Annotated in this window: 50 protein-coding genes and 5 pseudogenes (2 of these 55 only partly in view); 27 read left to right on the forward strand and 28 right to left on the reverse strand. The window is 57.6% G+C overall.

The window, feature by feature from the left end; all coding sequences use genetic code 11:
* The 10 genes and pseudogenes from kdpD to arsJ all read left to right on the forward strand — a co-directional run.
* Positions 1-2,503 carry the 3' portion of a two-component system sensor histidine kinase KdpD gene (gene kdpD, locus ELQ88_RS16365; protein WP_138966324.1) on the forward strand. The gene continues 191 nt to the left of window position 1, outside the view, so the window shows 2,503 of its 2,694 coding nt (coding positions 192-2,694); the start codon falls outside the window, past its left edge; it ends in the stop codon at positions 2,501-2,503.
* Positions 2,500-3,189 carry a response regulator gene (locus tag ELQ88_RS16370; protein WP_138966326.1) on the forward strand — a complete coding sequence of 230 codons (690 nt, stop codon included), beginning with the start codon at positions 2,500-2,502 and terminating at the stop codon, positions 3,187-3,189. The genes kdpD and ELQ88_RS16370 overlap by 4 nt, the downstream gene beginning before the upstream one ends.
* 428 nt (positions 3,190-3,617) lie before the next feature.
* Positions 3,618-3,732: pseudogene (locus ELQ88_RS34670) on the forward strand (slipin family protein); the annotation flags it as partial.
* 322 nt (positions 3,733-4,054) lie between these two features.
* Positions 4,055-4,468, forward strand: a complete 414-nt coding sequence (locus ELQ88_RS16385; RefSeq protein WP_138966329.1) for an arsenate reductase ArsC — start codon at positions 4,055-4,057, stop codon at positions 4,466-4,468.
* A gap of 8 nt (positions 4,469-4,476) precedes the next feature.
* The gene (locus tag ELQ88_RS16390; RefSeq protein WP_128873467.1) at positions 4,477-4,848 is read left to right on the forward strand and encodes a metalloregulator ArsR/SmtB family transcription factor; all 372 of its coding nucleotides are present in this window, start codon (positions 4,477-4,479) and stop codon (positions 4,846-4,848) included.
* Between the two features lie 70 nt (positions 4,849-4,918).
* Positions 4,919-5,152 (forward strand): annotated as a pseudogene (locus ELQ88_RS16395) (arsenical-resistance protein); the annotation flags it as partial.
* Positions 5,145-5,861 carry an arsenical resistance protein ArsH gene (arsH, locus tag ELQ88_RS16400; RefSeq protein WP_138966331.1) on the forward strand — a complete coding sequence of 239 codons (717 nt, stop codon included), beginning with the start codon at positions 5,145-5,147 and terminating at the stop codon, positions 5,859-5,861. The pseudogene ELQ88_RS16395 and the gene arsH, both read left to right, overlap by 8 nt.
* 12 nt (positions 5,862-5,873) lie before the next feature.
* A complete protein-coding gene (locus tag ELQ88_RS16405) occupies positions 5,874-6,386 on the forward strand; it encodes a tyrosine-protein phosphatase (RefSeq protein WP_138966333.1) in 513 nt (170 codons plus the stop codon).
* Between the two features lie 23 nt (positions 6,387-6,409).
* Positions 6,410-7,414, forward strand: a complete 1,005-nt coding sequence (locus tag ELQ88_RS16410) for an ArsJ-associated glyceraldehyde-3-phosphate dehydrogenase (protein ID WP_138966335.1) — start codon at positions 6,410-6,412, stop codon at positions 7,412-7,414.
* A gap of 9 nt (positions 7,415-7,423) precedes the next feature.
* Positions 7,424-8,644 (forward strand): organoarsenical effux MFS transporter ArsJ, encoded by a 1,221-nt coding sequence (gene arsJ, locus ELQ88_RS16415; protein ID WP_138966337.1) that lies wholly within the window; start codon positions 7,424-7,426, stop codon positions 8,642-8,644.
* Between the two features lie 276 nt (positions 8,645-8,920).
* Here arsJ and ELQ88_RS16425 read toward each other — a convergent pair whose 3' ends face one another.
* The 10 genes from ELQ88_RS16425 to ELQ88_RS16470 all read right to left on the reverse strand — a co-directional run bounded on the left by ELQ88_RS16425 (position 8,921) and on the right by ELQ88_RS16470 (position 17,564).
* On the reverse strand, positions 8,921-9,997 hold the full coding sequence (locus ELQ88_RS16425; RefSeq protein ID WP_138966341.1) for an ArsO family NAD(P)H-dependent flavin-containing monooxygenase: 1,077 nt from the start codon (positions 9,995-9,997) through the stop codon (positions 8,921-8,923).
* A 232-nt stretch (positions 9,998-10,229) separates the two neighbouring features.
* A complete protein-coding gene (locus ELQ88_RS16430; protein WP_138966343.1) occupies positions 10,230-12,713 on the reverse strand; it encodes an arsenate reductase (azurin) large subunit in 2,484 nt (827 codons plus the stop codon).
* A gap of 14 nt (positions 12,714-12,727) precedes the next feature.
* On the reverse strand, positions 12,728-13,246 hold the full coding sequence (locus tag ELQ88_RS16435) for an arsenate reductase (azurin) small subunit (RefSeq protein ID WP_138966345.1): 519 nt from the start codon (positions 13,244-13,246) through the stop codon (positions 12,728-12,730).
* Positions 13,247-13,492: 246 nt separating this feature from the next.
* Entirely contained in the window at positions 13,493-13,735 is a 243-nt protein-coding gene (locus tag ELQ88_RS16440; protein WP_128873460.1) for a thioredoxin family protein, read from the reverse strand.
* Positions 13,736-13,757: 22 nt separating this feature from the next.
* Positions 13,758-15,200 carry a permease gene (locus ELQ88_RS16445; protein WP_138966347.1) on the reverse strand — a complete coding sequence of 481 codons (1,443 nt, stop codon included), beginning with the start codon at positions 15,198-15,200 and terminating at the stop codon, positions 13,758-13,760.
* A 90-nt stretch (positions 15,201-15,290) separates the two neighbouring features.
* Positions 15,291-15,479 carry a DUF2892 domain-containing protein gene (locus tag ELQ88_RS16450; RefSeq protein WP_047229595.1) on the reverse strand — a complete coding sequence of 63 codons (189 nt, stop codon included), beginning with the start codon at positions 15,477-15,479 and terminating at the stop codon, positions 15,291-15,293.
* A gap of 14 nt (positions 15,480-15,493) precedes the next feature.
* Positions 15,494-15,913 (reverse strand): DUF6691 family protein, encoded by a 420-nt coding sequence (locus ELQ88_RS16455; protein ID WP_138966349.1) that lies wholly within the window; start codon positions 15,911-15,913, stop codon positions 15,494-15,496.
* A gap of 2 nt (positions 15,914-15,915) precedes the next feature.
* Positions 15,916-16,350 carry a YeeE/YedE family protein gene (locus ELQ88_RS16460; RefSeq protein WP_128873457.1) on the reverse strand — a complete coding sequence of 145 codons (435 nt, stop codon included), beginning with the start codon at positions 16,348-16,350 and terminating at the stop codon, positions 15,916-15,918.
* The gene (locus ELQ88_RS34325) at positions 16,347-16,595 is read right to left on the reverse strand and encodes a hypothetical protein (protein ID WP_178084697.1); all 249 of its coding nucleotides are present in this window, start codon (positions 16,593-16,595) and stop codon (positions 16,347-16,349) included. Before ELQ88_RS34325 ends, ELQ88_RS16460 begins: the two co-directional genes overlap by 4 nt.
* A gap of 48 nt (positions 16,596-16,643) precedes the next feature.
* Complete coding sequence (locus tag ELQ88_RS16470; protein WP_138966351.1) at positions 16,644-17,564, reverse strand: universal stress protein; 921 nt, start codon at positions 17,562-17,564, stop codon at positions 16,644-16,646.
* Positions 17,565-17,959: 395 nt separating this feature from the next.
* Here ELQ88_RS16470 and ELQ88_RS16475 point away from each other — a divergent pair, with 395 nt between their 5' ends.
* Positions 17,960-19,198: a DUF4010 domain-containing protein gene (locus ELQ88_RS16475; RefSeq protein WP_138966353.1), complete on the forward strand. Its 1,239-nt coding sequence runs from the start codon at positions 17,960-17,962 to the stop codon at positions 19,196-19,198.
* A 162-nt stretch (positions 19,199-19,360) separates the two neighbouring features.
* On the opposite strand, the gene ELQ88_RS16480 is transcribed toward ELQ88_RS16475, so the two are convergent.
* Positions 19,361-19,924, reverse strand: a complete 564-nt coding sequence (locus ELQ88_RS16480) for a GNAT family N-acetyltransferase (protein ID WP_128873454.1) — start codon at positions 19,922-19,924, stop codon at positions 19,361-19,363.
* 224 nt (positions 19,925-20,148) lie between these two features.
* Between ELQ88_RS16480 and ELQ88_RS16485 the strand changes: the two genes are divergently transcribed.
* Entirely contained in the window at positions 20,149-21,060 is a 912-nt protein-coding gene (locus tag ELQ88_RS16485; RefSeq protein WP_138966355.1) for a universal stress protein, read from the forward strand.
* A gap of 148 nt (positions 21,061-21,208) precedes the next feature.
* Here ELQ88_RS16485 and ELQ88_RS16490 read toward each other — a convergent pair whose 3' ends face one another.
* Positions 21,209-21,634, reverse strand: a complete 426-nt coding sequence (locus tag ELQ88_RS16490; RefSeq protein ID WP_138966357.1) for a potassium channel family protein — start codon at positions 21,632-21,634, stop codon at positions 21,209-21,211.
* 371 nt (positions 21,635-22,005) lie between these two features.
* Between ELQ88_RS16490 and ELQ88_RS16495 the strand changes: the two genes are divergently transcribed.
* The 3 genes from ELQ88_RS16495 to ELQ88_RS16505 all read left to right on the forward strand — a co-directional run bounded on the left by ELQ88_RS16495 (position 22,006) and on the right by ELQ88_RS16505 (position 25,022).
* Entirely contained in the window at positions 22,006-22,911 is a 906-nt protein-coding gene (locus ELQ88_RS16495) for a universal stress protein (RefSeq protein ID WP_138966359.1), read from the forward strand.
* A gap of 112 nt (positions 22,912-23,023) precedes the next feature.
* A complete protein-coding gene (locus ELQ88_RS16500) occupies positions 23,024-24,412 on the forward strand; it encodes an MBL fold metallo-hydrolase (RefSeq protein ID WP_138966361.1) in 1,389 nt (462 codons plus the stop codon).
* Positions 24,413-24,446: 34 nt separating this feature from the next.
* Positions 24,447-25,022 carry a hypothetical protein gene (locus ELQ88_RS16505; RefSeq protein WP_228761619.1) on the forward strand — a complete coding sequence of 192 codons (576 nt, stop codon included), beginning with the start codon at positions 24,447-24,449 and terminating at the stop codon, positions 25,020-25,022.
* Between the two features lie 83 nt (positions 25,023-25,105).
* Here ELQ88_RS16505 and ELQ88_RS16510 read toward each other — a convergent pair whose 3' ends face one another.
* The gene (locus ELQ88_RS16510; RefSeq protein WP_138966363.1) at positions 25,106-26,317 is read right to left on the reverse strand and encodes an acetate/propionate family kinase; all 1,212 of its coding nucleotides are present in this window, start codon (positions 26,315-26,317) and stop codon (positions 25,106-25,108) included.
* A complete protein-coding gene (locus ELQ88_RS16515) occupies positions 26,314-27,741 on the reverse strand; it encodes a bifunctional enoyl-CoA hydratase/phosphate acetyltransferase (protein WP_128873450.1) in 1,428 nt (475 codons plus the stop codon). The genes ELQ88_RS16510 and ELQ88_RS16515 overlap by 4 nt, the downstream gene beginning before the upstream one ends.
* A gap of 293 nt (positions 27,742-28,034) precedes the next feature.
* Here ELQ88_RS16515 and ppsA point away from each other — a divergent pair.
* A pseudogene (gene ppsA / locus ELQ88_RS16520) lies at positions 28,035-30,465 on the forward strand (phosphoenolpyruvate synthase).
* Between the two features lie 391 nt (positions 30,466-30,856).
* On the opposite strand, the gene prs reads toward ppsA, so the two are convergent.
* On the reverse strand, positions 30,857-31,822 hold the full coding sequence (gene prs, locus ELQ88_RS16530) for a ribose-phosphate diphosphokinase (RefSeq protein WP_138966365.1): 966 nt from the start codon (positions 31,820-31,822) through the stop codon (positions 30,857-30,859).
* Between the two features lie 38 nt (positions 31,823-31,860).
* Positions 31,861-32,088 (reverse strand): annotated as a pseudogene (locus ELQ88_RS34675) (phosphoribosyltransferase); the annotation flags it as partial.
* 260 nt (positions 32,089-32,348) lie between these two features.
* Between ELQ88_RS34675 and ELQ88_RS16540 the strand changes: the two are divergent.
* Genes ELQ88_RS16540 through ELQ88_RS16550 form a run of 3 tightly spaced genes read left to right on the forward strand, consistent with a single transcriptional unit; the run spans position 32,349 to position 34,651 of the window.
* The gene (locus ELQ88_RS16540) at positions 32,349-33,233 is read left to right on the forward strand and encodes a universal stress protein (RefSeq protein WP_138966367.1); all 885 of its coding nucleotides are present in this window, start codon (positions 32,349-32,351) and stop codon (positions 33,231-33,233) included.
* 58 nt (positions 33,234-33,291) lie between these two features.
* Complete coding sequence (locus ELQ88_RS16545; RefSeq protein WP_138966369.1) at positions 33,292-33,999, forward strand: phosphoribosyltransferase; 708 nt, start codon at positions 33,292-33,294, stop codon at positions 33,997-33,999.
* The gene (locus ELQ88_RS16550; RefSeq protein ID WP_138966371.1) at positions 33,992-34,651 is read left to right on the forward strand and encodes an alpha/beta hydrolase; all 660 of its coding nucleotides are present in this window, start codon (positions 33,992-33,994) and stop codon (positions 34,649-34,651) included. Before ELQ88_RS16545 ends, ELQ88_RS16550 begins: the two co-directional genes overlap by 8 nt.
* 171 nt (positions 34,652-34,822) lie before the next feature.
* Here ELQ88_RS16550 and ELQ88_RS16555 read toward each other — a convergent pair whose 3' ends face one another.
* Entirely contained in the window at positions 34,823-35,386 is a 564-nt protein-coding gene (locus tag ELQ88_RS16555; RefSeq protein WP_138966373.1) for a GNAT family N-acetyltransferase, read from the reverse strand.
* Positions 35,387-35,848: 462 nt separating this feature from the next.
* On the opposite strand from ELQ88_RS16555, the gene ELQ88_RS16560 reads away from it, so the two are divergent.
* Genes ELQ88_RS16560 through ELQ88_RS16570 form a run of 3 tightly spaced genes read left to right on the forward strand, consistent with a single transcriptional unit; the run spans position 35,849 to position 40,115 of the window.
* The gene (locus ELQ88_RS16560; RefSeq protein ID WP_138966375.1) at positions 35,849-36,772 is read left to right on the forward strand and encodes a universal stress protein; all 924 of its coding nucleotides are present in this window, start codon (positions 35,849-35,851) and stop codon (positions 36,770-36,772) included.
* A 52-nt stretch (positions 36,773-36,824) separates the two neighbouring features.
* Positions 36,825-39,221 (forward strand): phosphoketolase family protein, encoded by a 2,397-nt coding sequence (locus ELQ88_RS16565; protein ID WP_138966377.1) that lies wholly within the window; start codon positions 36,825-36,827, stop codon positions 39,219-39,221.
* A gap of 9 nt (positions 39,222-39,230) precedes the next feature.
* Positions 39,231-40,115: a universal stress protein gene (locus tag ELQ88_RS16570; RefSeq protein ID WP_138966378.1), complete on the forward strand. Its 885-nt coding sequence runs from the start codon at positions 39,231-39,233 to the stop codon at positions 40,113-40,115.
* 24 nt (positions 40,116-40,139) lie between these two features.
* Here the strand turns inward: ELQ88_RS16570 and ftsH are convergent, their stop codons facing one another.
* The gene (gene ftsH, locus ELQ88_RS16575) at positions 40,140-41,981 is read right to left on the reverse strand and encodes an ATP-dependent zinc metalloprotease FtsH (protein WP_138966380.1); all 1,842 of its coding nucleotides are present in this window, start codon (positions 41,979-41,981) and stop codon (positions 40,140-40,142) included.
* 108 nt (positions 41,982-42,089) lie between these two features.
* A complete protein-coding gene (locus ELQ88_RS16580) occupies positions 42,090-42,656 on the reverse strand; it encodes a phosphoribosyltransferase family protein (protein WP_138966382.1) in 567 nt (188 codons plus the stop codon).
* Between the two features lie 231 nt (positions 42,657-42,887).
* Between ELQ88_RS16580 and ELQ88_RS16585 the strand changes: the two genes are divergently transcribed.
* The gene (locus ELQ88_RS16585) at positions 42,888-43,778 is read left to right on the forward strand and encodes a universal stress protein (RefSeq protein WP_138966384.1); all 891 of its coding nucleotides are present in this window, start codon (positions 42,888-42,890) and stop codon (positions 43,776-43,778) included.
* A 74-nt stretch (positions 43,779-43,852) separates the two neighbouring features.
* Here the strand turns inward: ELQ88_RS16585 and ELQ88_RS16590 are convergent, their stop codons facing one another.
* Positions 43,853-45,220, reverse strand: coding sequence for an erythromycin esterase family protein (locus ELQ88_RS16590; RefSeq protein WP_138966386.1), 1,368 nt, complete (start codon positions 45,218-45,220; stop codon positions 43,853-43,855).
* A gap of 239 nt (positions 45,221-45,459) precedes the next feature.
* Here ELQ88_RS16590 and ELQ88_RS16595 point away from each other — a divergent pair, with 239 nt between their 5' ends.
* The gene (locus ELQ88_RS16595) at positions 45,460-46,116 is read left to right on the forward strand and encodes a c-type cytochrome (protein ID WP_138966387.1); all 657 of its coding nucleotides are present in this window, start codon (positions 45,460-45,462) and stop codon (positions 46,114-46,116) included.
* Positions 46,117-46,195: 79 nt separating this feature from the next.
* On the opposite strand, the gene ELQ88_RS16600 is transcribed toward ELQ88_RS16595, so the two are convergent.
* Complete coding sequence (locus ELQ88_RS16600) at positions 46,196-47,179, reverse strand: zinc-dependent alcohol dehydrogenase family protein (RefSeq protein WP_128873439.1); 984 nt, start codon at positions 47,177-47,179, stop codon at positions 46,196-46,198.
* Between the two features lie 22 nt (positions 47,180-47,201).
* On the reverse strand, positions 47,202-47,948 hold the full coding sequence (gene fnr, locus ELQ88_RS16605; protein ID WP_128873514.1) for a fumarate/nitrate reduction transcriptional regulator Fnr: 747 nt from the start codon (positions 47,946-47,948) through the stop codon (positions 47,202-47,204).
* A gap of 374 nt (positions 47,949-48,322) precedes the next feature.
* On the opposite strand from fnr, the gene ELQ88_RS16610 reads away from it, so the two are divergent.
* Entirely contained in the window at positions 48,323-49,210 is an 888-nt protein-coding gene (locus ELQ88_RS16610; protein WP_138966389.1) for a universal stress protein, read from the forward strand.
* Positions 49,211-49,284: 74 nt separating this feature from the next.
* On the forward strand, positions 49,285-49,743 hold the full coding sequence (locus ELQ88_RS16615) for a hemerythrin domain-containing protein (protein ID WP_138966391.1): 459 nt from the start codon (positions 49,285-49,287) through the stop codon (positions 49,741-49,743).
* 111 nt (positions 49,744-49,854) lie between these two features.
* Here the strand turns inward: ELQ88_RS16615 and ELQ88_RS16620 are convergent, their stop codons facing one another.
* Both ELQ88_RS16620 and arcD read right to left on the reverse strand, forming a co-directional pair.
* The gene (locus ELQ88_RS16620) at positions 49,855-50,397 is read right to left on the reverse strand and encodes an Hsp20/alpha crystallin family protein (RefSeq protein ID WP_138966393.1); all 543 of its coding nucleotides are present in this window, start codon (positions 50,395-50,397) and stop codon (positions 49,855-49,857) included.
* 88 nt (positions 50,398-50,485) lie between these two features.
* Positions 50,486-51,976, reverse strand: coding sequence for an arginine-ornithine antiporter (arcD, locus tag ELQ88_RS16625; protein ID WP_138966395.1), 1,491 nt, complete (start codon positions 51,974-51,976; stop codon positions 50,486-50,488).
* A gap of 281 nt (positions 51,977-52,257) precedes the next feature.
* Here arcD and ELQ88_RS16630 point away from each other — a divergent pair, with 281 nt between their 5' ends.
* Complete coding sequence (locus tag ELQ88_RS16630) at positions 52,258-54,540, forward strand: heavy metal translocating P-type ATPase (protein WP_138966397.1); 2,283 nt, start codon at positions 52,258-52,260, stop codon at positions 54,538-54,540.
* Between the two features lie 177 nt (positions 54,541-54,717).
* Here the strand turns inward: ELQ88_RS16630 and ELQ88_RS16635 are convergent.
* The 4 genes and pseudogenes from ELQ88_RS16635 to ELQ88_RS16650 all read right to left on the reverse strand — a co-directional run.
* Positions 54,718-55,131: pseudogene (locus tag ELQ88_RS16635) on the reverse strand (2OG-Fe(II) oxygenase); the annotation flags it as partial.
* 59 nt (positions 55,132-55,190) lie between these two features.
* Entirely contained in the window at positions 55,191-56,024 is an 834-nt protein-coding gene (locus ELQ88_RS16640; protein WP_138966399.1) for a glycosyltransferase, read from the reverse strand.
* A 518-nt stretch (positions 56,025-56,542) separates the two neighbouring features.
* A complete protein-coding gene (locus ELQ88_RS16645; RefSeq protein WP_138966401.1) occupies positions 56,543-57,244 on the reverse strand; it encodes a VIT family protein in 702 nt (233 codons plus the stop codon).
* A 70-nt stretch (positions 57,245-57,314) separates the two neighbouring features.
* Positions 57,315-57,671 carry the end of an FAD:protein FMN transferase gene (locus tag ELQ88_RS16650; RefSeq protein ID WP_228761620.1) on the reverse strand. 615 nt of this gene lie beyond the right edge of the window, so only the last 357 of its 972 coding nucleotides appear in the window; the start codon falls outside the window, past its right edge — the gene reads right to left on this strand; it ends in the stop codon at positions 57,315-57,317.

Below are 57,671 nucleotides of genomic sequence, written 5' to 3' on the forward strand. Positions count from 1 at the left end.
CCATGGCCGCGCGGAAACCCAAGCCCTGACCTCGGGGCTCGAACAATTGCCGCTCAAACAGGTCATCGACAAGAACCGCACGCTGACCGAGTTCGATCTGGACGCCGCATTGTTGCGCAAACCGCAGCTGATCCTGATCGACGAACTGGCTCATTCCAACATCATCGGTTCGCGTCATCCAAAACGCTGGCAGGACGTGGAAGAACTGCTCAGCGCCGGTATCGACGTCTGGTCCACCATGAACGTTCAGCACCTGGAGAGCCTGAATGACATCGTCGGTGGCATCACGGGCATCCGGGTCTGGGAGACCGTGCCGGACCATGTGTTCGACACGGCCAATGAAGTGGTCATCGTCGACTTGCCACCGGACGACTTGCTGCAGCGTTTGAAGGAAGGCAAGGTTTATCTGGCGCAACAGGCCGAGCGTGCGGTGCAGAATTTCTTTCGCAAAGGCAACCTGATCGCCCTGCGTGAACTGGCGTTGCGCCGCACCGCCGACCGTGTCGACAGCGAGATGCTGCAATACCGCATAAGCAGTGCAGTAAAACCGGTCTGGGGCACCCGCGACTCACTGCTCGCCTGCGTCGGCCCGCATGAACAGGGGGAAAAAACCGTACGATCAACGGCCCGCCTGGCCGCTCAGCTCAACGTGCCGTGGCATGCCGTGTATGTCGAGACGCCGGCCTTGCAGCGCCTGCCCGAGACGAAGCGCCGTCGCATTCTGGCGACCCTGAAACTGGCCCAGGACATGGGCGCCCAGATCTCGACCCTGGCCGGTCAGGACATAGCCGAGACGCTGGTCAAGTACGCACGCCAGCACAATCTCTCCAACGTCGTGCTGGGGCGTGACGATCACCCTCGTCGGCGTTTCTGGAAGCGGATACTCGCGGATCGAATAGGTGCGCTTGGCGCTGACCTGGACGTGATTCAAGTCTCTCTTGCGACCAGTCAGCGTACACAAACCGAGCCCAGTTACACGAAGACTGAAAGCCCGGTGATGTGGCGGTCCTATATCTGGAGCGTGGCACTCTGCGCAGTGACGACCCTTGCGGCCATACCTCTGGCTCACGTGCTGGAACAGGCCAATATCGTCATGCTGTTTCTGCTGATCGTCGTCGCCGTCGCCGTTCGCTTTGGTCGCGGCCCGGCGATTCTGGCGGCTTTTTTGTCAGTGGCAGCCTTTGACTTCTTTTTTGTGGCACCGCGCTTTTCGTTCGCCTTCGCCGATATCCAGTACCTGGTGACCTTCAGCGTCATGCTCGTGGTCGCTCTGGTCATCGGCCAGATGACCGCCGGCCTGACCTACCAGGCACGGGTGGCACAGCGGCGCGAAGACCGCATGCGGGCGCTGTACGACATGTCGCGCCTGTTGTCGGCAGCGCTGATGACCGAGCAAGTCGCCGAAATTGGTTCACGTTTCCTGTCCGCTGAGTTTAGTGCAAGGTCGGCACTGCTAGTGGCAGACGACAACAATAAGCTGCAAGCCCCAATGGTGACGGGAGATGCACCGCAAGTGGACGTTGCCATTGCCCAGTGGTCGTTCGACAAAACAGAACCGGCCGGCTATGGCACCGATACCCTGCCTTCCAGTTCTACGCTCTATCTGCCGTTGTCAGCCCCGATGCGGGTGCGCGGCGTGTTGGCCGTGCAACCGCGTGACTCGAGTCGGCTGGTGGTGCCGGAGCAGCGACGCCTGCTCGACACCTGTGCGTCATTGCTGGCCATCTCACTTGAACGGATTCACTACATCAACGTGGCCCAGGACACGACGGTTCAAATGGAGTCCGAACGGTTGCGCAACTCGTTGCTCTCGGCCATCTCTCACGACCTGCGAACCCCGCTGTCGGTTATGGTCGGGCTTGCCGAAGCGCTCAAACTCACCAAGCCACCGCTGGCCGGTGAAGCCGCCGAGATTGCCTCGGCGGTGGGTGAATCCGCGCTGCGCATGAATACCCTGGTCAACAACCTGCTGGACATGGCGCGCCTCGAATCCGGCAAAGTGGTCTTGAATCGTGAGTGGCAACCCATCGAAGACGTAGTGGGCAGCGCGCTGCGATCCATTCAGCCGATTCTGGGCGGGCGTTCGGTGCAGGTCGCTCTGGACGATGACCTCCCTCCCGTTCACATCGATGCGGTGCTGATCGAACGCGTCCTCATCAACCTGATAGAGAACGCCGTTAAGTACACGCCCCCCGACACTGCCATCAGCCTGGGAGGCAGGGCCACGCCTGACAACATTGAGTTGTGGGTCGCCGACGAAGGTCCGGGGTTACCCCACGGCCACGAAGAGGCAATCTTCAGCAAATTCATGCGCGGCAAGAAGGAAAGTTCGATACCCGGCGTTGGGCTGGGCCTGGCTATCTGCCGGGCCATTGCCCGGGCTCACGGAGGAACCATTCTGGGTGTCACACGGCCAGAGGGCGGTGCGCGCTTCACCTTGCGTCTGCCCCGTGAAGAACCTCCCGTTATCGAGACCCAATTGACCGACGAGGAGCAGCCATGAGCGAGTCGGTGCATCACGTCCTGATCATCGAAGACGAGAAAGAAATCCGACGCTTCGTGCGTATGGCCTTGCAAGCCGAAGGCTTGGAAGTTCATGAAGCCGATACCTTTCACTGTGGCCTCATCGACGCAGGAACACGCCATCCGGACCTGATTGTGCTCGACCTGGGACTTCCCGATGGCGACGGCATTGACTTGATCCGAGATGTAAGGAGCTGGTCGCCGGTGCCCATTATTGTGTTGTCTGCCCGTGGTGCAGAGTCAGACAAGATCCTGGCACTGGACACCGGCGCTGATGACTATCTGGTGAAGCCCTTTGGCACCGGTGAACTGCTCGCCCGCGTGCGCGCGCTGTTACGCAGGCAGGCGAAAGAGGCCGAAAACAACTCGGTACTGACATTCGGTGATGTGCGAATCGATGTCGAACGGCGCGTCGTGGAACGTGCCGGCGCCCCCTTGCATTTGACACCCCTGGAATACCGTTTGCTGGTTCATCTTTGCTCGAATCCAAATCGGGTCCTGACGCACCTGCAACTACTCAGGGCGGTATGGGGTCCTGCGCACACCACCGATACCCCCTACCTACGTGTTTTCATGGGAGGTCTGCGGAAAAAAGTCGAGGCTGACCCTTCACAACCAAGACATCTTGTTACCGAAACCGGCGTTGGCTACCGTTTTATTCCTTGATCCTGCGAATAGAGGATATTGGCCGTTTTTTACCTAATGTTACTGGTCGTGCTTTGAAGGCGTTATCTGTCGATGTGAAAGGCATTCGGTTTTGTAGGGGCAAGTCCAGCGTTAACCTTCGTCCAACGTATTTCCTTGGTTCTCACAGCAGGTCTCTGCGTTGCCCAATCGGGTCCGGAAAAGCGGATGTTTAACCTGTCGATGCCATGACATCCATTGAGACGATAGCCGGTTTCAGGCTGAGTTCAATTCATCAGATGGCATTCTGGCGGTTACCTTGCGGTGATCATCTTCGCCTTTTGGTGCGGATGCGTGGTCAATAGATGTTTGCCTTATACCTGTTCTAAGCCGAAAACCTGCATCGATTCGCATGCTCACGTATTTAGTCGTGAGCTGAACCTGACCGCTGCACGGCGTTATACCCCCAGAACCTGGAGAATTTGGTGCTCGATGTGTCAACACAGGAAGTGATCACCCGCGACAACGTCTCGGCCAAGGTTAATGCAGGGCTCTACTGGGGTTCTCGACCCGCAAAAGGCGATCAGCTGAGCGTGAACGGCGGGCCGCGCCTTCTCGTCACCAGACTTGACGATCATCCCGTCCGGTCCATTGGGGTTGGTTGGATCGGAGCAGAGGCAGTCCTCGGATGACAGACTTATTACAAAATACGCATATACATTTCTCTAAATGATTCTGAAGCATTCTGACTGAGTAAGAACCCTGATTACCCTTAAAATTAAAGGCTTTGAGGTAATTCTGTTCGCCAAAATCTGGCTTTTTCCGAATTATTGCGCCGCAGGGGCTTTACCTTGTATGTGTAAAATCATATATTCGTTAAACCGTATATGAGCTGAGGCATTCACAAATGACCAGCAAAGCCCGTGTCCTGTTCATCTGCACCGCTAACGCTGTCCGCTCTCAGCTGGCCCAAGCGCTGCTGAGGCATACTGATTCGGAGCATTTCGAGGCGTTCAGCGCCGGCACCGTTCCAACTCAGGTCGATCCGCGTACCTTTGACGTACTCTCTCACCTTGGGGTGAGTACCGAAGGATTGCGTAGCAAGTCGATCGGCGAATTCCGAGGTGAGCGTTTCGACTACGTCATCACCTTGTGTGATAAAGCGGCAGCGGAATGCCAGTCGTTACCTGGTGCCGGCGAGGCATTGGCCTGGAGTTTTGAAGACCCGGCCACCAGCACCAAACCCGACGCCTTCCGCCACACGCTTCACGAAATTCATGAGCGCATCAAGATGTTCGTTTTGGTGAAAACCAAACACTGAGAATCGATATGACTGACCATCTGACACCGACCACTGTTTTCAAATGCCTGGCTGACGACACTCGGGTGCGCACGATGATGCTCATCACCCGTGAGGGAGAGCTGTGTGTTTGCGAGCTGACCTGCGCGTTGAACGAGAGTCAGCCAAAAATCTCCAGGCACCTGGCGCAGTTGCGCACTTGTGGCCTGCTTTCGGACCGTCGGCAAGGCCAATGGGTTTATTACCGACTGCACCCGAATCTCCCCGATTGGGTTCATCAAGTACTGAGCACTACGCTGGAAAGCAATAAGCACTGGTTAAGCCCTGATGCCAAACGCCTTGATGAAATGGGGGACCGCCCTGAACGTGCAGCCGTGTGCTGTGAAAGCAAAATCGCCTGATTTCGCCTTCGACTACGAGATCGCTCGATGAAAATCCTGTTCCTCTGCACTGCCAATAGCTGTCGCAGCCTACCCACGCACCACCGCACTGGCTTTCACCGCCGCAAGTAACAACTTTGAACTGGCGATTGCCGTAGCCATTGCCACCTTCGGCCTGGTTTCTCCGGTTGCTTTCGCCACGGTGATTGGCCCGTTGGTAGAAGTGCCGGTTCTGATTTCCCTGGTCGGTGTGGCCCTCTGGCTGAGACGCCGCTGGTTCGATGAATCCAAGAGCGCCATTGCGCAGGACAAAGAATATGTTTGATGACCACATGCCCCAACTCGATACCGAACTGGTTGATCTCCCCTCGGCAGACAAACTCGGTATCGAAAAGACCTCCATCCACAAACCGCGCATTCTGCTGTTGTACGGATCGACCCGTGAGCGCTCCTTCAGTCGCTTGCTGGTAGAGGAGGCCGCTCGACTGCTGGAGCACTTGGGCGCCGAGACGCGGATTTTCAATCCGTCGGGTTTACCGCTGCCAGATGACGCACCCGACGATCATCCGCGCGTGAAGGAACTTCGTGACTTGGTGTTGTGGTCCGAGGGACAAGTCTGGTGCTCTCCAGAACGCCACGGAAACATGAGCGCAGTGTTCAAAGCGCAGATCGACTGGGTACCACTCGCCATGGGCGCGGTACGCCCGACCCAGGGTAAAACCCTCGCGGTGATGCAGGTGTGCGGCGGCTCGCAGTCGTTCAACGTGGTCAATCAGCTGCGGGTGTTAGGACGCTGGATGCGCATGTTCACCATCCCCAACCAATCCTCTGTACCGAAGGCCTATATGGAATTCGACGACAACGGCCGGATGAAACCTTCCCCGTTCTACGACCGCGTCGTTGATGTGATGGAAGAGTTGGTGAAGTTCACGCTGCTGCTTCGCGACCGCCAGGACTATCTGGTGGATCGTTATTCCGAGCGCAAGGAATCGGCGGAAGAACTCATGAAACGTGTGAATCAGCGCTCCATCTGAGGATTTTTAACCGTGCAACAACACCCCTATTCAGTACTGCCCCTGGCACAGTTCAATGGTCAATTGATCTTCACCCCGTGTCCAGGCACGAAGGGCACCACGCCTTTCGAGGCGTTGCAAACCCTTCAGGATGCGGGCGCATCGGCGTTGCTGACGCTGATGCCGACCGAGGAGTTGCTTCAGAACGAGATCGACCTGCTGCCCGAAGAATGCCAAATGCTTGGCATCGAGTGGTTTCACCTGCCAGTTGAAGACGATCAAGCGCCTGGCGAAGCATTCAAAGCCGCATGGGAGCAGCATTATCCGCGTCTCCAGCAGCTGCTGATCGATGGGAAAACCATCGCCATCCATTGCAAGGGCGGTTCGGGCCGTACCGGTTTGGTCGCCGCCCAACTGTTGATCGAAAGCGGTGTGCCATTCAGCGATGCCATCCGCGATGTTCAAACGTTGCGTCCACGCGCCATGCAACATCCTGCCCATATCGAATACATCGGCCAGTTCGACAATCAGTCGAACGCCCACTGACAACAGAGACAGAGCACAACAACATGACTATCAAAGTTGGCATCAATGGTTTTGGCCGGATCGGTCGCCTCGCTCTGCGCGCCGCCTGGAGCTGGCCGGAATTCGAGTTCGTGCAGACCAACGATCCGGCAGGTGACGCGGCGACTCATGCACATCTACTGAACTTCGACTCGGTACATGGCCGTTGGAATTACCAGGCTGATTCCGAGGGCGACAGCATCGTCATTGACGGTAAACACATCAAAGTAACGGCCAACAAGGCGATTGCCGACACTGATTGGTCGGGCTGCGATCTGGTGATTGAAGCCAGCGGCAAGATGAAGACCGTCGCTGTGCTTCAGGCTTACCTCGACCAAGGCGTGAAGCGCGTAGTGGTCAGCGCCCCGGTGAAGGAAAAAGGCGCGCTGAACATCGTCATGGGCGTCAACCATCAGCTGTTCAACCCGGCTGATCATCGCATCGTCACCGCCGCTTCGTGCACCACAAACTGTCTGGCGCCGGTGGTGAAAGTGATCCACGAAAAGCTGGGCATTCGTCACGGCTCAATCACCACCATCCACGACCTGACCAACACCCAAAGCATCCTCGATCAACCGCACAAGGATCTGCGTCGGGCGCGTGCTTCCGGCATGAGTCTGATTCCGACCAGCACCGGCTCGGCCACCGCGATTGCGGAAATCTTCCCAGAGCTGCGTGGACGCCTGAATGGTCACGCCGTACGGGTGCCGCTAGCCAACGCTTCGCTGACTGACTGTGTCTTCGAGGTCGAGCGCGCCACGACCGTCGAAGAAGTGAATCAACTCCTCAAGCACGCTTCCGAGAACGAGCTGAAAGACATTCTCGGCTTCGAGGAACGTCCACTGGTGTCCATCGACTACCGTACCGACCCGCGTTCGTCGATTATCGATGCGCTGTCGACCATGGTTATCAACGGCACTCAGGTCAAACTTTACGCCTGGTACGACAACGAGTGGGGTTATGCCAACCGTACCGTCGAACTGGCCAAAATGGTTGGTCTGGCAGTCTAAGGAGCGGTCATGAAAACGTTGTCAGCCCTCGCTCCGCAAGTGCGGCAGTACCTGCTCGTGACGGGCAACTACTGGGCCTTCACCCTCACCGATGGCGCTTTGCGCATGTTGGTGGTGCTGCACTTTCACGCGTTGGGCTACAGCCCACTGCAAATCGCGGCCTTGTTTCTGTTCTACGAACTTTTTGGCGTGATCACTAACTTGGTGGGTGGCTACCTCGGCGCTCGGCTGGGTCTGAACCGCACCATGAACATCGGGCTGGGCATGCAGGTCGCGGCGTTGTTGATGCTGACAGTGCCCTCGGCCTTGTTGACCATCCCATGGGTGATGGGCGCTCAGGCGTTGTCCGGGATCGCCAAAGACCTGAACAAGATGAGTGCCAAAAGCTCCATCAAGCTCCTGGTCCCCGATGGGCAGCAGGGCAAGCTCTACCAGTGGGTGGCGATCCTCACCGGCTCGAAGAACGCACTCAAGGGCGTCGGCTTCTTTCTTGGCGGAGCCTTGCTGGCATTGATCGGCTTCAAAGGCGCATTGCTGGCCATGGCGGGTGTTCTGACGCTGATCTGGATCAGCAGCTTGATCCTGCTGAAGAAAGACCTGGGCAAAGCGAAAGCCAAGCCCAAATTTCGCGACATCCTGTCCAAGAGCCGGGCGATCAACATCCTATCGGCTGCACGGATGTTTCTGTTCGGCGCCCGCGACGTCTGGTTCGTGGTGGCCTTGCCGGTGTACCTGAGTAGTGTCTTCGGTTGGGACTTCTGGAAGGTTGGCGGCTTCCTGGCGGCCTGGGTGATCGGCTACGGCATCGTGCAGTCCTTCGCACCCAACATCACCGGCAAGAAACGTGGGCACGTACCGGATGGTCGAGCGGCGTTTCTGTGGGCGCTGGCACTGGCGGGTCTGCCAGCGGCCATTGCGCTCGGGCTCAACACCGGGCTGTCGCCACAGGTGGTGCTGCTCGGCGGATTGATGGTCTTTGGTGCGCTGTTCGCGGTGAACTCGTCGTTGCACAGCTACTTGATCGTGTCCTACGCCAAGGAAGATGGCGTGTCGCTGGATGTGGGGTTTTATTACATGTCGAACGCCATGGGGCGGTTAATCGGCACAGTGCTTTCCGGCTGGGTTTATCAGGTGTATGGGCTGCAAGCTTGCTTGTGGATATCGAGCGCATTCGTTCTGCTCGCAGCACTGATTTCTATCGGGCTGCCGAGGCATGCCGAGGCGATATGAAACCGTCAGACAGGATGCGGTGAACGTCATCGCGCCACTCGCGTGTGGGGAGAGTTGGCAATGCCTGAATCAGCGCAATAACCAGGTGGATGCATCCTTGGTGGTGAAAGAGGGCGGCGACTGCCCAGCCAACAGCGAAGGATGGCTGAAGGACGTCCTCCTTCAGCGCATCAACGAGTGCATGGAGAGTGTCCAGCTTTACGCGCCTGCAGAGGATGTCAAGCAAGGTTCCCCTCAACTGTCGGCGGTATACACCAAGGTCGATTGCAGACCGTCTCAGGTGGACTGATCGGCCAAAAAGGCCACGATCCCACTGACTGTGCTCCGTGCTGTTCGTGTTACACCGATCAGCGTGGCAGAAGCCGAACCTGTCCACTCGCCATAACCAACCAACCACAGCCTCGGCTCTTTGATCGAGTGGGTGCCTTCGACCTCAACGCGGCCCTCGGTGTTGAGTACCCCCAGTGAATCCAGATGCTGAAGGGCTGGCCGAAATCCGGTGCACCAAATCACCGCGTCCACCGCAACCTCGGTTCCATCGACCCAAATAACCCCATTACGGGTAAAGCTTTCGAAAGGGCGTACCGATTTGAGCACGTTGCGCTCTCGGGCTTCGACAACGGGCGCAACCATGACGATATCGCCCAGCCCCCCCACCGGCTGCTCAATGACGCGCCCCTCCAGCTGGGCTTTCCAGCGCTCGGTTGCACGCTCGAACAATACCCGCCCATCCACATCGTCAGGCAAGAACATCGGTTCTACCGGGGTTACCCACGTGGTCTCAGCGACCGTTGAAACTTCGGCAAGAATTTGTGCCCCTGAGTTACCTCCACCCACCACCAACACTTTCTTGCCCGCGAACGGCTGCGCTTCGACATAGTTCGCGGAATGCAGTTGCTGACCTTTGAATAGCTCTGCATTGGGGTAGTGAGGTACGTAGGGATTGCTCCAGGTGCCTGTAGCGCTGACAACTACCTGGGTGTCCCAGTGCTTGTCGTCAGAACGTACTCGTAGGCCAGACTCCGTACGCTCAACAGAAGTGACCTGTACAGGGCGCTCGACCGGGAATTGGTAGCGCTGTTCGTACTGGTTGAGGTACTCGATCACATGATTGCGTGAAGGGTAGCCATCTTGCGTGGGCGGCATCATCCAGCCAGGGATCGAACTCCAGGTGGCGGGAGAGAATAGACGTAGCGAGTTCCAGCCATGTCGCCAGGCACCACCGGGCTCTTCCTCTGCGTCGAGGATGACGAACGAAAGAGGTGTGCGGCGCAGGAAATACGCTACAGCCAAGGCTGATTGACCCCCACCGATAATAACTACGTCTGGTTGAGCGCTGAGCGAATCAGTCATCGGACGAACCTTGGATCGATGCAGGACGGGTCCAGTATAGCGACTCAATTTTGGCGCCAACTGATCCAGCTCATATTGAGTGGGGACTCGTCTACGGGGAATGCAATCCCTGGATAGAGCTTGGAAAACTGGCACTCACAACAAAGCCCCCCGCGATATGGCTTGCATAGGCGGGGGGACTTGGTTGAATGCACTCGTGAAAAAGCGCCACGCCAGTACAAGACCACTGTTCTTACGTACTAAACCTGCGCGTCTTGAAGCTGATCCTCTCTTTAAACTCCTCCACCTTCCCGATACGACGGATACTCGCCCATGTTCCTTTGTAATAGGGCACCACGTTGCGATCGGTCCATGGGGTAGTTAAATCACCCATCACACCGTTGAAGTGACCGAACTGCATGAAGGTTTGATTTCGTTTGATGTCGGGCTCCAGATAGGCCAACGCATAGGACGAACCGTAATCGTTGAACACCTCGACCACGTCTCCAGATTCAATCGACAGCGCTTGTGCATCGTCTGGGTTGATTTCCAGATAAGCCATCGGCACACGCCGCTGAACAAAATCGTTGTATTGGTCGTGGTAGAGCGTTTGCCACACTTCATTGATGCGCCCATTGTTGACCCAGAACGGGTGTTTCTCCTTCTGTTCCGCCACCGGTTTCGGCAGCCCGGGCCATGTTGCTGGCTTGAACTCTGCTTTTCCGTCCGGGGTGTCGAACTTGTAATCGGTGTAGAGCATCTCGGTACCGATCAACTTACCGTCTCGATATTCCTTGGTGGGTAACTGGACACCATTGTTGCCCATGGCTTTCAGCCGTTCGTAGGTGACGAGATTGCCCGTGGTTCCGCCCTGACTGTCGATTGGGCCGGCACCGGGTTGGCCGGCCATACGGAAGCCGTCATTGAAGGCGTCCTCCTCGCTACTCCAGTCGAACCCTGCAAAACGCGCCGCCATGTCCTGTTTTCCTTCGTCCGTATACATCCGCCGAAGGGTGTTAGCGATAGCCGCTGCAATTAGGCAATCGGCTTTCGCCGAACCGGGGGGATCCATGAATTTTTGTGAAAGGCGCATCCGGCGCTCGCCATTCATCGAGGTGAGGTTCATTTCGCCTGGATGGGTCGCCGGAAGCATCACATGGGCGGCCTCTGCCAGCTTGGTAGGGTAGAGGTTGATGTTGGCGAAAAAGAGGCCTCCTTTGTTTTTCACCGCGTCGTAGATTACGTCCACCATCTGCGCGGTTGTACCGCCGCGAACATTGGCCATGGCCTCCCTGACAATACTGGTGCGTTTCAGAATGACCGCACGATGTTGCTCGGCATTGAGAGTGGTCTGGAAGGGATTGGCCCCCCATGCCGTGTACATCATGCCCTTGCCGTTGATGATCTCCTGATCCACATAGATCTTGGTATTGCCTGGATAAGGGGGGCGTGTGTAACCCTCTTGGTGCCCACCCATCCGCACCACGCCCGTACCTCGTCGTCCGACGTTGTGAGTGGCCAGCACCAAGTCGACCAATGCCGACTGGATGAGGTAGTTGTCATTGCCCCAGATGATTCCTTTTTCGTAGGCGTGCATGGTGTGGGGACGGTGGCCAGAGGTTTTCGGCTTGTAAGCCCATTCGGCTGCTTGCTTGAGCTTGTCCACCGATATCCCGGTAACGCGACTGGTTTCCTCAAGCGACATTCGATTGGCTTGAAGTGCCTGCTCAAACGCTTTGGTATGGGCCGCGATAAATTCCTGGTCATGCCATTTTTGGTCGACCACGTAGGTCAGCAGACCATTGAACAGAGCGATATCCGTCCCCGGTTCGATATCCAGGTGAAGCACGTTATCTTTACCTGCTACTTGCTCCGCTATAGCGATGGTCGGCGTCCTGCGAGGGTCGACAAAAATTACCTTGGCTGGAGCAACGGTTTCTCCAGGAAAACGCTGCTTACGTTTGTCGACTGTCTGCCCCTGGAAGTTGGGAAGCCAATGCGCCAGGAAGTAGTTGGTTTGGGTTTCGTATGAGTTGCAACCAATAGCAACAATGACGTCAGCCAACTCCGCGTCTTCGTAGCTGTTGTTGAGTTCGCCAATGCCCATCTCGCGGGTAGCGTGGCACTCGGAGTTATAGGCAGGGCGGTTATGGATTCGCACCAATGGGGTTTGCAGTGCGGTAAACATCAGCTTGCCGGTGCCCCAGGTATTCTCAAATCCGCCTCCGGCGCCTCCATGATCGAAGCAATCAAAGGCGAGCGGGGCAGGCCCGTCATTATCAAGAATCTTCTTGGTCACCCCGGCGTAGAGCGCCACAGCATCATCCCAGCTGGTGTCTACCCACTGATCAGCCACATAAATGCGTGGGCTGCGCAAGCGCTCCCTGCCTACCCCGTCGGGGCTATACATGACCTTGGCCAGTTGTCCGCCTCGTGTGGACGACAGCCCTTTATTAACGTCGCACTGTTTATCCGGCACGATCATGATGTTGTAGCGCTTGCCGTCCTTGTCGGTGATCGTGTTCTGCATTGCCGGTGTCATGGTGACAGCCAGGGGGGGTAACTGTTTGCGGAAGTCGAGTTCGAGCGCATTCTCATCAGGAGCCCGTCCACCTTCCTGATTTTCCGGCCATTTGTACACGTGATAGCCACAACCCACGATGCAGAAGTGGCATGTCAGGTTGGTCTTCTGGGCATCTGTCGGAGGCAGTGCCACACGATCTTTGTTGGTTGCCATTTTTAATCTCCTTATCACAGGAGGTTGGACTGACGTCCGTAGATCAACCCTTCAACGGCCACTGCACGTACCGAATCGTCATTGGGGTTGTACTCAAGCACTATGGTCGGCAGGTTCTCAGTGGCCTGCCCGGAAACCATTTGGCCAATATTCTCAGGGTCGAATATGCTGAAATGGCAGGGACATTTGAACACCTTTTGCCCTGGGTCATAGGCAACCGGACAGCCCATGTGCGTGCATAGTGTGCTGTAGGCGACGATGTCGCGCTCCGGGCCGACGCCCCCCGGCACGGGAGCGCCCATCTTGATCAATGCGCAAGGTGAAGCCGCGTCGGGATAGGAAAACAGGACCGGCGTGTTGACCTGCAATTTCTGAGCTTTGGTGAGCGCCGTCATTTGGTAGGGGAGATTGACTCGTCCCTCTGCCGTTGGCTTTGGTGTCGCGGCTTGCGTGAGTTCGGGCAGACCTATCGCCACGCTTGCAGCAACCCCGCCTCCTGCTTTCAGGAAGAGTCTTCTGGATATCGATGCCATTTCTGCCTCCACATTACGCTTGCGATGCAGTCGGCCCCCACCTCTGTCGTAAGCGGACGTTACTTCAACCCAGTGAGCATAGTAGACAGCCCGGTTCTTCGGCCGTAATGGCCTGAACAACGGGGGTATCGTTTCTGATTTTGTCGACATTTCCGACTGGCGGATTGCTAAACAGGCCGCTAACCAAAGCCGTCACCCACACAGTGGAAGTGTCGAGGTCGTTGGGCTGTTTTGGCTTTGGCAATATCATTGCGCAGTCGAAATCCAGCCCTGAATATCCGCAACAGTCGGAATCTTCCCGCTGCTTACAACCTTCTCGTTGATCACCAGAGCCGGCGTGGCGAGGATGTCATAAGTCACCATCTTGCCCATGTCGGTGATCTTTTCGAATTCGGCCTGGATATTTAGATTCTGCGTGGCTTGACGGGCTACGGCCTCCAGTTTTTTGCAGTTGGCGCACCCTGAACCGAGTATTTTGATGTTCAGCATTGGAAGCTCCTTGGTGTGTAAGTCAGCTTGCTGTTTGTTTACGTTGATAACGGATCAACTGGTAAATTGCACCGGTTATGGACAGCGAGGCCGCCATTCCTGCACCAAGGGTAAGCCAGCCGGTGCCATCGACCCAGGCACCATAGAGCAGGCCTGCCACGATGCTGAACGAAGCGACTAACCCAACATAGGCAGCGGTCTTCTTCCGACCAATCACAGCCGCCACCATGAGCATGCTCTGCAAGCTAAGTTCAGGATCCGCCATCAGGTAGGCCAAGAGCGGGCCAGGATGCATACCTAGATCAAGGAACATGCGGGCGACGGGCACTTCGACCAAGGTTGGGAAGTACATGAACACGCCGAACCCTACTGCTATGGCATTGGCGGGCAATGAGTTGCTGCCTGCAAGGCTTTCAATCCACTCGGGTTGAATAACCTGGCGAACCATACCGACGATGAATACACCCACCACCAGCACAACAAATATCTGCTTGACGAAGCGCCAGGCTTCCCATAGCCAGCCTTGCCAGTCTTCGGCTGGCAGTTTTCGGGCAAAGTACCAAACAGACAGTATGGTCAATGCGACCCCGAATAAACGACCCGTGAAGGTGAAGGCTAATGTGCCAGGTTCTGGCGTCAGGCGCATCGAGGCGATCAGCAAAGTACTAGCGGTCAGACCCAGCGCAACCCATGTCCAGCCATTGGCACCTTCGGTGATGTTATCCAGACCACGCTTGGCCGTGGCGGCAATCATCAGGAGCAGGATGATGAGTACAGACCCTTGGAAGCTCACGCCTTCTTCCCCTTTGCTGACGTCATATGGAACCCAGTCAAACAGGGTGTCCTGCCACGCTTGGGCCCAGAAAAGCGGGACTTTGATACTGATCAGGTCTGCAGTCAGGGGCCACAGTTTCAAGGTGCCCGCAATCAGCAAGGCCAGCAAAGATAGAAGTACACCCAGTGCGGGCCCGGAAACGCTGGCCTTCTCTGCGAACAGGGCATCCGCCTGTGCGTCGTGGGTCAGGTCGTCTTTCCAGAATAAGGTAGCCATCAGCAAGCCAATACCGATGCCAAAGACCAGGCAGAGGATCAAACGGGCGATTGCAAACTCCGCTCCCAGAATGCTGCCGGTATAGGCGAGTGCCATGATATTTCCTGCCGGAGCAAAAAACAGAAAGGTGATCGCCGGGCCGATACCCGCGCCCTTGCGGTAGACGCCCGCGAATAAAGGAACAATCGTGCATGAGCAGACGGCAATCAGTGATCCCGCCAGTGCCGCCGCCGGGAAGGAAACGTAGACAGGTGCATGTCGACCTAGCCAGTGAGTGATGCTGGCTTTAGGAATCAGTGCTGCCATGGCCCCGGCAACGAAAAACGCTGGCAACAGGCAAAGCAGGACGTGGGCCGCCAAGTAGGAAGCCAGACTGCCAGCTCCACCATTGATTAGCTTAAGTACGAGGTCCATGGCGACCCTTGGAATATTGTCATTAGAGGTTAGGTTTGCTAAACCGCCACGGGCACCTTCAGGCACCCGCTAGTGTGCAACGGTTGTCGCTCAGCAACGGTTACAGGTTTTGATGCCTAGCAACGTATAGACAGGGCAGAAACGGAAAATGCCAGTGGCCAGCGGCACTAGACCGATCCAACCCCACACGCCGATCACACCGGACAGACTGAGGCCAATGAGAAGCAGACCGGCGACAATGCGCAGGCTCCGGTCGATGGTTCCAATGTTTGCTTTCATGTCAATCATCCCGATCAATGGTTGCGCCGGGTCTCCAGCGCCTTAAACAACAACATGCCGGCCAGCATGGCCAACATGAATACGATCACTTGCCAGCGTCCTGTCAGCAGAATGGCCACTGCGGGGCCAGGACAGATGCCCGCTATTCCCCAGCCGATGCCGAACAACAGGCTCCCGCCAATCAAGCGCGGGTCCAACTCCCGTTTGATCGGTAGCTGCATTGGCCTTCCCAACAGCGAACTGGACTGTTGGCGCGCCCAGGTTAAAGGGCCAACGGCTATGCCTATGGCCCCGATCATGACCAACGCCAGGGAAGGGTCCCAAGCACCGGTTAAATCCAGGAAAGCGAGTACTTTGCTCGGGTTGGCCATACCTGCCAGAAGCAGACCCAAGCCGAACAGCAAGCCTGCAATGAATGCACTCAGTTTGATCATGTTCACCCCCCCAATAGATGACGCAAGACAAACACCGTGGCGAAACCACTGAACATGAAACACGCCGTGGCGACCATCGATCGCGGCGAAAGGCGTGATAGGCCGCACACGCCATGTCCACTTGTGCAACCTGAGCCGTAACGGGTGCCAATGCCCACCAATAAGCCGGCGGCAGTAAGTCCGAGCCAGCCACTCTGGAACTCAATCAGGGGCAGGGTGGCAAACAGTCCCCATAACAGCGGTGCGATGAGCAGGCCCAGAAGAAACAGCGCTTTCTCAAGTGCTCCCTCGCTCCGGCGCTGTAAAAGACTGCCAATCAGACCGCTGATGCCTGCGATACGCCCGTTGGCGACGACGAATAGACTGGCCGCCAGGCCAATCAATGCGCCGCCTGCAAGGGATGACCAGGGAGTGAAGTTGAGCCAGTCGACATTCATGATGCTTCTGCGAAGCGAAATTGTTGATACAGCGTTTGAGTTACCACCTTTGTTGCGGGGCTGCTGATGCGATAGAAAAGCTGCTTTCCATCGCAGCGGGTGTCGATCAGTCCTTCGCTACGAAAAGCCAATCGTTCCATGCCGCGGTGACCAGGTATTGGTAGTCGGTCGTTCGGGACGATGCCATTCTCATGTTTAGCCGCCGCTCGAATCGGATGGCTAACTTTAGTCAGTTGAGTGTCCATTCCTCATCCTCCCGTCACCTGTTTTATTGTTACGCGCTTCATCGATCGTCAGATTTTTTCTGGGGAAACTACCCACACGCTGCAGGGCAACTTGTACAGCAGATGTTCCACCGTGCTGCCAATCAACCGCTCCATGCCGCGGTGTCCAACACGTCCCATGACAATCACATCGATGTCATAGGCCCCGGCGTAGCTGGAAAGCACTTTGGCCGGATTGCCCATGATCATGTGCTGGCGCTCTGGCGGAATACCGTTGCGCTCAGAAAGGTCGCGAAACGCATCAGCCTGCGCGTCGAACAGTGTTTTGGCTTTTCCCGAGGAGAAAAACGCCGAGCCATTACTGAAACCGAATTCGTCCGCAGTGATGCTGGAGAGGTCATGGGCGTAGATCACGTCCAGTTCTGCATTACAGGTGCTCGCCAGTTTGGAGGCCTCACGCAAAATTCTGTCGTTGAAGCCTTTGTATTGGTCATCAGAATGAAACGGGTCGACTGCGGCGACGATCTTGCGCGGCAAGACATTGTGCAAATGACTGACAAAATGCAGGGGCACCGGACATTCGCGCAGCAGGTGGATATCCAGTGGCGTATACATCAGGCGTGACAGCAACGATTCGTGTTCCAGGGCCTTGATCAATACGTCCATCGGCTGTTCTTTGAGATGAATCAGGATCTCCTGCAACGGCCTCTCTACCCAGACGACTTCAGTGGTGACATGCACACCGATCTTACGCAAGGGGCGGGCCTGGTCTTCGAGCCACTGGCGATGACGCTCGACATAGCCCAGTCGCATCTGCTCCAGCGCCTGTTCGTTGACCATTGCGGCAGTCGCCAGCCCTTCAAGATAATCGAACGCCACGATGTGCAGGGCAGCACCCGAAGCTTTGGCCAACGTGGCGGCACGGTCGAAGGCGGGGCTGTTTTCCATCAGCGGCGAGACGACCAGCATGAAACGTGATTGATCAGTCATGACAAATCTCCGGTAGGTGATCGTGCAATCGCTCGCGCCACTGACTGCGGCGTTATTGGGCAGTTAAGCCTTGCCCTAAGTCTGCCGCTGTTCAGGGCATCGGGTTTGATCTTTGTCAAAGGGAGGAGAAAGGATGGTGTTGCCCGACGCGCGGTTGTCCGTGCATCGTCCAGTGACGCAATTGTTGACCATTATCAATCTTTCGTCTGGCTCCCCGGAGCAGTCTTTGGACTTGTGCAGAACTTTGGCTTACATAAGTAAAGGAGGCATCGGCATGGCAACCATGAGAGCGGCGGTTTTCGGTGAAAAGAACCGGATCGTCCTGGAGGACAAACCCGTCCCTGAAGTCGGACCGCTGGCCGGTGCGGGGCGCAGTTCAAGCAGATGACGATCCCATGAACGGAGCCATTGGGCTGACAGGTGCAGCCGCGGCGCTGGGGATTGGCATGCTCATCGGTCTTGAACGCGAACGGCACATGGGTCAGGGTGAGAGCCGCGCATGTGCCGGTTTGCGGACGTTCGCCATTACGGCGTTGCTGGGTTATGGGGCGATGCAGGTCGGTGGCGGGTTGCTGGTGGGCATCGTGGCCATCGCTCTGGGATTGCTCGTCACCGTGGCTTATTGGCGAAGCCTGAGCGATGACCCCGGGGTGACCAGCGAAGTCGCATTGTTGACGGTGTTGGTGCTGGGGGCGTTGTGTGCCACAAACCCCGAGTTGGCGATTGCTGTCGGCGTGGTGATGGCAGGGCTGCTGGCCTATCGGGAGAAGCTTCACCACTTTGCCCGCAGTCAATTGACTGATGCGGAATTAGGCGACGGCCTCATCCTCCTGACGGCTGCGCTGGTCGTGTTGCCCTTGGCGCCGGACCGCTTTATTGGCCCCTACGCTGCCATCAATCTGCGCACCATTTGCAGCCTGACGGTATTGCTGATGGCGGTGGGCGCCATTGGGCATATTGCCGTCCGTACCCTGGGAACCCGTTACGGATATGCCATTAGCGCCATTGCCTCCGGGTTCGCTTCCAGCACAGTGACGATCGCAGCCATGGGCCATCTCGTCGCCCGGCAGCCCGACAATATCAAGGTCTTGAGCGCGGCTGCGATCCTGTCCAATATGGCTACCGTTACGCAGGTTGGCCTGATCCTGGGGGCGGTCGACCCCGGTTTGCTGCGCCATATGTGGGGGCCTTTGATGTCAGGAGCCGCCGCCACTGCGTTGTATGGCTTGTGTTTGATGTTTCCCAAGACTGCAACCGGTGCCAACCAGCCGATCAAGGTTGGCGGTGCGTTCAACCTCAAGCTGGCGCTGATCGTCACACTGATGATGACCGGCATCACCTTTGTTTCGTCTGTGATGCTCGGCCACTTCGGCCAGGTGGGGGTGATGCTGACGGCCACGTTCAGCGGTTTTGCCGATGCGCACGCCTCTACGGCGTCGATTGCCACGCTGGCCCAATCCGGCCATTTACCCTTCGATGCCATTGTCGGGCCTGTGCTGATTGCGGTCAGCAGCAACTCCGTCAGCAAATGCGTGGTGGCATGGGTCAGCGGCGGGCGACGCTTCGCCGCTTACGTGATCCCGGGCCAGGTGTTGTTGACCCTGGCGTTGTGGGCGGGGATGGTGCTGTTCTGAAGGATGTCGTGCGCGCAACTGATAAAAATCAAGTGGGCGGAACCTCCTGCATCGGGTGCCGTGCAGTGTGCTGGCGATAAAGCCGGGAAGACTGCTGCAACCCTGAGGGCTTGACCGCCCCGCGATGGGGGGCTGTTGGCCGGAACATCGCGGGGCGACGTTCTACAGGTTAAGACGATGGATGACCTGATGGCTGTCGTCTGGATCATTGTGCGTCTCGAATCCTAGCGCCTTGGCCAGGTCGCGCATGGGGGCATTGCTGGACGAGTCCACTGAATACATTTGGTGAAAGCCGTTTTTGCGGGCTGCCTTGATCAGATGCTCCATCAGTAATGTGCCCAAACCCAGGTGCGTCCATTCATCGGCGACCGTTACGGCACATTCACACTCTTGCTCGCGGGTGGCCGCGTATCGGCTGACGCCGATCTCGATGAGTTGCCCGTTGTCATGGACCAGGGCGATATAGGCCACGCGTTGCCGGTTATCAGTGTCCATCAATTGCTTGAGCATGCTGTCGCTGGGCTCGTTGATCTGCGCCAGAAAGCGCATGTGCCGCGACTCGGGGGACAGGCGCTTGATAAACGTGTATTCACGCTCGCGATCTTTTTCCGCCAGCGGCCGGATCAGCACATGGCGGCCGTCTTTGAGTGCTTCAATCCAGTATTGTCCGGTGACTGCGGCGTAAGCGGCAGCGGCCCGATCATTGTGGTCTTTGACGTTGAGCATGGGGGGATCCTCCATCCGGGTTTGAAAGTTCGACGCGTGGCGACAAACCCCGCGGTTGATTCCTTTCTACACTGCTGTCGATGCTTGAATCTGATCTGGATCAGACAGCGGTGCCGCCGGCATTGATTTGCTGGTGCTTGATGTAAATCAAACTGCACGAAGTGATGAAGCGCAGCCTTGAACCATGCCGGCAGTAAATAACCGGAATCGAATGGAGGTGTGTGATGGAGCAATATCAACGTTTTCTGCTGATCGCTGACCCAACCCTGCATCAGTCTCCTGCCCAGTTGCGTGCCGTCGCATTGGCCAAGGCAGCCGGGGCCGTACTGGATGTGCGGGCCTTTGTCGAACCGGTGCCGATGGTTCATTTATGGCAAGAACAAGTCGACGATGCAGAGCAGCAGCGCTATTTGCATCGCTACCGCCGCTGGGAGGCCGAAGAGTTCGATCGGCTCAGCGACCTGGGGCTGGAGGTAACGGTCAAAGCCGTCTTCACCACCCATCCGCTGCTGGACATTTTGAAGACGGTCGAAGATTTGAAGCCCGACCTGTTGATCAAGGATGCAACCCTTGAACCTGTACTCAAGCGGGTGTTCATTACCCCGCTTGACTGTCACTTGTTGCGTGAATGCCCGATCCCTGTACATCTGGTCAACCAAGCCCCTTACAGCTTGCCGCACCGAATCGTGGCGGCAGTGGACCCGTTCGATCCGGCAACACAAATCAGCGGTTTGAACGACACCATCATCCAGACCGCCAATGCCCTGGCGCTGCAATGCGACGCGCCATTACACCTACTGTACGCCTATGATTTATCGCCTGCCTTCAACAGCGATGCACCTCTGGCCGGGGGCGGTTGGGGTGTGGATTTCAGCGAGGAGCTGCGTCAATCCTTGCACCAGGCGTTTATTACACTGGCTGAGCGTTACGGGGTGCCTGCGGAGCGACGGCATTTCGTCATGGGATTACCAGTGCCGGTGATCAGCGAGTTCGTCGAGCAATACCTGGCCGATGTAGTGGTGATGGGCACCGTGCATCGGGTGGGGATCGACCGGCTGCTCGGCAGCAATACGGAACGGGCGCTGTACTCTGTGCCGGGCAGCATTCTGGCGGTCAAGTCACGTGTCAGGGCATGAGTACTATCGTGCCGTTGAACTGACCGGCCGCAATCTGTTCCTGTATCAGGTGCCCTGCAGCGTCCTGGCGGTTTGAATCAAGTCTGTACCAGGCTTGACGGCGGACCGTCAGTTCGACAGTTGAGTCTGATACGAGTCAGAAAAGGGATTATTTGCGCTTCCAGTACTTCTGCATTTCCAGAAACAGGAAGGATGCTGTCCATGTAATGAGCACTAGCCCGGTAAGGGCTTCTAGACCGGTCAAGTATTTCAGGTTGCCCACAGGTGAAATATCGCCGAAGCCGATCGTCGTGTACGTTGTAAAGGAAAAGTAGACGCAGTCCATCAGCGAACCGTCGAAGTTGCCCGTCAGGCCGCCCCATTCCCCGGAGTGCACCATCAGGTAATAAACCAGCGCGAAGCACCAGACCTCTATCGCATGTGCGAAAAGGGCGCCAAATACCCCAGCCACGATTCTGAAGCGACTCCACAGCTTGAGCCGGGGTAGCCAATCATTCAGGCGTAACAGGCATTCATAGTGGATCACTACGGTGATGATGACCACCAGCGTATTGATCAGCGTGACTGCCAGCATGGCAAATCTCCAGCGAAAAGGGAGGCAGCGGATCAGTGTATTTCTACGCCAAGAAGCCGGAAAATCGTTGAGCTGAATCAACAAGGGTCTTACTAAACCGAACGTCAGTCGTTCCATTCACGATAGCTGCTGATTAGTTGATAAAAGTCAGATCCCCCACGGCGTAACACCCAATAATCAAGCTACGGTTTTTCCAGTCGCACCCAGTCTGGCGGGACGATTATAAAGACGCACTTGTCCTTTGCATTGCCGGATATTTTGCTGGTTGCGGACATGAGCACGATCGCAGTCAGCAAGTCGACGTAACAAGCGTTTGACTCAAGGCCCCTGACGGGGAGTTGGGCTTGGTAGGTTTCAGGGCGAGGTATGTGATGCTCAAGCTCAAACGCATTTTATTGATAGCCCCCAGCGAAATGACCCTGACCCCGGCGTTTGCGCGTGCACATGCCTTGGCTTGTGCAACCGGTGCCTTATTGCACATTGTCGCGTTCGATTATGTTCAGGTTCTGGCAATAGCCGGTCTGCTGGACCACGATGCGATGTCCCAGGCCCGAGAAGGTTATTTGCAGGTGCACCGTCATTGGCTGGAGCAGCAGGCGCGTTTTTACCGATGTGGCGGCATGCAGGTGACCACCGAAGTGGTCTGGGCCAAGTCGAGCCTGAACAACCTGCTTGAGTACGTGAATGACTTTCTTCCGGACCTGGTCATCAAGGATACCCATTACGTGCCGGCACTTGACCGTGCCTTTCACCGGCCTCTGGACTGGCGACTGCTGCGCGAGTGTCCGACTCACCTGCACCTGGTGACCAGTGCCAAAAATCCAAAACCAATGACAATTCTTGCGGCGATCGATCTGTCCCATCTGGAAGAGCTGACGCACGGTTTAAATGACCGAATACTCGATCTGGCCTCGACTCTGGCGACCAGCTGCGGTGCCGCGCTGCACTTACTTAATGTCTGTCGTTGGTCACAGATAAGCGAGGCGCCGATGAGTGTGCCGACAGGCAGTCTTGATGACAGTTTGAGAGACGCCATTGAAGATGCTCAGCAAGAGGCTTTCGATGTGCTTGCTGAACGCTATTGCATCAAAAATACACGCCGGCACTCACTGACGGGCATCCCCCACAAGGTCATCGGGCTTTTCGCTCAACAAAATGCCTTCGACATCGTTGTGCTGGGCACGATTTATCACCATGGGCCTGACCGGTTTATCGGCGATACCGCTGAGGGCGTGTTAAACCGGGCACCGTGCAGTTTGGTGATCGTCAAGCCATAGCCTTGCCCGATTGAACGAGTCGCCGTCGAACCTGAAGTTGATAAAAATCAACTGCCCTCGAGCCAAAAGGAGCGATCAATAGTGCTCCTCTGAATGCTCAAGGAAAATGGCCATGCGAATCACATTTCTAGGTGCCGCGGGCACGGTTACGGGCAGCAAGTACTTGCTGGAACATCGCAACCAACATGTACTGATCGATTGCGGACTGTTCCAGGGCTACAAGCAACTGCGACTGCACAATCGGGACCCGTTCCAGCTTCCGGTCAGCGAACTCGATGCCATTGTCCTGACCCATGCCCATCTCGACCACAGCGGATACTTGCCCGTATTGGTGCGCAATGGTTATCGCGGCCCGGTGTACGCCACGCCCGCCACCTGTGAGTTGGTGAAAATCCTGCTGTTGGACAGTGGCCGCTTGCAAGAAGAAGAGGCTGAGTTCGCCAATCGGCACGGCTTCTCAAAGCACAGCCCGGCGTTGCCGCTTTACACTGAACAAGATGCCGAGCGAGCACTGAAACTGTTGCGGCCGGTGGAGTTGCACCACAAGGTGCAAATCGCCGCGGACATGACCATCCTGCTTCGTGGCGCCGGGCATATTCTGGGTGCCGCTACGGTGCAGGTGAATGCCGACGGTCTGGCCCTGGTGTTTTCAGGGGATTTGGGGCGGCCGGACGATCCTTTGATGTTCGCTCCAGAACTCGTCGAGCAGGCGGATTACCTGTTGGTGGAGTCGACCTATGGTGATCGTCAACATCCGAGCGAGGCGCCACAGGCGCAATTGGCCGAGGTCATCACCCGCACGGCGCTGCGCCGAGGGATTACCCTCGTGCCATCCTTCGCGGTTGGGCGCGCTCAACTGCTGATGTATCACCTGTATCAGTTGAAGCGCAAACGGGCAATTCCCGATATTCCAATCTACCTCAACAGCCCCATGGCCACCGATGTCACGCTTTTGTACCAGCGTTTTCGCAGCGAGCACAGATTATCGCTGGAGGAGTGCGAAGGCATGTGCCATGTGGCGCAATTCGTACGCACCGTCGATGACTCGAGAGAACTTGATCAGCAACGCACCCCAGCGGTGATCATAGCTGCCAGCGGCATGGCGACAGGAGGGCGAGTGGTCCATCACCTCAAGGCACTGGCTCCCAATCCAATTAACACGCTGCTTATGCCTGGCTTCCAGGCCGGTGGCACCCGTGGCGCGCAAATTGTTGCGGGAGCGCCTTCAGTGCGTATCCATGGCAAAGACGTGCCGATCCGCGCCCAGGTGGTACCGATGCATACACTGTCCGCACACGCCGACGCCGATGAAATCATGCAGTGGCTGCGCGGGTTCAAGCAGCCGCCAAAACATACATTTGTCGTCCACGGGGAGCCTAACGCGTCGGATGTGCTGCGCCGACGCATCAGCCAGGAGTTGGGGTGGTCGGTTTCGGTGCCGGAGTATCGCGATAGCGTTGAACTTTCCAGCATTGATCTCACGGCAAGCTCATCCAGGTAACAAAAAAAGCCACCGCCGTTTGAGGCATGGTTCCTTGCAGGTCAAGAAGGCGGACCCAGTTGCATCTGGGTTGATCCAGATCAAACGGCATTTTTCGGTCGGCTCCATTGTTTTGATAAAGATGGCGAGAGATCCAGTCATGATAAACAACAAGCTTTTCGGCGGGTATCACGCGGTTCAGGACTGGAGCAGAGTTGCGGTGCACAGGTACCTGCACTGGACGGGCACAGGTTCCTGGAGGCGGGAGGCGACCATCCTGCTGTCGGTCTTGGTGGCGCTGATGGCCGGATATATCACGGTGTTTCACTCCGCCTCTCACGCGGTGCAGGACTTGGTAGACACGTGCACAGCGCGTTTAGAGATCGAGCTTGAGAATGCCGATACAGATCCCCTCACAAAAGCCCTGGCTCGGCCTTTGTGTGAATGTGTGGCACATTCCTTCCTCGACAAAAACGGTATTGTGCGTCTGGCCATGGTCAACATGCGCGTGCTTGATTCGATGGCTCTTGAGCCCGTGACGGAAAAGGACGAGGAGGCCTGCATCAGCGCCCTGTGGCTGCCCAATGTCGAACTGGCCAAGCGCCTGACCCTTGAAGGAGGGGGGCGCTAGCACTTGCCCGCGATCTGTTCCAACGCATTCTTGGGTGCCATAGGGGTCATGGCTTCAGGCTTTTTAGGCAGCGAGATGCCCAGTTACTGTTGCAGGTTGGCTGGCTCGGTCAGGCGGAGGGCATCGAGCGCCGTGACCCATTCTTCGTTGGTGGGCTCGACCACCACCTTGACTCGGCTGGCCGGGGTCGAGATCACTGAAGCATTGGCCTGGTTCGCCGTTTCGTTCAGTTCGACGCCCAGATACTGCAGGCCAGCGCACATACGAGCGCGAATCGTCGCGTTGTGTTCGCCAATACCTGCGGTGAACACCAGCATGTCCAGACCACCCAGTGCCGCGACAAGGGCACCGGCTTCGTGGATGAAGCGGCGCAGGTACAACGCAAGGGCCATGGCCGCGCGAGGCTCAGTGGTTTCGACTTTGAGCAATTGGCGCGGGTCGCTGGAAATGCCGGAAACTCCCAGCAGGCCAGACTCGTGATACAGAATATGGCTGACCCGCTCGAGGCTCAGCTTCCAGATTTCCATCAGGAAAATCACTGCGCCAGGGTCCAGCGACCCGCAGCGGGAACCCATCATCAAACCGTCCAGCGCTGAGAAACCCATGGTGGTGGCGACGCTTTTCAAGTCCCGCATACCGCACAGGCTGGCACCGCTGCCCAGGTGCGCCACCAGCGTCCGGCCGCGCGCCTGATCGCCATAGCGCTCGGCCAGCGCAATGGATTGGTAGCAATAGGAAAGCCCGTGAAACCCGTAACGACGCAAGCCGCTTTCCCAGGCCGACCAAGGCAGCGGCAGGATTTTCTCCACGTCTGGAAGGGTCTGGTGGAAGGCGGTATCGAAACACACCACTTGTGGCAGGTCGGGGCGGGTTTGCAGCAGCGTTTCGATGGCCTCCAACGCGAAGGGCTGATGCAGAGGGGCTAGCGGGATGTAGCTTTTAAGGTCGGCCAGCACCTGCGTGTCGATCAATACCGGTTTTGAGTATTTAATCCCTCCATGCACGACGCGATGGGCGATGGCCCTGATCGAACGGCCGACCAGTTGAGTTCGCAGCCGCTCACGAATGTACGCAAGGGCATCGTGATAAGGATGCTTTTCATCGAGGGTCAGTGGCTGATCGTCGCCGCCGTTTTCGCTGACCACCGGGTTTGGCCCCGTGATGCCGTCGACCTTTGCGCGCCACAGTGGTGTGCGAGCCAAAGGGCTGCAGGTGGCGTCGAACAGGGCGAACTTGATGCTCGACGACCCCGCATTGAGGACCAGAATCACTTCTCCGTTATCTGTGTCGTTCATGGCGGGGTTACCCGATAGTGATGGGCGACCAGCGCGGCGATGGCACAGGACGCGATGCGCGATTCGACGGAGTCGGCGCGGCTGGTCAGGACAATCGGCACTTTGGCGCCGAGCACGATACCCGCGCTGGCGGCACCGCCCAGGTATTCCAGTTGCTTGACGAGCATATTGCCGCTTTCCAGATCAGGCACTACGAGAATGTCGGCTTTACCGGAAACAGCAGAGTGAATGCCCTTGATACGCGCCGCCGCCTGGGAGATGGCGTTGTCGAACGCCAGCGGCCCGTCAAGGACCGCGCCAGTGATCTGGCCGCGATCAGCCATCTTGCACAGCGCTGCGGCATCAAGGGTGGCGGGCATGTTGGCATTCACCGTTTCCACGGCAGCGAGGATCGCCACATGGGGATTACTGACGCCGAGGATATGCGCCAGATCGATGGCGTTACGCACGATGTCCATTTTGTCGACCAGGGCCGGCGCGATGTTGATCGCTGCATCGGTGATGATGAAGGGGCGCGGATAAAAAGGCGTCTGCATCACGAAACAGTGGGTGATCCGCCGCTTGGTACGCAATAGGGCCGCCGACGGCACCACGGCGGACATCAACTCGTCGGTGTGCAGGCTGCCTTTCATCAAGGCTTCGACTTGACCGTCACGGGCCATTTGCGCACCACGCAGGGCGGCAGCGTGGCTGTGGGGCACGTCTTCGATGGTGAGACCGCAAAGGTCGTGGCCGCCCTTGGCCGCCAACGCTTCGAGTTTGGCTCTTGGGCCAATCAGGATCGGGTCGATCAACCCTGCATTGCGGGCATCAAGGACCGCCTTGATACTCACGTCGTCGCAAGGATGTACCACCGCAACGCGGATCGGCTCCAGCGTCTGGCAGGCTTGCAACAAACGATTCAGACCGTCGGCGCTGTGGCGCAGTTCTATGCCCGGCAGGCTGGCTCGACGCACATCGATATGCTCGCCGGCCGCGTGGACCAGGGATTCACCTTCCAGCACTACCACGCCTTCCTGATTGATGCCGGTACAGGCCAGTGTGAGCAGATATCGCGCTACGTCGCGAGCAGTAACCGTCACCGAGACCGTCAGTGTGTCACCGATGCGTACCGGGGCAAGGAACTTGAGGGTTTGCCCCAAGGGCACCGAACCGGGGCCTGGCAACCGCGTACCAATCAGCGCCGAAATCAACGCGCCCCCCCACATGCCATGGGCGAAAACAGTGTTGAAGTGGGTGGTGGCGGCAAATTCCGGATCGACGTACAGCGGGTTCACATCGCCGGAAACCAGTGCGAACAGCTGAATGTCTTGAGCTGTCAGGGTGCGCTCCAGAGAGGCCGACTCGCCGATGATGATTTCCTCGAACGATCGATTATGTATTCGCTCCAGATCGTCGGCGTTTACAGGAACAGAACGGGTCATGGGTTTGATCCTGAGTAGGATTGCGGATGGCGTCGGCTACATCATTCAACGCTCAATCGGCGTATGTGACCAGAACCGGCAGCCATTGCGGGCAGCGAGGTCTTGGTATCGGCGATACTTTTCGTCCAGGTACACCCTCTGTATACATCAAAAAGGGGCTGAAACTCCCCGCTATTGCTGCTCAAAGGGCGCTCATTGATCTAAATCAACACATGCAGGCGGCATCAAGCCATAAAGCTCTATATCAAGTAGAAGCGGCCGACAAAGTCTCCCCCATCAAATGGAGAAACATCGTGAAGCATTCACATATCCGCTGGTTCAAAGAGCTGGGTATCAACGATGTATCGCTGGTCGGTGGCAAGAACGCCTCGCTGGGAGAGATGTACCAGAACCTCGCGACTGAGGGTGTATGCATCCCCAACGGTTTTGCCATCACCGTTGAGGCGTATCGTTATGTGCTTGATCACAATAGGGCCTGGCAGCCTCTGCATGCGGCACTTGACGGACTCGACCCCGACAACATCAGGGATTTGCAGGCGCGGGGGGAAAAAGCTAGGGCGATCGTATATGGCTGTTCATTGCCGGAAGATCTAAAGACGGCGATTTTGCAAAGTTATGCCCAACTCAAACAGGAATACGGCGAAAGCATTTCATTGGCGGTGCGTTCCTCGGCGACCGCTGAGGATTCGCCGCAGGCCTCATTTGCCGGGCAGAATGACACCTATCTCAACATCGCCACTGACGATGATCTGCTCGATGCCTACAAACGTTGCCTGGCGTCCAACTTTACCGACCGCTCCATTCACTACAAATACGACAATGGCTTTGATTACTACAAGGTTTATCTCGCCGTCGTGGTCATGAAAATGGTGCGTAGCGATATCGGGGCCAGTGGCGTGATGTTTTCGCTGGACACGGAAACAGGCTTCAGGGATGTCGTCTTCATCAATGCCGCGCTGGGGCTTGGCGAGAATGTCGTGCAGGGCACGATAGACCCCGACAGCTTCTATGTGCACAAACCCACCTTTCTCCAGGGCTATCGTGCTGTCTTGAAGCGCAGCCTGGGTAGCAAAGCAAAGAAGATGATTTTTACCGACACGCTCAATACCGGCAATATCGCGGTGGAATACACCGAAAATATTGACACTCCCCGTGAAGAACGAACCCGCTTTTGCATCTCTGATGCGGATGTGATCGTGCTGGCCGACTATGCCATCAAGGTTGAAAACCACTATTCGAGCAAAGCCGGTTGTTACAAGCCCATGGATATGGAGTGGGCCAAAGACGGGATCGATGGCCGGTTATATATAGTGCAGGCGCGACCGGAAACGGTGGAGTCGCAAAAGAAAGGCAGCGTGCTTGAGATTTACCATCTCAAGCAAAGATCGACAGTACTCCTCAAGGGCAGGGCGGTCGGCACCAGAATTGGCGCCGGCAAGGCGCGTGTCATCAACGATGCCAAGCATCTAAGTGATTTTCAACCGGGCGAGGTGCTGGTCTCAGACACCACGGCACCAGATTGGGAACCTGTAATGAAGACCGCTGCGGCTATCGTGACGAGCAGGGGCGGACGTACTTGTCACGCCGCCATCGTGTCGCGTGAACTGGGCATTCCCGCCATCGTGGGAACCGCAAACGCGGCAGAGAAAATAGAAACCGGCACACCGATCACCATCAGCTGCGCAGAAGGCGAAACCGGAAATGTTTATGAAGGCATTCTGGGTTTTGACATTCAGCAAACCGATCTCAGCCAGCTGGGACATCCAAAAACAAAGATCATGATGAACCTGGGCAATCCCGATCAGGCCTTTAGTCTTGCCTCGCTACCGGTGGATGGCATTGGTCTGGCGCGTATGGAGTTCATTATCAATGAATACATCAAGGTGCATCCGATGGCGCTCGTACACCCGGAAAAGGTTGATGACGCAACACGTGAAAAGATCGCTGCCCTGAGTATTGCTTACAATGATCCTACGGATTTTTTCGTCAAAACCTTGGCCGAAGGCGTCGCCACTATTGCTGCGGCGGTGTATCCGAAACCCTGCGTAGTGCGCATGAGCGACTTCAAAAGCAACGAATACGCGACCCTGCTGGGCGGCAAGTACTTCGAGCCGGAAGAAGACAACCCGATGATCGGTTTTCGTGGAGCGTCCCGTTATACCCATAGTGCCTATGCCGAAGGTTTTGCGCTGGAATGCGCGGCAATGAAGCGGGTGCGCGACGAGATAGGCCTGACTAACGTCAAGTTGATGATCCCTTTTTGCCGCAGAGTGGAGGAGGGCGAAAAGGTGTTGGCAGCGATGGCCAGCCATGGCCTCAAACGCGGAGAAAACGGACTGGAGGTCTACGTCATGTGCGAGATTCCCAACAACGATCATCCTGATCGACGCCTTCGCCAAACTGTTCGACGGATTCTCCATCGGCTCCAATGACCTGACCCAGTTGACGCTCGGCGTGGATCGCGATTCGGAAATCGTCGCCTTCGATTTCGATGAACGCGATCCGGGAGTGAAACAGATGATTCGCCTGGCGGTGGAGGGAGCAAAACGTAACGGCCGCCACTCCGGTATCTGCGGACAGGCGCCGTCTGACTATCCCGAGATGGCTGAATTTCTGGTGGAAATTGGCATCGACTCGATAAGCCTCAATCCGGATGCAGTACTCGCCACGACTCGGCATGTTCTGGCGGTGGAAGAGCGCCTGTCACTTAATCGCAAACCGTAAAACCGTTGCCTCATGGCACGCATACTTTTTATTTGCGTATATGGCAGGCCATTGTCCTTAACGAAGGTCATGCCGCACCGCTTGTGCTGGCGTGCCGGTCTATCTGGGGGAGATCGCAATGGAGTGGGTAAGGGTGGAACTCTATGCCGCCTTGTGCGATGAACACCCGGCAGAATGCCTGCCGATGAACTCTGTCGGGCCCATTCCCGGCGCCATCCAAGGCTAAATCTTTTCCAACTCGGTCGCTGCAACGCGGCCCGTGGATTGCTACACCCCACGGGTGGTGACGAAGACCACCGGGCCTGGCTCCAACAGTGTGAATGCTGTGTTGAGTTTCATCTTTTTCAACGTCAGGCACTCCCCATGGTCTCTGATCGGCGGCTTCATCTGCTCAGACGGTATCGAATGCTCCATTTTCAGCCAGCAGGGTGGCTATCAGGGCGGTGCTGTCGAGTACGTGCACGTGCTGCGCCACGCACTCGGGGGGCAGACGAAAGGCGGGCACGCTGTCAGAGATCGCAATGTGCTCGAAAAGCGGCTGGTCGAACAGCTGGCTGCCCGCAGTGAACAAACCATGGGTCGCCGCTGCAAACAATCGGGTGGCTCCACCCTTTTGACAGGCGAGGCCGGCATGCTTCAGCGTTTCACCGGTACTGATCAGGTCGTCGAAAACAATGGCTGTCTTCCCCGATACGTCGCCAACCAAGAGGGTGCCCGTCAGCGTCGCGTGAGCGCGGTGCTTTTCCATCAGCGCACTGCCCACTGAGCGTCCCAGTTGTCGTTCGAGGGCCTGACGAAACTGTTCGGCACGCTTGGCACCCCCGGAGTCCGGGGACACCGCCACCACGTCTGCGTCACCGACGACCCTGGCGAAATGCTCGGCGAATAATTCTATGCACTGCAAGTTCCAGGTCGGAATGCGAAAGGCATTGTCGAACGCTGCTGGGTTATGCACTTCCAGGGCAACCAGACGATCAACGTGGCAGGCTTCAAACAGGGTCGCCAGGTAGCGGGTGATCGTTGGGTCTTGAGGTTGGCTGCGACGATCTTTGCGTCCGTAACAGAGGTAGGGTGTTACGACCAGCACATGGCGAGCGCCGGCATCCTTGAGTGCTCCGCAAAAGAACAACAGGCGACACAACTTATCGTTAGCGCTCTGCCGGTCATCCCCATACAAAGAATGGAACACCACGACCTCGCGACCGTTAACCGTCGTGAGCGGTCGGCATTTATGCTCGCCATCTTCATAGTTGCGTTCTTCATGAAGAGCCAGTTGGCAGCCAAGCCGCTGCGCGACGCGGGTTGCATACTGCTCACTGCCTTGCAGGGCAAAAAGAAGCGGGCGGTCAGTGAGCATGCATTGGCTCCTTTGAGGCTTGTCGAACAGTTGCGCCGTCATCGGGCAGCACCCTGACGTAACACCTCAATGCAGAACTCCATTTCGTAGGGCGGGACGTTGCATTCGACGATGTCATGGGCGGCCACTTGCAGATGCACGCCGATAATGTCGGCATGGATCGGCTGCTGACAGACATGCCGGTCAACCAGTACCGCAGTGTAGACCCGACGAGCGCCCAGTTGCGCCAAATAGGCACAGGTGCGCAGGAGGGAATGGCCCTCGAAATAGCCGTCTCCAGTGGAAACCGATGGACCGCAAAAAAGTGCGGTGCCACTGCCAACGTAATCCCGCTCGGCTCGGCCCTATTGATATTGATCAAGTACGGAGAAATGAAATTTCAATCCATGAGCGGCGTTAGTCCATTGATCGGTCTTGCGCAGGGATTTGATATAAATCAACGCCAGGGCGACATCAACGGAGGACTCTGAATCAAACGCTGGCGTCTGATCCGGCGCGTCGAGTTCCACCTGTCTGGAGTCAGATCATGAGCCAATATCAACGCTTGTTACTCATCATCAACCCGGACCTGCGCCATTCCCCAGCGATAAACCATGCGGCGGCCCTGGCCAAGGCCAGCGGCGCGAGCTTGCATATCGCTGCGTTTATAAGGCCGTTGAAGATACTGTCACTGCTTGAGGAAGACGAGCAGGAAAAGGCCCTGGAAAGCTATCGTCAGGACCATCGCGACTGGCTGAAGAACCAGGCAGCCAAACTCCACGCTCTCGGGCTCGACATAACGTCGGAGGTGACGTGGGCCGATGACATGGAGCAAGACATTCTTGATCGCGTCGCTGAAATGCAGCCCGACCTGCTGATCAAGGAAGTGCAGCACGAATCAGCGCTTAAACGCGCGTTCTTTACCCCACTGGACTGGCATTTGTTACGCCACAGCCCGATACCGGTCTATCTGGTGGGCGGCGGTGGCCATGCCTTGCCGCGCAAGGTCGTGGCGGCGGTTGACGCTTCAGATACCGAGTCTTCAAACACCGAACTCAATGATCGGATCATTCAGCAAGCCACCCGCCTGGCGTTGCAATGTGATGCCGAGTTGCACCTGCTGTATGCCTGTGATCTTTCGGGGTTCTATCTGGCCGACATGGGGGGGCTGGCGCTTTCAGACATCACCAAAGAGTTACGCACAACCGAGGAGCAATCGTTCATCAAATTGGCCAGCCGGTACGGCGTACCTTCTGATCGTCGTCACTTTATTCTCGGTCCCCCGGTCTCGGCGCTGAGCGATTTTGCCAACGAGCAGCAAGTGGATGTGATCGTGATGGGCAGAGTCCAGTACCACGGTCTGGAGAAGCTGCTGGGCAGCACGACCGAACACATTCTGTACCAGGTGCCTTGCAGCGTTCTGGCGGTCTAGAACGCTGCAAGGCGATGTGTAACGTAACCTCGGCCGTCATCGCCGATGGAGACTCTCCATGACTCAAAGTCCCTCATTGCACACCACTTTGCAGGACCGCTCCGAAGCCGGTCGTCGTCTGGTGGAACCCTTGCTCAAATACGCGCATCGAAACGATGTCATCGTCCTGGCCTTGCCCCGTGGCGGCGTGCCGGTTGCCTATCAAGTGGTCAAGGCCCTGGGCGTGCGCCTGGACCTGATGCTGGTGCGCAAACTGGGTGTGCCGTCCAACCCGGAGTTCGCCATGGGCGCCATTGCCAGTGGCGGTGTCCAGATCCGAAATGAAGAAGCGCTGCGGGCTCACCCGATTTCCCCGGCCGCATTTGAGACGGTGGTCGAGCGCGAAACACGGGAATTGCAGCGGCGCGAGCAGCTCTACCGGGGCGCCCGGCCACCCTTGCAGCTCAAGGATCAGGTAGTGATCCTGGTCGATGACGGCCTCGCGACGGGCGCCTCGATGATGGCGGCAATCCGCGCGGTGCGCATGCAAGCACCTGCTCGCATCGTCGTTGCCGTGCCGGTTGCGCCACTGGAAACGGTGGAGACGCTGAGCTTCGAAGTCGATGAGGTGATCTGCCCACTCATGCCTGAATGGATGATGTCGATCGGTTATTGGTACTTGCACTTCCCCCAGACCTCGGATGAAGAAGTGAATGATTTGTTGCAGCGGGCCTGGCTGCGAGAAGCCGCCAGCGATTCCTCCTCTCAGGAGCCTCTCGATGATTGAGCCTCAATCTCGACAGCTGGACTTGCGAGACGTTGAGTTATCCGCCGATTTACGGCTGCCGCTCCATGCTGACGGTCTGGTGATCTTCGTACATGGCAGCGGCAGTGGCCGTTTGAGCCCGCGTAATCAGTTTGTCGCGCAGTTGCTGGCCGGACGGGGGCTGGGGTCGCTGTTGTTCGACCTGCTTACGGAGCCAGAGCAACGCCTGGATAACCTCACCGGCGAGCTACGGTTCGATATCGACTTGCTTGCCGGGCGGCTGGTGGAGGTGATCGATTGGGTAGGCCGGGACGCGGATTTGCGCTCGCTGCAAATCGGTCTGTTCGGTGCCAGCACCGGTGCGGCTGCGGCGCTGTTGGCCGCCGCCGCGCGTGCGAACGTGGTTCAAGCAGTGGTCAGCCGGGGAGGGCGAACCGACATGGCGGGAGCGGCGCTGTCGCAAGTCAGGGCGCCTACCTTGCAGATAGTCGGCGCACGGGATCTGGTGGTGCTCGAATTGAATCAGCGAAGCAGTCATGCCTTGCGCTGCGAGCAGCGTCTGGACGTGGTGGCGGGCGCTACGCATCTTTTCGAAGAGCCCGGAACCCTTGAAGAAGTCGCCAGGCTGGCTGGCGACTGGTTTGAAACCCATCTGCAAGGTCGCCATCCATAGGCATGGTGAGCCTTGAACCATTCACACGCCAAACGGAAAGGTTTCGCGGATGGAAGCAATCGCCCCCGCTTGCTGAGCGGGCTCAAGTCATTTTTAGGCAATGGCGGCAGCGGGGTGATCTGAAAGATCAATGCCGATCGAAGTCTCGGGCCAAAAGGGCGGGCAGGATGATTACAGGTACAGGAGGTGAACGACCTTGCGGGTTTCGAAGGGATCGTCGCGCGTCTCGAAGCCCAGGGATCTGGCCAGGGCGCGCATGGGCGCATTGCTGGATTCGTCAACCGCGTAAATGTGGTGGAAAGCATTCTTGCGCGCGGCCGTGATCAAATGTTCCATCAGTAGCGTACCCAATCCCAGCTGCTTCCATTCTTCGGCGACTGTCACGGTACATTCACATTTGTGCTCGTCCGTGGCGCCATAGCGGCTGACGCCAATCTCGATCAGTTGGCCATCCTCGTGAACCAGTGCGATGTACGCCATGCGCTGTTTGCTATCGATGTCCAACCTGGGGCCAGCCATGGCTTTTTGAGGTTCGTTGACCCGCGAGAGAAAGCGCATGTGCCGGGACTCGGGGGACAGACGTTTGATGAAGGCGTATTCACGCTCGCGGTCTTTATCCGTCAACTGCCGGATCAACACGTGACCGCCATCCTGAAGGGTTTCGATCCAGTATTGGCCTTTGACTTTGGCACAGGCTTCAGCAGCCCGATAATGATGATTTTTGACAGTGAACATCGGGCGATCCTCCGTCCGGTATCAAGGGTGGGCGCGCAGTGATGAACGACGCGGTTCACTTGTTTCTACACTGTTGGCCTCTGGCGAACATGATCTGGATCAGAACTGAACGCCGCAAACAGGATGCCTGGACCGGTAGCCGTACCCTGTGTTCGCTGCCACCGCCAGCGTGAGCAGCCTGATCGCGGTGCTGGTCAATCATCCAATACTTGCGGCGAAACCACCCAGACGCTGCACGGCATTTCTTTATCTTGCGTCCGGCCCTGGAACGGGGCTTGATCTTTGTCAAACAGAGGGGCAATGACAATGGCGCCCGACATGCGGTGACACGCGTCTTGGCCAGTCGCCTCGTGCTCATCTGAGCGCGGCTCACCGATAACTGACAAATATCAAGTCGGCTGAATGTGACGCGCTCATTCTGAAGGCCTGTTCCATGCCATTGTCCGCATGCCGAGGTGTTCCATGTCGCAACTCCAGCGCTTACTGTTGATTGCTCCCCAAGCCATGACCCGTACACCGGCATTCGACCGGGCTGCCGCATTGGCGCATGCCCTGCAATTGCCCTTGCACATTGTGGCGTTTGATTATGTCCAGGCCCTGGCGGTGGCCGGCTTCTTTGCCCCCGAGCAGATCAGCCAGGCCCTTGAAGGCTACCTGCAAGCCCATCGGCAATGGTTGACGGAGCAAACCGGGTCGATGAGTAAACTCGGCATCCAGGTCACCAGCGAAGTGGTGTGGGTCCAGCACCCCTACGAGGAGATTGTGCAATTCGTCAATGAGATGCCGCTGGCGCTGATCATCAAGGATGCGCAGGAAGAACCGGCCTTGAAACGGGTATTTTTCACGCCGCTGGATTGGCAACTGTTGCGCGACTGTCCGGTACCGGTGCATCTGGTGACCCATGCGCTCAACCCGCGTCCACGCAATGTGTTGGCGATCATCGATGTGCTGCGCAGTGAAGAGCAGGATCATGAATTCAATGACCAGATCATCGACGCCGCCGTGAAGTTGGCCGAGGTCTGCGATGCCCGGCTGGAACTGCTGCACGTGTTTGACTGGACGTCCTTGTATACCCAGGACATGGGCTTTGGCGCACTGCCGCTGGCCACCGGAATTCATGAAGCGTTGGGAGTGGCTCAGAATGAGGCGTTTGCGGCCATCGCCGAACGCCATGGCGTGCCACCCGAATGTCGCCACTTCATGGAGGGCATGCCGGTACCGAGCATTTGTGAGTTCGCCGCCGAGCACCACTGCGATGTGATTGTCATGGGCACGGTTCAGAACAAGGGCCTGGACAAGTTACTGGGGACCACGGCCGAACAGTTGTTGCATCGGGCGCCGTGCAGCGTGTTGGCGATCAAGCCGGGCCAGATGTTGCAATCCTGAGCAATGGGGCACAAAGACGTCTATCAGTGGTTGGGCCGCGGCGGAGAAGGACATGAGCGACTTTCTGAATGCTGAGCAACTGGAGGGTCTGGATGCCTATTGGCGGGCCTCCAATTATCTGGCCGTGGGGCAGATTTACCTCAAGGACAACCCGCTGCTGAAGCTGCCGTTGTCCCTGGAGCACATCAAGCCGCGCCTGCTTGGCCATTGGGGCACGACACCCGGGTTGAACCTGATCTATACCCACCTCAATCGCTTGATCAAACAGCACGATCTGAACATGATTTTCATCGCCGGTCCCGGTCATGGCGGCCCTGCGGTGGTCGCCCAGACCTACCTTGAAGGCACGTACACCGAGTTCTGTCCGTCGGTGGAGTGCAACAGCAACGGCCTGGTTCGCCTGTTTCGGCAGTTTTCGTGGCCTTATGGCATTTCCAGCCATGTATCGGCTCAAATTCCCGGATCGATCCATGAAGGTGGCGAGCTTGGCTACAGCCTGGCCCATGCCTACGGTGCCGCGTTTGATAATCCGGAGCTGATCGTCGCCTGCGTCATCGGTGACGGTGAGGCGGAAACAGGCACGCTGGCCGCCAGTTGGCATTCCAACAAGTTCCTCAATCCGGTGCGTGACGGCGCCGTTTTGCCGATTCTGCACCTTAACGGCTACAAGATCGCCAACCCCACCGTACTGTCCAGAATCAGCGAGGATGAGCTGTCAGCCCTGCTGTATGGCTATGGCTACGATCCCTATTTCGTCGAAGGCGACGACCCGATGCAAGTGCATCAGGCCCTGGCCCAGACGCTGGACACCATGGTCCTGAAGATTCGAGGCATCCAGCTCGACGCGCGCCGCTCCTCGCAATCCGCACCGCCGGAACGGCCCCTGTGGCCAATGCTGGTGTTACGAACCCCCAAAGGTTGGACCGGTCCGAAGTTCGTCGATGGCCATCGAGTCGAGGGCACCTGGCGCGCGCATCAGGTGCCGCTGGCCGATTTCCAGCAACCGGCTCATCTGTGCCAGCTGGAAGAATGGCTCAACAGCTATCGCCCAGACGAACTGTTCGATGCCAACGGTGCGTTGTTGCCTGAACTGGCGGCGTTGGCACCGACCGGTCATCGTCGCATGAGCGCCAACCCCCATGCCAACGGTGGCGTACTGTTGCGAGCGCTCGATCTACCGCGCTTTACCGACTATGCCGTGCCGTGCGAAGTGCCGGGTAGCCTGCGTGCGGAGGCCACACGTGTCATGGGCACCTATTTGCGCGACGTGATGAAAAACAACCTGAGCGCCAGCAATTTTCGCATGTTCGGTCCGGATGAAACCGCCTCGAACCGGCTGGATGCCGTCTATGAAGTCAGCGCCAAGGCCTGGATGGAGCCGCTGGAGCCGGACGACCTCAATCTGGCAGCCGATGGCCGGGTGATGGAGATCCTCAGTGAACAAGTGTGCGAAGGCTGGCTGGAGGGCTATTTGCTGACCGGACGCCATGGTCTGCTGTCCTGTTACGAGGCCTTCATCCATATCGTCGATTCGATGGTCAACCAGCATGCCAAATGGCTGAAGACCGCCGCCGAGGTGCCATGGCGCAAACCGGTCGCTTCGCTCAATTACTTGCTGACCTCCCATGTCTGGCGTCAGGACCATAACGGGTTCTCCCACCAGGACCCGGGGTTCATCGATCTGGTGGCCAATAAAAAGGCGGACGTGGTACGCATCTACCTGCCACCCGATGCCAACTGCCTGCTGTCCGTGACCGACCACTGCCTGCGAAGCCGCAACTACATCAATGTCATCGTCGCCGGCAAGCAACCGGAATGGCAATGGCTGGATATCGATGCCGCCATCCGCCACTGCCAGACGGGTATCGGTCGCTGGAGCTGGGCGTGTCGTGATGATGGCGACCCGGACGTGGTGATGGCCTGCGCTGGTGACGTGCCGACCCTGGAAACACTGGCCGCCGTGACCCTATTGCGCGAGTACGTGCCGGACTTGCGGGTGCGGGTGGTCAATGTCGTGGACCTGATGGTTTTGCAATCGTCGTTCCAGCACCCCCATGGTCTGCCGGACAGCACTTTCGATGAGTTGTTTACGTGCGACAAACCGGTGATTTTTGCCTTCCACGGCTACCCGGCGCTGATCCATCGACTGATCTACAAACGCACCAATCACGAGAATTTCCACGTGCGCGGGTTCAACGAGGAGGGCGCGACCACCACGCCGTTCGATATGGCGGTGCTCAACAACCTGGATCGTTATCAGTTGGCACTGGACGTCATCGAACGCGTACCCCGGCTGCACGATCAGGTGCAAAGCGCGCGGTCGCGCTACTGGTCGACCATGGAGAAACACAAGCTCTACCTTATTGAACATGGGCAGGACATGCCGGAAGTACTGAACTGGCAATGGACGCCCGTGGCAGCCGCCGCAATCGAACACTCACCCGAGTAGAGGCAGATCATGAGCCAGTACCGAAAGCTGTTATTGATCATCGACCCGGCCTTGCGTCATTCCCCGGCAGTCAATCATGCAGCCGCGCTGGCCAAGGCCAGCGGCGCCAGTTTGCATATCGCAGGGTTGATAGGGCCACTGGACCTTTTGTCCTTTCTTGAACAGGGTGACCGGGAAACGGCGCGTGAGGCCTACCTGCAGGATCACCGCGACTGGCTCAAGGCGCAGACCGACAATTTGCGTACACGGGGACTGGAGGTGACGATCGAGGTGGCATGGGCCGACGACCTGCGGCAAGACATCCTGACGCATGTCGCGGAAATGCAGCCCGACCTGCTGATCAAGGAGGTTCAGCATGAATCCTTGTTCAAGCGCGCCTTTTTCACGCCCCTGGACTGGTACCTGCTGCGCCACTGCCCGATACCTGTATACCTGGTGGGCGCGAGCAGCTTCGTATTGCCGAGCAAGATTGTCGCCGCGGTGGAGGTGTCCGATAAGGAATCGCCCGACAACGAACTCAATGAGCGAATCATTCAGCAAGCCACTGGCCTGGCCATGCAATGTGGTGCCGATCTGCATTTGCTCTACGCCTGCAACATTTCGGCGGGTTACCTGGCGGACATGGACGGTCTGACCCTTGCGGAGCTGACCAAGGCGTTGCGCAAGGACCTGGAAAAGAACTTCCTCAAGTTGGCGAGCCATTACGGAGTGGCCGCCGATCATCGACACTTCGTGATTGGACACCCCGTTTCCGCGCTGAGCGAGTTTGCCAATGAGCAGAATGTCGATGTGATCGTGATGGGAAAGGTCCAGTCCGGCGGAATGGACAAGCTATTGGGCAGTACGACCGAACACATTCTGTATCAGGTCCCTTGCTGCGTCATGGCGGTCTAGAAGCATCGAGGAGGTGACAGAACCTCAGGGTGAGGTCTCTGTTACCTGGGGGGATAACGCAACGGGTTTGAGTGGCAGGAGCGCGGGAAACTCTTCAGGCGTCAGGGTTTCCCTTTCCAGCAGCAGCCGCGCACCAGCGTCCAGATCGGCGCGTCGGCTTTCAAGCAAAGCCTTGGCCCGTCCATAGGCCTCCTCGATCAAGGCACGAATACCGATGTCGACTTCCCTGGCCGTTTGTTCCGAGTAGTCTTTCTCACCGCCACCCTGCATGCGCTCACCCAGGTAGGTTGCGCTTTGCCGCTCCAGTACCGATTGACCGAGTACGGGGCTCATGCCAAACCGGGTGATAAATTGCCGGGCGATGTCCGTCGCGCGGGCCAGGTCATCGGCCGCGCCGGTGGAAATCTGGCCATAGGCAAGGTATTCGGCAGCACGCCCGGCCATCAGGACCACGATCCGGTCCTTGAGCATTTGGCAACTGATGAGAAAGTGATCTTCGGTCGGCCGTTGCAGGGTATAGCCCAGCGAGCCGATGGCACGCGGCACGATCGAGACTTTGTGCACCGGGTCCATGGCCGGCAGGCTGCTGGCGGCCAGGGCATGCCCCATCTCGTGATAGGCCACCACTTGGCGCTCTTCCGGGCGCAGCACGCTGCTCTTGCGTTCAACGCCGGCGACAATGCGTTCCACGGCGGCGGTGAAATCGTCGAGACTGACCGCGTCGGCGCCACGGCGGGTGGCCACGATGGCCGCTTCGTTGACCAGGTTGGCCAGGTCGGCGCCGGTGAAGCCCGTGGTAATGTCGGCTATACGCTCGCCATTGAGGCCTGGTTCCACGGTGATCTTTTGAAGGTGGACCTTGAGGATCGCCTGGCGGCCCTTGCGGTCAGGACGATCGACCAGAATCTGCCGGTCGATGCGACCGGCCCTGAGCAGTGCAGGGTCCAGCACCTCCGGCCGGTTGGTCGCGGCCAGCAGCACCACGCCTTCACGAGGGTCGAAGCCGTCCAGTTCAGCCAGCAACTGGTTGAGGGTCTGCTCTTTTTCGTCATTGCCGCCGAACGCGCCGACGCCGCGCATTTTGCCCAGCGCGTCCAGTTCGTCGATGAAAATGATGCAGGGCGCTGCCTGCCGCGCTTGCTCGAACAGATCGTGCACACGGGCGGCACCGACCCCGACGAACATCTCGACAAATTCCGAACCGGAGATCGAGAAAAATGGTACGCCGGCCTCACCGGCGATGGCCTTGGCGACCAGGGTTTTGCCGGTGCCCGGCGGGCCGACCAGCAACGTGCCCTTGGGAATATGGGCACCCAGGCGTCCGTATTTCTCCTTGTCCTTGAGGAACGAAACAATCTCCACCAGTTCTGCCTTGGCTTCATCGATGCCTGCCACATCAGCAAAGGTGATCCCGGTGTCGCGCTGCACGAACACCTTGGCCCGGGACTTGCCGATGCTCATCAGCCCGCCCATACCCTGTTTTTCCGCCAGCCCGCGAAACAGGAAGTGCCAGAGCACCATGATTAGGGCAAAGGGAAGAAGCCAGCCCAGCAGGCCGGCGAGGAAGGTGTTTTCGTTGACCCCCGTAAACCCGACCCCCGAATGGGCGAGGTCTGTCGCCAGCGTCGGGTCGACACGTACGGTCGAGAACTGGTTGTGCCCGTCAATCGGCTCCTTGAGTTTGCCGCTGATCTGGTCCTTCTCGATCTGCAAATCACTGACTTTTTGCTCGCTGAGCAATTGCAGGAACTGGCTGTACGGAATGCTCTGCACGACACGCCGTTCAATGAACAGCATTTGCACCATGCTGAGCACGACAAACGCGACCAGGAAGTAAGACAGGTTCCACTGATGATTTTTTTTCATGAACTACGCCTGATCGATTGCCATTGCAGTGGCACGTGTCGCTGACCTTTTGCCGCGTCGCCGACCTGAAGCCCGAGAGACAAGGCTAGGCCTTGAGCGGGTACACCGTCAGCTGGCGGCGCCATGCCGCACAACTTCAATGCAAAACTCCGGTTCAAAGGGCGGCACGTTACATTCGACGATGTCGGTGGCAGCGACTTGCAGATGCACGCCGACAATGTCGGCGCGGATCGGCTGCTGACAGGTATGCCGGTCGACCAGTACTGCGGTGTAGACCCGACGAGCCCCCAGTTGTGCCAGATACGCGCAAGTACGCAACAGCGAATGGCCTTCGAACAGCACGTCATCGACCACCAGCAAAGTGGTGTTGGCCAGGTCCAGACTGCCCAGAGCCGGGTTTTCGGTCAATTGCGTGTAACTATGCAGCACTTGCAGGTCGTCGGCGTAGCGCTTGACCTTCAGAGGGTAAAGAGGCAGTTCCGGCTGGCCGGTCTGATGCGCAATATGCTGGCGCAACCGTTGAGCCAGAGGTTCGCCGCGGCGTTGGATGCCAATCAGTGCCGCGTGAGCGGGGGGCAGCAGGGTCGCGGCTTTGCGCGCCATCGCCTGCAGCACATCATCGAGCTCATTGTTGTCATACAGGCGCAATTTCTGACTTGCCAGTAGGATCGTCATTGTCTTCTCCTGTCCGTCGCCAGGCACCGCACCTTACGCGTGCGTTTTCGGTCAATGTAGACCGCTTGGCTCCGGCGCGATTGACATTGATCAATAGCAGTTGACATAAATCAACGCCAAGGCCGTCTCGACAGAGGATTCTGAATTTGCAACGAAGGTGCCTGATCCAGCGGCGAACACGACAGTGGCCCGCGGACAGCGGCAAGCGTGCAAACCCCATGGAGTCCGATCATGAGCCAGTATCGACGGTTATTGCTGATCATCAACCCGGCCCTGCGCCAATCTCAAGCCATGAACCATGCTGCCGCCCTGGCCAAGGCCAGCGGTGCCAGCTTGCACGTCGCCGCCTTGATCCCTTCCTGGAAACTGTTGTCGCTGCTCGAAGAGGGCGATAGGGAAAAGGCTCGCGAAGGTTACCTGCAAGACCATCGCGATTGGTTGAAGTATCAGGCGAGTCAACTGCGCGATAGCGGCATCGAGGTGACTTCAGAAGTCGCCTGGACCGACGACATGCAGCACGACATCCTCGATCACGTCGCAGAAATGCAGCCCGATCTGCTGATCAAGCAAGTGCAGCACGCGTCAGCGCTGCAGCGCGCGTTCTTCACCCCGCTGGACTGGCGCTTGCTGCGTCATTGCCCGATACCGGTCTATCTGCTTGGCGAAGGTGACCATGCCTTGCCGCGCAAGGTCGTGGCGGCGGTCGACGCTTCCAATACCCTGGCACAGGACAGCGAGCTCAATGAGCGGATCATCCAGCAGGCTTACAGCCTCGCCATACAGTGTGAGGCCGAGTTGCACTTGCTGTACGCCTGCGACATTTCCACCCTGTATCTGGGAGATCCGGGAGGCGGAGGCCTGACGCTTTCGGACCTCGACAGGCAGTTACGTAAAGGACATGAAAAAACGTTCCTCATGCTCGCCGACCGTTATGGCGTGCCTGCTGACCGGCGGCACTTCATTGAGGGACACCCTGTCGCGGTGTTGAATGCGTTCGCCGATGAGCAGCATGTGGATGTGATTGTGATGGGCAGGGTCCAGTCGCACGGCCTGGACAAGTTCCTTGGCAGCACGACCGAACATATCCTGTATCAGGTGGCGTGCAGCGTTTTGGCTGTCTAGCGGCGGTCGTTCGAGCCCGGGAACTGCGTCACGATATCCCCCGGTTGGCCAGGCGACTTGTCCTGCACGTTGACTTACACGCCAAACGGATAGGTTTCGTCTTCCGGCTCCAGCTGCTGGGTTTTCGGCAGGGGCAGCGCGGTGACCGGCGTGGTTTGCTCGATCCAGATCATGGCATCGAATTGTTCGGCCAGCATCGACTCGAAGTAGTGACTGAACCGCTCGCTTTCGGGGCGGTAAATCACTCCGATGGCCCGTTCCAGCAAGGGCGCGGACAGAACGCTGCGCAGCACTTTGCGCTGCGGGTCTCGCCAGTCGGTCAGAGACGCCGCCACCCCGGCCTTGAGAAACTGATGCTCCCAGCTGTCCGGTCGGGAAGGGCGGACGTCTTTGATCAACATCTCGCCGTCCCAGTCATCGGCGGCAGCGACCTGGCCTCGGTCGGTGGCCATGCCAATCAGCACGACATCGCGCCCAAGGGCGCTTCGGCACAGTTGACCGATATTGAACTGACCCTTCCAGCCCATTTCCGTGGCGGCCGCATTGCCGATATGGGAGTTGTGGGCCCAGACCACAGCCTTGGCTTGGGAGCCCCGGTGTTCGAGCAACGCACGCAAGGTATCGAACATGTGCCGATCACGCAGGTTCCAGGAAGCCGTCGACCCTCGATAAATCGCCCGGTAATACTGTTCCGCCGCCATCACCACCCGTGCATTCTGCGTCGCATTGAAGAACGCTTCGTCGTCGCGGATGAGCCCGGCCAATTGTTCAGTCAGCATGGCATTGAGCTGCTCGACCACCGGCTGTTCGCAGGGCATCACACCGCCACGTTCGACGAAGTGGCCGTACAGCGCCGGATCATCCTGCCACGGCGTCAAACAGCCATAGCGTCGCCGGGCTTCATGGGCCAGACGCGGGTCGACCCGGTCCAGATAGCCCAGCACTTCATGAATGGAGTTGCGCAAGCTGTAGACGTCCAGGCCGCGAAACTCGACGCGCTGGTCAGGGACCTGTTGGTGATTGTACTGATGCAGCCAGTGGGCGAATGCCTTAACCTCGCTGTTGCGCCACATCCAGGTCGGGAAGCGGCTGAAGATGTGGCGCTTCCAGGCTGAATGCGCCACCCCCCGGACATACTGGTCGACATGACCGGCGTCCGGCCAGTCGGCTTCCACTGCCACGATATTGAACCCGTGCCGCTCGATCAGCCCCTGGGTGATCGCCGCCCGGGTTCGATAGAAATCGCGGGTTCCATGGCTCGCTTCGCCGATCATCACCACACGTGCATCGGCGTAGCGATCGAACAGCTTGGCAAAAGCGGGGGAGTCCAGCTCTGGCAGGGGTTCAGCGTATTGGCGTAACACTGGGGTTATGTGTGCCGTGTCTACGTGATGTTGCTGGCCGCGGGGCTTATCCGGCCATTTCTGCGAAGGTGAGTTCATGAGTTCATCCCCCAAGGGTGGGTTGCTGACGGCGGCAGGGCGCTCGGGGCGTACCAGACACTCACCCGTTCAAGATCGTTGCGCAGGTTCTGACACCGGGCGCCAACGCTACCAACCCTCTGTGTCCTTCTGCCTGATTATTTCTACACCGCGACCCAGGGGATTGGTTGAGATTTATCAATAAAGAGCGCAATCCCCCAGGCGAAGATAGTGATCCGCCAACGCCAGAGGTAACAGCCATGAACGTATCCAGCCTGCGGCATATGGATCGGGCACCTCATGTTCTGGCCCTTTGCCTGGCTACGCTCATGGGTTGTACGGGTACACGCGAAGAGGCGCTCCAGCAAACGTCCACTCTGTCGGGGATCGCCATGGCGGACAGCGTTTGTTCGCTGTGCCATGGGCTGACGGGGGAGTCTGTCTCGCCCATGTTTCCCAAGTTGGCGGGCCAGCAAAACGAGTATTTGCAGTTGCAACTGACCGATTTCAAAAACCATGGACGTAGCGCTGCAACTGACAGCCGGTACATGGGGGGATTGTCCCATTTGACCAAGACTCAGATTGCCGAACTGGCCGACTATTTTGCGAGCCAGCGAGCCATGCAGGCTGACACCGGGACGCCAGATGCGCGAGGTGAAGTGATCTTTCGCCAGGGCTTGCCTGAGAGGGGCATCCCACCGTGCAGCGCTTGCCACGGGAAGGACGGCGGGGGCAATGGGGTGATTCCACGGGTGGCGGGCCAGCATGCCAGCTATATGAGCCATCAGATCATGGTGCTGCAGCAGACCGGGCAACGCCCCAACGGTGCTCCGATGTTGCCGGTGGATCATGCACTTTCCCAGGCCGATGCCGAATCCGTCGCCCGATACATGGCGGCACTCGGGACAAAGCAATGATTGCCCTGCGGGGGATCCGTGATGGGCATTCAGTCACCTGAACGAGCACCGTCATCAGCGCCAGCCGGTAGGTCGCGTGTCACGGAACAAGCACGATCGCACCGTTGAACTGACCACTACGCAACAGCGTCAGTGCCTGATTGGCATCGTCAAGGGAAAACTGGGTGGTGTCGCAGTGTACGGGTGTGTGTTGCAGTTCTTTAAAAAACGCTGTGCCATCGTCGCGGGTCAGATTAGCCACAGATCGTACGCTGCGCTCGCCCCATAGCAGCCGATAAGGAAAGGCCGGGATGTCACTCATGTGAATGCCGGCGCAAATCACGCAGCCCCCCTTGACCGTGACGGCCAGCGCCAGCGGTACCAGCGCCCCGACCGGAGCGAAAATCAGGCTGGCATCGAGCAGGTGCGGAGGAGGCTGGTCCGACGAACCGGACCATTTCGCACCCAAGGATCGGGCATATGCCTGTCCTGCTGTGTCATCCGGTCGAGTGAAAGCGTACACCTGCTGGCCTCGTCCCCGTGCGACTTGAATGGCCAGATGCGCTGCGGCCCCAAAACCATAAAACCCAAGGTGGTGTGCGCCTTGTGCCATTTGCAAGGCACGAAAGCCGATCAGCCCGGCACACAGCAACGGTGCGGCCTCGGTATTGGAGAGGGACCCAGGGATAGGAAAACAAAAGCGTTGGTCAGCCACGGTGTATTCGGCGTAACCACCGTCCAGATGACATCCAGTGAACATGGCCTGATCGCAGAGGTTTTCCCGACCGGTCTGACAGAATGCGCACTGACCACACGTCCAGCCTAGCCAGGGAACCCCCACCCGCTGGCCGATGCGCCCGGGGTCTGCATGGGTGCCGACCGCCATGACTTCACCGACGATTTCATGCCCCGGCACCCGGGGCAGCACCGCTTGAGGCAATTCACCGTCCACCAGATGTAAATCGGTACGGCAGACACCGCAGGCCAGGACTTTGATCAATAGTTGATTGGCACTGGGTGCTGGAATGGGCCGGTCTTCCCGTTGCAGCGGCTGACCGGGTGCGTGTAAAACCATGACGCGCATCATGATGTCCGGTTCACCGGGATCAACAGACAGGAGGGCGATGGCAGCCGGCAATCAACTGCTTGAGGCCTTCCAGATTAAGGATTTTGACGTCACGGCCTGAAACTTCCACGAGTGCTTGATCCCGCAGATGTGCGATGCCACGACAAATGGTTTCCAGGCGCAGTCCCAGGTAGGAGCCGATTTCCTCACGGCGCATTTTCAACACGAAATCCGTCGATGAATATCCACGGATATTCAAGCGTTGCGACAGATTCAGTAAAAAGGCTGCCAGACGCTCGTCCGAGTTCATGTTGCCCAGCATCATCAGCATGTCGTGATCGCGGACGATTTCGCGGCTGAGAATCTTGTTCAGATTGTGCTGCAGGGACGGCAGCTCATGGGCAAGTTCTTCCAGGTGAGCAAAGTGGATGGGGCAGACCTCGCTATCTTCAAGGGCAATCGCATTGCACGCATGTAGGTCCGTGCTAATAGCGTCAAGGCCGAGCATTTCACCAGGAATCTGAAAGCCAGTGACCTGCTCGCGACCATCGACCGAAAGGACGCTGGTCTTGAAGGAACCGATTCGCACCGCATAAAGCGAGCGCAACGGATCGCCTGCACGGTAAAGCGTCGCGCCTTTTTTGACCTTGAAGCGCTGCACTATCAACGTGTCCAGACGCTCGACTTCCTGGCCGGTCATGCCGATGGGCAGGCATAACTCCATCACACTGCAGCTTGAGCACGCAGCCTTCAGGTAATGGGGTTGCAGAGAGCGGACTTCTGGCATGAGAAGTGAGGTCAATTGGGAGGTTTCACTAAGGATAGGCGGCGTGACGACTGACACGCCCCGGATTCTCAGGATGGCGGGTTGTAATAGACGAACGGAACATTCTTTGCGCACTTTTACCCGAATGCCGGCTTGGGCATTTGATGTAAATCCACCATTGGCGTGGGGGCTTCGTACTTTTCGGCAGTGTGAAGAAGGGAAGTTCCGCACCATTGGTATTGATAAAGCAGGGTGATTTGATATTTATCAACGTCAGTCACATTCCAGCGGAGCAACCTGAGTTAACGCTGGTGCTTGATCCGGCGTGGACGCAACGGCCGAGCCCTGCGATGAGCAGCGATAGGCGTTGAAGTCCCTCTGCCTGGAGTCAGATCGTGAGCCAGTATCAACGGTTGTTACTCATCACCCACCTCGCCCTGCGCCATTCTCCGGCGATCGACCATGCAGCTGCGCTGGCCAGGGCCAGTGGTGCCAAGTTGCATATCACAGCGTTGATTCCTTCGTTCAAACTGTTGTCACTGCTCGAAGAAGGCGATCGGGAAACAGCTCGGGAGCGTTACCTGCAGGACCATCGCGACTGGTTGAAGGACCAGGCCAGAAAACTCCATGACAGAGGGATCGAGGTGACCACCACGTTGGCTTGGGCTGACGACATGGAGCAAGACATCCTCGATCACGTCAGGGAATTGCAGCCCAACTTGTTGATCAAGGAAATCCAACACGACTCATCACTCAAACGCGCGTTCTTCACTCCGCTGGACTGGCACTTGCTGCGCCACTGTCCGATACCGGTTTATCTGGTGGGCGGAGTTCGTCATGCCTCGCCGCGCAAGGTCGTGGCGGCGGTTGATGCGTCGGCGGGCGACTCTGAAAACAAAGAATTGAATGACCATATCGTCCAACAGGCTTCCAGTCTCGCGGTCCAGTGTGATGCCCAATTGCATTTGCTTTATGCCTATGACATTTCGCAAGACTATCTGGAGGAACTGGGCGGTGGCTTGAAACTGTCGGAGCTGACCAAATGGCGGCGCAAAAAGTTGGAGGAATGGTTCCTGAAGCTCGCCGGCCGGTACGGTGTTCCCGCTGACCGTAGGCATTTCGTACTAGGGCATCCTGTTACGGCGCTGAGCGAGTTCGCCAACAAGCATCACGTGGATGTGATCGTGATGGGCCGGGTCCAAGACCACGGCCTGGTCAAGCTTCTGGGCAGCACGACTGAACATATCCTGTACCAGGTGCCTTGCAGCGTTCTGGCAGTCTAGAGCGGACTTCTCTTGTCGGTTGGTGATTGATAATGGTCTTTCTACAATAGTTGGTGTGGTAGTGAGGATTTGATATGAACGTCTTGCTTAATGAACTGCACGCTTATCATCATGAGGTTGCTACCAAAATTACTCAGATCAAAGGATTGGTGGGTAGGGTGAGGCATGAATCTGCTGGTGCCGATGACTTCAAGCAGTTGTTCAAGATGCTGGAAGCCTTGCATGGTGATGCAGAGCGACGCCATCATGAAAATGAAGAGCTTATTCGGCGGGCCTTGCTAGCGACTGAAGCCCCGATCCACCAACGGGTCAAGGATATCGAGCGAGATCATCTGGCATTTGAGCGTATTGCTGGACAGCTCAAGATGTTGGAGGACTCGACTCAGGAGGGGAGAGTGATCGCTGACACTATCGATGACTTCATCAGGAAATACTACGATCATATGGAAGCTGAGGAGAGTATTTTCTTTCCGATGGCTGATAAGTGGCTATCAGACATCCAGTGGGAGGAAACAAAGCGTCAATGGCATTAATTGGAATTGTTATCGTCCTCTTTTAGTTGGATTGGGCTGCGATTTAGTATTTGCGAGACGCCCTCAACTCTGCCCCGCCGGCTTCCTGGCAGGGGCAGGGCAGCCTGAGAATCAGTCGCCTTTGATTGGCACGACTTTATCCGCTTTCATGGCTTCGGGCTTTTTCGGCAGCGAGATGCTCAGCACGCCCTTGCTGAAACTCGCGTCGATCTTCTCGGCATCGACACCCTTGGGCAAGTTGAACACCCGCTCGAAGGAGCCGTAGTGACGCTCGCTGAGGTGATAGCCCTTCCTTTTTTCTTCCTTGTCCTCTTTCTTTTCGCCCTTGATGATCAGGCTGCCGTTGGACAGTTTGATCTCAATGTTTTTCTGATCCATGCCAGGCAGTTCAGCCGTGATTTCGAAGCTATTGTCTTTCTCGGTGATGTCCACGGCAGGCAGGCTGTGGCCGATCAGTTCCCGTCGCCAGAGCGGCTCGACATCGAACAGCCCGCGACCGAATGGCGACAGCCCCGAGCCGCGATTGAAGTCTTCGAACAGGTGATCAACCTGCTGCCGGAGTTTTTCCAGGGGTCGCCAAAGGTCTGTTGCCACCGGATGCTGACTGGCTTTGTCGTCGCTATGAACCGGCACTTTTTTTTCGTTGTTGCTCATTTTGATTTCTCCTCTTGGGTGATAGAGATGGATCGCAAACACCCGCTTGGCGGTCCACCACGACAGAACAAACACGCGGCGCTGGCCCTTACAAAGCCAGTGTCCCGGACCACAGCATCCAGCCGGCGAAGGCTGCCGCCGTCCAGATAATGATCAGCAGTCCCGTCTCGGGGCCGCTGAGCGGTTGCCCCTGACGAGCCTTCATGGTGGCCAGGTAAATCAATGAACCCGGGGCGTATAGCAAAGCGCTGAGCAACATGTATTTAGGCCCGGCCGCATACAGCAGCCACAGGCAATACAGCGTGGCGACCGAGGCGATGGCCATGTCGCGTAGTTGCAGGGCACGGTGGCCGGCATAGGTCTGGCCCTGCCACGTCAGTTTCAGGGCATACAGACCGCTGAACAGGTACGGCAGCAGAATCATCGAGGTGGCCAGGGAGATCAACGCGAGGTAGCTGGCGCTCGAATACAGGGTCAGCAACAGGAACAGTTGAATGCAGCCGTTGGTGATCCACAGCGCGTTGGCCGGCGCCCCTTGCCTGTTTTCCACGGCAAGCGCGCCCGGCATGACCTTCTCCCTGGCCGGTGTGAACACCGATTCCGCCGCCAGCAGCGTCCAGGCGAGCAGGGCGCCACCCACCGAAATAATCAAGCCGAGGCTGATCAGCACCGCGCCCCATGGCCCGGTGGCAGCCTGAAGCACGCCGGCCATCGAAGGGTTTTTCAGGGCGGCCAGTTCAGGTTGTGTGAGAATGCCCAGTGAGAGCAATGACACTGCAATCAACAGCAACAGGGTGATGACAAAGCCGATGACCGTGGCGCGGCCGACATTGGCCCGCTCCGCCGCGCGGGCGGAGAACACGTTGGCGCCCTCGATCCCGATGAACACCCAAACGGTGACCAGCATGGTGCTTTTGACTTGGTCGAGGGTGCTGCCCAGCGCGGGCGAGCCCCAGAAATCGACACTGAAGGTTTCACGCTGGAAGGCTGTGATCACCAGGCCGATGAATAAAAGCAACGGCACGATCTTGGCCACCGTCGTCAACGCGTTGGCACGCGCTGCCGTGTGCATGCCCCTGAGAATCATCCAGTGCAATGACCATAGCACCACGGACGCACCGGCAATCGCCGCTTTGTTGTTGCCTTCGCCGAACAGGGGGAAGAAATAACTCAGCGCGGCGAACAAAATCACCAGGTAGCTGACGTTGCCGATCCAGGCGCTGATCCAATAGCCCCAAGCTGAATTGAAGCTGAGGTACTCGCCACCCAGGGCGCGGGCGTAGGCGAACACGCCGTTGTCCAGCGCCGGCTGGCGGTTGGACAAGGTCTGATACACCAGTGCCAGCGACAGCATGCCGACACCGGTGATCAGCCAGCCAATCAGGATCGCCCCGGCCCCCGCACTGGCCGCCATGTTCTGCGGCAGGCTGAAAATGCCGCTGCCGATCATCGAACCGATCACCAGGGCAATCAGCAGGCTCAAGGACAGGCGCTTGGGTTCCACCTTTCGCAAACTGCCTGCAAGTGGGTGGGCAGTCGGCGGGAGTACCGGTTGGGTGCCTTGCAGGTGCGTAGCCATGGGAGCCTCCACGAAACGAGAGTTTCTGCACTCATCGAATGCGATGGTGCGAATGCTGACTCTAATTTCTGCGTGAACGTCCAACGCCTGGTTGATTTAGATCAGAAAGAGCGAATACAGCCGATTTATCCGGGCACAGCCCTGACCTCTGTTGTGTCCAACGCCTCAATTGCTGCGTTTCGGCGGACACGAAAGACATTCGAGTCCTAAGCTCTACCTCGATGAGCGGCAGATGTTGTTACAGCGCGGCATGCAAATCGCTTTTTGAGGAACTTACTTCGATGCTCAGTAAGTGGCTGGACCCCGTACTATTGCTGCTCACCGCACTGACGCTGCTGGCCGGCGGCGTTGCGCATGTCGCGCACAAACCCGATTGGGCATCGATGTGCTGGGCCGCGGGCAGTCTGGTGATGTCCGCGGTGCTGCTCATCGAGATCGTCAGGCGCCTGGCCCGGCGCGAGGCCGGTGTGGACCTGATCGCGCTGCTGTCGATCAGCGCCGCCCTGGTCTTTGAGCAGACACTGGTGGCGGCGGTGATTGCCTTGATGCTGGCGACCGGACGAACCCTGGAGTTTTTCACCAAGCAACGCGCTGACCGTGAGCTTCGTGCGCTCATCGACCGGGCGCCACGTTTTGCCTGGCTGCAGGAGGAGGGCGGCTTACGCAAGATCCCCGTTGAGCAGGTCCAGCCGCATCAAACATTGCTGGTACGGCTGGGGGAGGTGATACCGGTCGATGGTCGCCTGCTGAGTCCTGCGGCCATTCTCGACGAATCTGCGCTCAGCGGTGAGTCGTTGCCCGTAACCCGTCGAGAAGGTGAGCAAGTGCACAGCGGCGTTTCCAACGTTGGTGCGCCCATCCTGCTAAGCGCCACGCGAACGGCCGCGCAGAGTACCTATGCGGGCATCGTGCGGCTGGCCGAGGCGGCACGTCGTTCGCGCGCACCTTTCGTGCGCCTGGCCGACCGCTATGCCTTGTTCTTCATCCCACTGACGTTGCTGATTGCCGGATTGGCCTGGCAGTTAAGTGGCGATCCCTTGCGAGCACTGGCGGTTCTGGTGGTGGCCACGCCTTGCCCTTTGATTCTGGCGGTACCGATTGCCTTCATGTCAGGTATTTCGAGGGCCGCGCGGCGCGGGATCCTGATCAAGGACGGCGCGACCCTGGAAGCGCTGGCCGGGGTCAAGCAGGTGTTTCTCGACAAGACCGGTACGCTGACCAGCGGCCATGCCCGCCTGCAGTCGATAGAGGTCAACGGGCTGGGCGATCCGCAGCGCCTGCTCGGCCTGGCCGCTTCGCTGGCGCAGGCCTCGACGCACCCCATCTCCCAGGCCATTGTTGAAGCAGCGCATCAGCGTCAGTTGCCGCTCAGCATTCCGCAGGAAGTAGAAGAAAGCCCAGGCTCTGGACTTTGTGGGCGGGTCGATGGCGTGCGAGTGCGTTTCGGCACGTTGTCTTTTGCGCACAAAGAAGCCCCAGTAACCGACTGGGCCGCCGCCATGCTGCGCCACATGGACTACCTGGCGTGCAGTGGAAGCTTCATCGACGTGGATGGGAAACTCGCTGGCCTGCTGGTTTTCTCGGACAACGTTCGGCGCGAAACTCCGCAGACGCTGCGTCGACTGCGCAACAGAGGTATTGAAAATATCGTCATGCTCACCGGGGATCGCCTGGAAACCGCGGAGATGATTGCGCTGTCTGCCGGGATTGACGAGCTGCGTGCGGGGTTGACCCCCGAGGATAAAGTGCGTGCTGTACAGCAAGGTTGCCTGCGCACTAGCACATTAATGGTCGGTGATGGCATCAACGACGCCCCCGCGCTGGCGGCGGCCAATGTCGGCGTGGCCATGGGGGCCAGCGGTGCCACTGCTTCTGCACAAGCCGCGGGTGTCGTGCTGCTGGTGGATCGGCTGGATCGGCTGGTCGAGGCGCTGGACATTGCCCGACGCACCCGCTACATCGCGCGCCAAGGTGTGCTGGTCGGCATGGGACTGTCGTTGCTGGCCATGGCGGTGGCGGCCCTCGGTTACCTGCCGCCGCTGATCGGCGCTGTGGTGCAGGAGGGCATCGACGTGGTGATCATCCTTAACGCCTTGCGGGCACTGGGGCCATTGTGGGCGCTGAGGAAACAAAAGCTTACCGCAGAGCATATCGATCGCCTGCAAGATGAACACCAGCAACTCTCCACCGTACTGAGCGATCTGCACCAATTGGCCAATGACTTTGCCCAGCGCCCACTTGCGCAGGCACAGACCGACTTGCTGGAACTGGTCGACAAGTTACAAACATCACTGGCGCAGCATGAGCGCGAAGATGAAAACACACTGTACCCGCTGCTGACGCGAAGCATGCCGGGCGAGGACCCGCTGTCAGCGATGAGCCACGTTCACCGGGAGATTTTTCGCCTTGTCCATTTGCTGGCGCGCATGAGCAGCGACTTCAGTTCCGCCCCCGCAACGGCACCTGCTGATGAGATTCAGCATCAGCTGATTCGTCTGGATACCCTCGTGCGACTGCACTTTGATCAGGAGGAGGAACTGTTTCGTTATCTGGATTGGCGCTAGGAGTTCAAGCAAGACATTTCGACGGCACGTTGAGCAGTTGCGACGGTGGCTCGAGTTGATTCAAAACGATCTCAATCAAGCTCGGCAACGCGCCGCAGCGCAGGTGCCCATTAGTTTTTCTTCTTGATTAGCTTTCCTATGTAGTACTTCAGGCTAAAACGATCTTTAGGCCTTGGCAAGGTAGCCACCACTTTTTGTTTCGTGCAGCCCGCCACCGGTGAAATAGGGGTCGGGTATCAAGCCCTCAATGCCCGTCAGTTTTTCAAGAAACTGCAACATGGGCGCGGAGTTAAAGGCGTTGAAAACAGCCTTCAGATAGGGCGTGCATTCGTTGGGGCTGATTTGGCGTTTATTTTGACCTTTATAGCCACGTTCGTAGAGCATTTCGTTGGCGGTTGGTTCGACTGGATAGTTCGAACAAATATTTGCAATCAGGTCTTCCGGTAGAAAGTTATCGATGACGATGTGTGGAAATGGGATGGCCTGGACGTAGCTATTTGCTAGCGATTGACCGAAAGCACTGGCCGCGGTTTGGTCGAAATCAAGCTCGGGGGAGTGGGTGATGGGTAGCCTATTAATGTCGGGTGTCATCGCAATTCCAACGAGAAAATATAAAAATCTTTAAACGCCTTCAGGCAGCATAGCAAATACTACTCGTTGCGTGCTTTGGGTGTTTGGCTTTTGTTTTTTTCCTTTGTCAGGCGCTGAAGGATATTGTTGTACATAATGGTTCGTCGATGCGTCGTTTCATAACCACCCGCCGCTGCGATAGTGCCCGACTGGATGTGATCAAGATAGTTGAATATCTTGCGTGGCGACAAACGCTCAACGACATAACCACGTTCGGTCATACGGTCTTGGAGGGTATAGCCAGGCACTCGATCATCCATCAAAAAATTCATCCCGAGCTGTTTGATCAGCTTGCAGTTCCATAATGTACAGAAGCTTTTAAGATAAACCTCCCTGTACGGTTTTGGCTCTCTGGCGCGTAGCCCCATGGAAAGCTTCATGCGTCTGAAGTGATGTTTTAACAGTCGCGAACTGAATCGCCAAAGCGTTCTGGCGGTGCCGCGATTTAATTGTTCGACGCAACCAACGGCTACGACATTCGGGTTAGAAATGCACTTGTTTAACATCATCGAAAACAAATTGTTATCGAAAATAAACGTATCAGTGTGCAGCAGGAATACATAGTCAGTGTCGATACGTTCCAACGCCATGTCGAGTGCTTTGCCATGCGCGATATGGCCCGATTCCTTTTCCGGAGTGGTTCGCTCGATCAGATTGATCCAGTCAAGTTCGCGTAAATACGTTGTGCTTTCATCGGCAGAGTAGTTATCAACCACCCATACTGGAATGCCGGCATCGATCGCATACTGGTGCAATAGATCCAGGCAGATTTTGGTAATTTCTGGTGTTTTGTAGTTAACAATAACAATACTGAATGGTTTTTTGTCTTTGGTGGAAAAATCAATGCTTTCCATTATTTATTTGCTCGATAGGATTTTAAGGATAAGTGCGGATAATAGTCGCGCCTGTACAGAGCTGTCGCTTGTTATTATGCTCGCCAAATTAACCTGATCAGAAATCATACCTTTATTAAGTCGCTGGGCAGCTGATGAATGTTTATCGCTAGTATAGTCCTATGGCGAGTAGCGAATGCGACTTTAATCGTACGAGATAGCCACTATGTAAGTAAATGTTTTTGAAGGGTTTTTTTACACTTATAGATCTATTGGAGAAAGATTCTTGAATGGAAGTGAGTTGGGTTACCGTGCAGCGTCAGATGCATCGTTACTTCATGCGGCGTATCGCACCTGTATAGACTGAAAACGTCATCAATGGAGATGAGTGACGCCATCAATTCGACTTCCTGGCTATGACATATTTTGAAACAAATCAGCGTTTCAATCGGTTGAGTCTCCGGCATGGCAGTGCACGAAACGTGGGTGGCAGGCAGGGGAGCGTACGCTTCATTAGGTGTTTTTGGAGGACGCCCCCGCTAGACCACTGCGCCAAACAAGTGCCCCACCAAGGCCGTAATGCCCATGGCCAGAGCCCCCCAGAAGGTCACGCGCCAGGCGCCGGTCATGACGTTGGCCCCGCCAGCCTTGGCGGCAATGGCGCCCAATGTCCCGAGAAACACCAATGACATGCCCGATATCCAGGGCACCACGCTGTGCTCCGGCGCGACAAACGTCACCGCCAGAGGCAGCGCGGCACCCACCACGAAACTGGCGGCGGAGGCGAGGGCAGCCTGCAAGGGTTTTGCGGTGAGGGTGGCGCTGATGCCCAACTCGTCCCGGGCGTGAGAGCCCAGTGCGTCATGGGCCATCAATTGATCGGCCACTTGATGCGCCAGTTCGGGTGATACGCCGCGATGCATGTAGATGTTGGCGAGTTCGATGTGCTCGGCTTTCGGGTCGCTTGCCAGTTCTGCCCGTTCGCGGGACAGATCGGCCCGCTCGGTATCGGCCTGGGAATGCACGGAAATGTACTCACCAGCGGCCATGGACATGGCGCCGGCCATCAACCCCGCCATACCGGTGACCAGCAAAGTGGCGTGGCTGGCGTTGGCGGCCGCGACGCCGATCAGCAGGCTGGCGGTAGAGACAATCCCGTCATTGGCGCCCAGGACGGCGGCGCGCAGCCAGCCGATACGATCGCTTCGATGTGCCTCGGTGTGCCTGTGCATGAATTTCATTGTTTAAGGGGACTCCCTGTCATTAGGCGGTTCACGTCGGACGGGTTCCGAGCGGGCCGGCAATCGGCCGTCAGCGGGCTTCAATTTGCGCCTGCAACTGGCCGCCGACAATGGATATTTCTTTGAACTGTTGCCCCTCGCGCAGCACGAACAACGCATCCATCCCGCGTTCCTGAGCCAGGCGTGGGCCCTCGGTTTCCCCCAGGACCATCAGCGCCGTGGCCCAGGCATCGGCGAGCATGCACGAGGCCGCCACCACGGTGACGGCGGCGAGCGGGTTGCACAGCGGCGCGCCAGTGGCCGGGTTCATGGTATGAGCATAGGAATGACCGGCCACATCGACCCAATGTCGATAGTCCCCGGAGGTCGCGATAGCGGCATCGCCAAGTTCCATCACGCCCATGACTTCACGCACGTCCCGGCTGGG

The organism is Pseudomonas sp. MPC6 (genome assembly GCF_006094435.1).
Classification (GTDB): domain Bacteria; phylum Pseudomonadota; class Gammaproteobacteria; order Pseudomonadales; family Pseudomonadaceae; genus Aquipseudomonas.

Coding starts and splice junctions, on each gene's coding strand:
- ELQ88_RS16510 (WP_138966363.1), bottom strand. CDS start 26,317: ATGAACGACACAGATAACGGAGAAGTGATTCTGGTCCTCAATGCGGGG.
- ELQ88_RS16640 (WP_138966399.1), bottom strand. CDS start 56,024: ATGGAAAGCATTGATTTTTCCACCAAAGACAAAAAACCATTCAGTATT.
- ELQ88_RS16580 (WP_138966382.1), bottom strand. CDS start 42,656: ATGACGATCCTACTGGCAAGTCAGAAATTGCGCCTGTATGACAACAAT.
- ELQ88_RS16470 (WP_138966351.1), bottom strand. CDS start 17,564: ATGACTGATCAATCACGTTTCATGCTGGTCGTCTCGCCGCTGATGGAA.
- ELQ88_RS16565 (WP_138966377.1), top strand. CDS start 36,825: ATGAGCGACTTTCTGAATGCTGAGCAACTGGAGGGTCTGGATGCCTAT.
- ELQ88_RS16645 (WP_138966401.1), bottom strand. CDS start 57,244: ATGAAATTCATGCACAGGCACACCGAGGCACATCGAAGCGATCGTATC.
- ELQ88_RS16600 (WP_128873439.1), bottom strand. CDS start 47,179: ATGCGCGTCATGGTTTTACACGCACCCGGTCAGCCGCTGCAACGGGAA.
- ELQ88_RS16615 (WP_138966391.1), top strand. CDS start 49,285: ATGAACGTCTTGCTTAATGAACTGCACGCTTATCATCATGAGGTTGCT.
- ELQ88_RS16450 (WP_047229595.1), bottom strand. CDS start 15,479: ATGAAAGCAAACATTGGAACCATCGACCGGAGCCTGCGCATTGTCGCC.
- arsH (WP_138966331.1), top strand. CDS start 5,145: ATGTTTGATGACCACATGCCCCAACTCGATACCGAACTGGTTGATCTC.
- ELQ88_RS16480 (WP_128873454.1), bottom strand. CDS start 19,924: ATGCTCAACGTCAAAGACCACAATGATCGGGCCGCTGCCGCTTACGCC.
- ELQ88_RS16490 (WP_138966357.1), bottom strand. CDS start 21,634: ATGCTGGCAGTCACGCTGATCAATACGCTGGTGGTCATCATCACCGTA.
- ELQ88_RS16500 (WP_138966361.1), top strand. CDS start 23,024: ATGCGAATCACATTTCTAGGTGCCGCGGGCACGGTTACGGGCAGCAAG.
- ELQ88_RS16430 (WP_138966343.1), bottom strand. CDS start 12,713: ATGGCAACCAACAAAGATCGTGTGGCACTGCCTCCGACAGATGCCCAG.
- ELQ88_RS16445 (WP_138966347.1), bottom strand. CDS start 15,200: ATGGACCTCGTACTTAAGCTAATCAATGGTGGAGCTGGCAGTCTGGCT.
- ELQ88_RS16495 (WP_138966359.1), top strand. CDS start 22,006: ATGCTCAAGCTCAAACGCATTTTATTGATAGCCCCCAGCGAAATGACC.
- fnr (WP_128873514.1), bottom strand. CDS start 47,948: ATGCCAGAAGTCCGCTCTCTGCAACCCCATTACCTGAAGGCTGCGTGC.
- ELQ88_RS16550 (WP_138966371.1), top strand. CDS start 33,992: ATGATTGAGCCTCAATCTCGACAGCTGGACTTGCGAGACGTTGAGTTA.
- ftsH (WP_138966380.1), bottom strand. CDS start 41,981: ATGAAAAAAAATCATCAGTGGAACCTGTCTTACTTCCTGGTCGCGTTT.
- ELQ88_RS16440 (WP_128873460.1), bottom strand. CDS start 13,735: ATGCTGAACATCAAAATACTCGGTTCAGGGTGCGCCAACTGCAAAAAA.
- ELQ88_RS16555 (WP_138966373.1), bottom strand. CDS start 35,386: ATGTTCACTGTCAAAAATCATCATTATCGGGCTGCTGAAGCCTGTGCC.
- ELQ88_RS16515 (WP_128873450.1), bottom strand. CDS start 27,741: ATGACCCGTTCTGTTCCTGTAAACGCCGACGATCTGGAGCGAATACAT.
- ELQ88_RS16560 (WP_138966375.1), top strand. CDS start 35,849: ATGTCGCAACTCCAGCGCTTACTGTTGATTGCTCCCCAAGCCATGACC.
- prs (WP_138966365.1), bottom strand. CDS start 31,822: ATGCTCACTGACCGCCCGCTTCTTTTTGCCCTGCAAGGCAGTGAGCAG.
- ELQ88_RS16435 (WP_138966345.1), bottom strand. CDS start 13,246: ATGGCATCGATATCCAGAAGACTCTTCCTGAAAGCAGGAGGCGGGGTT.
- ELQ88_RS16425 (WP_138966341.1), bottom strand. CDS start 9,997: ATGACTGATTCGCTCAGCGCTCAACCAGACGTAGTTATTATCGGTGGG.
- ELQ88_RS16485 (WP_138966355.1), top strand. CDS start 20,149: ATGGAGCAATATCAACGTTTTCTGCTGATCGCTGACCCAACCCTGCAT.
- ELQ88_RS16385 (WP_138966329.1), top strand. CDS start 4,055: ATGACCAGCAAAGCCCGTGTCCTGTTCATCTGCACCGCTAACGCTGTC.
- ELQ88_RS16590 (WP_138966386.1), bottom strand. CDS start 45,220: ATGAACTCACCTTCGCAGAAATGGCCGGATAAGCCCCGCGGCCAGCAA.
- ELQ88_RS16390 (WP_128873467.1), top strand. CDS start 4,477: ATGACTGACCATCTGACACCGACCACTGTTTTCAAATGCCTGGCTGAC.
- arsJ (WP_138966337.1), top strand. CDS start 7,424: ATGAAAACGTTGTCAGCCCTCGCTCCGCAAGTGCGGCAGTACCTGCTC.
- ELQ88_RS16570 (WP_138966378.1), top strand. CDS start 39,231: ATGAGCCAGTACCGAAAGCTGTTATTGATCATCGACCCGGCCTTGCGT.
- ELQ88_RS16620 (WP_138966393.1), bottom strand. CDS start 50,397: ATGAGCAACAACGAAAAAAAAGTGCCGGTTCATAGCGACGACAAAGCC.
- ELQ88_RS16455 (WP_138966349.1), bottom strand. CDS start 15,913: ATGATCAAACTGAGTGCATTCATTGCAGGCTTGCTGTTCGGCTTGGGT.
- ELQ88_RS16475 (WP_138966353.1), top strand. CDS start 17,960: ATGAACGGAGCCATTGGGCTGACAGGTGCAGCCGCGGCGCTGGGGATT.
- ELQ88_RS16410 (WP_138966335.1), top strand. CDS start 6,410: ATGACTATCAAAGTTGGCATCAATGGTTTTGGCCGGATCGGTCGCCTC.
- ELQ88_RS16585 (WP_138966384.1), top strand. CDS start 42,888: ATGAGCCAGTATCGACGGTTATTGCTGATCATCAACCCGGCCCTGCGC.
- arcD (WP_138966395.1), bottom strand. CDS start 51,976: ATGGCTACGCACCTGCAAGGCACCCAACCGGTACTCCCGCCGACTGCC.
- ELQ88_RS16630 (WP_138966397.1), top strand. CDS start 52,258: ATGCTCAGTAAGTGGCTGGACCCCGTACTATTGCTGCTCACCGCACTG.
- ELQ88_RS16545 (WP_138966369.1), top strand. CDS start 33,292: ATGACTCAAAGTCCCTCATTGCACACCACTTTGCAGGACCGCTCCGAA.
- ELQ88_RS16540 (WP_138966367.1), top strand. CDS start 32,349: ATGAGCCAATATCAACGCTTGTTACTCATCATCAACCCGGACCTGCGC.
- ELQ88_RS16595 (WP_138966387.1), top strand. CDS start 45,460: ATGAACGTATCCAGCCTGCGGCATATGGATCGGGCACCTCATGTTCTG.
- ELQ88_RS16370 (WP_138966326.1), top strand. CDS start 2,500: ATGAGCGAGTCGGTGCATCACGTCCTGATCATCGAAGACGAGAAAGAA.
- ELQ88_RS16460 (WP_128873457.1), bottom strand. CDS start 16,350: ATGAATGTCGACTGGCTCAACTTCACTCCCTGGTCATCCCTTGCAGGC.
- ELQ88_RS34325 (WP_178084697.1), bottom strand. CDS start 16,595: ATGGACACTCAACTGACTAAAGTTAGCCATCCGATTCGAGCGGCGGCT.